The 57,671-nt window shown below is 58.0% G+C and carries 52 protein-coding genes (2 of these 52 cut by a window edge); 30 read left to right on the top strand and 22 right to left on the bottom strand.

The genetic code is table 11. The annotated features are described in order from the left end of the window. From B0E33_RS28840 to B0E33_RS28820, 5 genes are all read right to left on the bottom strand, one after another. Positions 1 to 725, bottom strand: the beginning of a protein-coding gene (locus B0E33_RS28840) for a GMC family oxidoreductase (protein WP_077294015.1). The gene continues 883 nt to the left of window position 1, outside the view; 725 of the gene's 1,608 nt are visible here — the first part of the coding sequence; the start codon lies at positions 723 to 725; its stop codon lies beyond the left edge, outside the window. A 36-nt stretch (positions 726 to 761) separates the two neighbouring features. Next, a complete protein-coding gene (locus B0E33_RS28835; protein ID WP_077294011.1) occupies positions 762 to 2,090 on the bottom strand; it encodes a TRAP transporter large permease in 1,329 nt (442 codons plus the stop codon). Further along, positions 2,083 to 2,679 carry a TRAP transporter small permease subunit gene (locus B0E33_RS28830; protein WP_077294008.1) on the bottom strand — a complete coding sequence of 199 codons (597 nt, stop codon included), beginning with the start codon at positions 2,677 to 2,679 and terminating at the stop codon, positions 2,083 to 2,085. Before B0E33_RS28830 ends, B0E33_RS28835 begins: the two co-directional genes overlap by 8 nt. A gap of 231 nt (positions 2,680 to 2,910) precedes the next feature. Further along, positions 2,911 to 3,927 carry a TRAP transporter substrate-binding protein gene (locus B0E33_RS28825; protein WP_022999513.1) on the bottom strand — a complete coding sequence of 339 codons (1,017 nt, stop codon included), beginning with the start codon at positions 3,925 to 3,927 and terminating at the stop codon, positions 2,911 to 2,913. 84 nt (positions 3,928 to 4,011) lie between these two features. Continuing rightward, the gene (locus B0E33_RS28820) at positions 4,012 to 5,049 is read right to left on the bottom strand and encodes a C-terminal binding protein (protein WP_077294005.1); all 1,038 of its coding nucleotides are present in this window, start codon (positions 5,047 to 5,049) and stop codon (positions 4,012 to 4,014) included. Positions 5,050 to 5,224: 175 nt separating this feature from the next. On the opposite strand from B0E33_RS28820, the gene B0E33_RS28815 reads away from it, so the two are divergent. Continuing rightward, a complete protein-coding gene (locus B0E33_RS28815) occupies positions 5,225 to 5,932 on the top strand; it encodes a GntR family transcriptional regulator (RefSeq protein ID WP_077294002.1) in 708 nt (235 codons plus the stop codon). Positions 5,933 to 6,038: 106 nt separating this feature from the next. Here the strand turns inward: B0E33_RS28815 and B0E33_RS28810 are convergent, their stop codons facing one another. Both B0E33_RS28810 and B0E33_RS28805 read right to left on the bottom strand, forming a co-directional pair. Then, a complete protein-coding gene (locus B0E33_RS28810; RefSeq protein ID WP_077293999.1) occupies positions 6,039 to 6,683 on the bottom strand; it encodes an NHL repeat-containing protein in 645 nt (214 codons plus the stop codon). Positions 6,684 to 6,692: 9 nt separating this feature from the next. After that, positions 6,693 to 7,913 (bottom strand): helix-turn-helix domain-containing protein, encoded by a 1,221-nt coding sequence (locus tag B0E33_RS28805; RefSeq protein WP_077293996.1) that lies wholly within the window; start codon positions 7,911 to 7,913, stop codon positions 6,693 to 6,695. Positions 7,914 to 8,017: 104 nt separating this feature from the next. On the opposite strand from B0E33_RS28805, the gene B0E33_RS28800 reads away from it, so the two are divergent. The 4 genes from B0E33_RS28800 (at position 8,018) to B0E33_RS28780 (ending at position 11,140) form a co-directional block, all read left to right on the top strand. Then, positions 8,018 to 8,311 (top strand): hypothetical protein, encoded by a 294-nt coding sequence (locus B0E33_RS28800; RefSeq protein ID WP_156912563.1) that lies wholly within the window; start codon positions 8,018 to 8,020, stop codon positions 8,309 to 8,311. 2 nt (positions 8,312 to 8,313) lie between these two features. Beyond that, positions 8,314 to 9,006 carry a DUF899 domain-containing protein gene (locus B0E33_RS28795; protein WP_077293993.1) on the top strand — a complete coding sequence of 231 codons (693 nt, stop codon included), beginning with the start codon at positions 8,314 to 8,316 and terminating at the stop codon, positions 9,004 to 9,006. A gap of 443 nt (positions 9,007 to 9,449) precedes the next feature. Next, the gene (locus tag B0E33_RS28785; RefSeq protein WP_077293987.1) at positions 9,450 to 9,932 is read left to right on the top strand and encodes a hypothetical protein; all 483 of its coding nucleotides are present in this window, start codon (positions 9,450 to 9,452) and stop codon (positions 9,930 to 9,932) included. After that, a complete protein-coding gene (locus B0E33_RS28780; protein ID WP_055660612.1) occupies positions 9,929 to 11,140 on the top strand; it encodes an HlyD family secretion protein in 1,212 nt (403 codons plus the stop codon). Before B0E33_RS28785 ends, B0E33_RS28780 begins: the two co-directional genes overlap by 4 nt. Positions 11,141 to 11,361: 221 nt before the next feature. Here the strand turns inward: B0E33_RS28780 and B0E33_RS28775 are convergent, their stop codons facing one another. From B0E33_RS28775 to B0E33_RS28740, 8 genes are all read right to left on the bottom strand, one after another. Beyond that, positions 11,362 to 12,114, bottom strand: coding sequence for a transcriptional regulator NanR (locus tag B0E33_RS28775; protein WP_228148160.1), 753 nt, complete (start codon positions 12,112 to 12,114; stop codon positions 11,362 to 11,364). A 72-nt stretch (positions 12,115 to 12,186) separates the two neighbouring features. After that, positions 12,187 to 14,016 carry a D-apionate lactonase gene (gene apnL, locus B0E33_RS28770; protein ID WP_156912562.1) on the bottom strand — a complete coding sequence of 610 codons (1,830 nt, stop codon included), beginning with the start codon at positions 14,014 to 14,016 and terminating at the stop codon, positions 12,187 to 12,189. Between the two features lies 1 nt (position 14,017). Next, on the bottom strand, positions 14,018 to 15,043 hold the full coding sequence (locus B0E33_RS28765) for a Gfo/Idh/MocA family protein (protein ID WP_077293984.1): 1,026 nt from the start codon (positions 15,041 to 15,043) through the stop codon (positions 14,018 to 14,020). Between the two features lie 10 nt (positions 15,044 to 15,053). Further along, a complete protein-coding gene (locus B0E33_RS28760; protein WP_077293981.1) occupies positions 15,054 to 16,118 on the bottom strand; it encodes an ABC transporter permease in 1,065 nt (354 codons plus the stop codon). After that, positions 16,115 to 17,677, bottom strand: coding sequence for a sugar ABC transporter ATP-binding protein (locus B0E33_RS28755; protein WP_077293978.1), 1,563 nt, complete (start codon positions 17,675 to 17,677; stop codon positions 16,115 to 16,117). The genes B0E33_RS28760 and B0E33_RS28755 overlap by 4 nt, the downstream gene beginning before the upstream one ends. Further along, complete coding sequence (locus tag B0E33_RS28750) at positions 17,674 to 18,342, bottom strand: DUF2291 family protein (protein WP_077293975.1); 669 nt, start codon at positions 18,340 to 18,342, stop codon at positions 17,674 to 17,676. Before B0E33_RS28750 ends, B0E33_RS28755 begins: the two co-directional genes overlap by 4 nt. Before the next feature lie 112 nt (positions 18,343 to 18,454). Further along, positions 18,455 to 19,393 (bottom strand): D-ribose ABC transporter substrate-binding protein, encoded by a 939-nt coding sequence (locus B0E33_RS28745; protein ID WP_075283097.1) that lies wholly within the window; start codon positions 19,391 to 19,393, stop codon positions 18,455 to 18,457. A 110-nt stretch (positions 19,394 to 19,503) separates the two neighbouring features. Continuing rightward, the gene (locus B0E33_RS28740) at positions 19,504 to 20,328 is read right to left on the bottom strand and encodes a phosphogluconate dehydrogenase C-terminal domain-containing protein (protein WP_077293971.1); all 825 of its coding nucleotides are present in this window, start codon (positions 20,326 to 20,328) and stop codon (positions 19,504 to 19,506) included. A 116-nt stretch (positions 20,329 to 20,444) separates the two neighbouring features. On the opposite strand from B0E33_RS28740, the gene B0E33_RS28735 reads away from it, so the two are divergent. The 3 genes from B0E33_RS28735 (at position 20,445) to B0E33_RS28725 (ending at position 23,945) form a co-directional block, all read left to right on the top strand. Then, positions 20,445 to 21,713 (top strand): ribulose-bisphosphate carboxylase large subunit family protein, encoded by a 1,269-nt coding sequence (locus tag B0E33_RS28735; protein ID WP_077293968.1) that lies wholly within the window; start codon positions 20,445 to 20,447, stop codon positions 21,711 to 21,713. Continuing rightward, positions 21,710 to 23,035 carry a four-carbon acid sugar kinase family protein gene (locus tag B0E33_RS28730; RefSeq protein ID WP_077293965.1) on the top strand — a complete coding sequence of 442 codons (1,326 nt, stop codon included), beginning with the start codon at positions 21,710 to 21,712 and terminating at the stop codon, positions 23,033 to 23,035. The genes B0E33_RS28735 and B0E33_RS28730 overlap by 4 nt, the downstream gene beginning before the upstream one ends. Positions 23,036 to 23,318: 283 nt before the next feature. Then, positions 23,319 to 23,945: a YdeI/OmpD-associated family protein gene (locus B0E33_RS28725; RefSeq protein WP_156912561.1), complete on the top strand. Its 627-nt coding sequence runs from the start codon at positions 23,319 to 23,321 to the stop codon at positions 23,943 to 23,945. Between the two features lie 152 nt (positions 23,946 to 24,097). Here B0E33_RS28725 and B0E33_RS28720 read toward each other — a convergent pair whose 3' ends face one another. The 3 genes from B0E33_RS28720 to B0E33_RS28710 form a co-directional block, all read right to left on the bottom strand. Beyond that, on the bottom strand, positions 24,098 to 24,535 hold the full coding sequence (locus B0E33_RS28720; protein WP_077293962.1) for a PACE efflux transporter: 438 nt from the start codon (positions 24,533 to 24,535) through the stop codon (positions 24,098 to 24,100). Between the two features lie 267 nt (positions 24,536 to 24,802). Continuing rightward, positions 24,803 to 25,249, bottom strand: a complete 447-nt coding sequence (locus B0E33_RS28715; RefSeq protein WP_077293959.1) for a VOC family protein — start codon at positions 25,247 to 25,249, stop codon at positions 24,803 to 24,805. A gap of 135 nt (positions 25,250 to 25,384) precedes the next feature. Beyond that, the gene (locus B0E33_RS28710) at positions 25,385 to 26,041 is read right to left on the bottom strand and encodes a glutathione S-transferase family protein (protein WP_077293956.1); all 657 of its coding nucleotides are present in this window, start codon (positions 26,039 to 26,041) and stop codon (positions 25,385 to 25,387) included. A 1,118-nt stretch (positions 26,042 to 27,159) separates the two neighbouring features. Between B0E33_RS28710 and B0E33_RS28700 the strand changes: the two genes are divergently transcribed. Further along, positions 27,160 to 28,251, top strand: coding sequence for an acyltransferase family protein (locus B0E33_RS28700; protein WP_077293950.1), 1,092 nt, complete (start codon positions 27,160 to 27,162; stop codon positions 28,249 to 28,251). 102 nt (positions 28,252 to 28,353) lie between these two features. On the opposite strand, the gene B0E33_RS28695 is transcribed toward B0E33_RS28700, so the two are convergent. From B0E33_RS28695 to B0E33_RS28680, 4 genes are read right to left on the bottom strand one after another with little or no spacing between them, the layout of a single operon-like run. Then, positions 28,354 to 29,550 carry a DegT/DnrJ/EryC1/StrS family aminotransferase gene (locus tag B0E33_RS28695; protein WP_077293947.1) on the bottom strand — a complete coding sequence of 399 codons (1,197 nt, stop codon included), beginning with the start codon at positions 29,548 to 29,550 and terminating at the stop codon, positions 28,354 to 28,356. A gap of 11 nt (positions 29,551 to 29,561) precedes the next feature. Further along, positions 29,562 to 30,251 carry a PIG-L deacetylase family protein gene (locus tag B0E33_RS28690; protein WP_077293944.1) on the bottom strand — a complete coding sequence of 230 codons (690 nt, stop codon included), beginning with the start codon at positions 30,249 to 30,251 and terminating at the stop codon, positions 29,562 to 29,564. Next, positions 30,248 to 31,168 carry a methionyl-tRNA formyltransferase gene (locus B0E33_RS28685; RefSeq protein ID WP_077293941.1) on the bottom strand — a complete coding sequence of 307 codons (921 nt, stop codon included), beginning with the start codon at positions 31,166 to 31,168 and terminating at the stop codon, positions 30,248 to 30,250. The genes B0E33_RS28690 and B0E33_RS28685 overlap by 4 nt, the downstream gene beginning before the upstream one ends. After that, on the bottom strand, positions 31,165 to 31,785 hold the full coding sequence (locus tag B0E33_RS28680) for a sugar transferase (protein ID WP_077293939.1): 621 nt from the start codon (positions 31,783 to 31,785) through the stop codon (positions 31,165 to 31,167). Before B0E33_RS28680 ends, B0E33_RS28685 begins: the two co-directional genes overlap by 4 nt. A 317-nt stretch (positions 31,786 to 32,102) precedes the next feature. Here B0E33_RS28680 and B0E33_RS31055 point away from each other — a divergent pair, with 317 nt between their 5' ends. The 21 genes from B0E33_RS31055 to B0E33_RS28580 all read left to right on the top strand — a co-directional run. Then, positions 32,103 to 32,444, top strand: coding sequence for a hypothetical protein (locus B0E33_RS31055; protein WP_156912560.1), 342 nt, complete (start codon positions 32,103 to 32,105; stop codon positions 32,442 to 32,444). A 608-nt stretch (positions 32,445 to 33,052) separates the two neighbouring features. Beyond that, complete coding sequence (locus B0E33_RS28675) at positions 33,053 to 34,870, top strand: polysaccharide biosynthesis protein (RefSeq protein ID WP_167579695.1); 1,818 nt, start codon at positions 33,053 to 33,055, stop codon at positions 34,868 to 34,870. Continuing rightward, positions 34,870 to 36,159: a glycosyltransferase family 4 protein gene (locus B0E33_RS28670; protein WP_077293935.1), complete on the top strand. Its 1,290-nt coding sequence runs from the start codon at positions 34,870 to 34,872 to the stop codon at positions 36,157 to 36,159. The genes B0E33_RS28675 and B0E33_RS28670 overlap by 1 nt, the downstream gene beginning before the upstream one ends. Continuing rightward, complete coding sequence (locus B0E33_RS28665; RefSeq protein WP_077293932.1) at positions 36,156 to 36,584, top strand: GtrA family protein; 429 nt, start codon at positions 36,156 to 36,158, stop codon at positions 36,582 to 36,584. The genes B0E33_RS28670 and B0E33_RS28665 overlap by 4 nt, the downstream gene beginning before the upstream one ends. Beyond that, positions 36,581 to 38,233, top strand: coding sequence for an ArnT family glycosyltransferase (locus B0E33_RS28660; protein ID WP_077293929.1), 1,653 nt, complete (start codon positions 36,581 to 36,583; stop codon positions 38,231 to 38,233). Before B0E33_RS28665 ends, B0E33_RS28660 begins: the two co-directional genes overlap by 4 nt. Before the next feature lie 112 nt (positions 38,234 to 38,345). Further along, complete coding sequence (rfbF, locus tag B0E33_RS28655) at positions 38,346 to 39,152, top strand: glucose-1-phosphate cytidylyltransferase (RefSeq protein WP_022999554.1); 807 nt, start codon at positions 38,346 to 38,348, stop codon at positions 39,150 to 39,152. A gap of 10 nt (positions 39,153 to 39,162) precedes the next feature. Then, on the top strand, positions 39,163 to 40,299 hold the full coding sequence (gene rfbG / locus B0E33_RS28650) for a CDP-glucose 4,6-dehydratase (RefSeq protein ID WP_077293926.1): 1,137 nt from the start codon (positions 39,163 to 39,165) through the stop codon (positions 40,297 to 40,299). Positions 40,300 to 40,329: 30 nt separating this feature from the next. After that, a complete protein-coding gene (locus B0E33_RS28645) occupies positions 40,330 to 41,562 on the top strand; it encodes a DegT/DnrJ/EryC1/StrS family aminotransferase (protein ID WP_022999556.1) in 1,233 nt (410 codons plus the stop codon). A 164-nt stretch (positions 41,563 to 41,726) separates the two neighbouring features. Continuing rightward, entirely contained in the window at positions 41,727 to 42,971 is a 1,245-nt protein-coding gene (locus B0E33_RS28640; RefSeq protein WP_077293923.1) for a class I SAM-dependent methyltransferase, read from the top strand. Between the two features lie 9 nt (positions 42,972 to 42,980). Further along, entirely contained in the window at positions 42,981 to 43,943 is a 963-nt protein-coding gene (locus tag B0E33_RS28635) for an NAD-dependent epimerase/dehydratase family protein (protein WP_077293920.1), read from the top strand. Further along, positions 43,940 to 44,929, top strand: coding sequence for a glycosyltransferase family 2 protein (locus B0E33_RS28630; protein WP_022999559.1), 990 nt, complete (start codon positions 43,940 to 43,942; stop codon positions 44,927 to 44,929). The genes B0E33_RS28635 and B0E33_RS28630 overlap by 4 nt, the downstream gene beginning before the upstream one ends. A 3-nt stretch (positions 44,930 to 44,932) precedes the next feature. Continuing rightward, the gene (locus B0E33_RS28625; RefSeq protein WP_077293917.1) at positions 44,933 to 46,060 is read left to right on the top strand and encodes a glycosyltransferase family 4 protein; all 1,128 of its coding nucleotides are present in this window, start codon (positions 44,933 to 44,935) and stop codon (positions 46,058 to 46,060) included. A 132-nt stretch (positions 46,061 to 46,192) separates the two neighbouring features. Beyond that, a complete protein-coding gene (locus B0E33_RS28620) occupies positions 46,193 to 48,103 on the top strand; it encodes a GumC family protein (RefSeq protein WP_022999561.1) in 1,911 nt (636 codons plus the stop codon). 295 nt (positions 48,104 to 48,398) lie between these two features. Continuing rightward, on the top strand, positions 48,399 to 50,171 hold the full coding sequence (locus B0E33_RS28615) for a GumC family protein (RefSeq protein WP_156912559.1): 1,773 nt from the start codon (positions 48,399 to 48,401) through the stop codon (positions 50,169 to 50,171). Next, positions 50,161 to 51,567, top strand: coding sequence for a pectate lyase family protein (locus tag B0E33_RS28610; RefSeq protein ID WP_077293911.1), 1,407 nt, complete (start codon positions 50,161 to 50,163; stop codon positions 51,565 to 51,567). Before B0E33_RS28615 ends, B0E33_RS28610 begins: the two co-directional genes overlap by 11 nt. Next, complete coding sequence (locus B0E33_RS28605; protein WP_077293908.1) at positions 51,567 to 52,904, top strand: lipopolysaccharide biosynthesis protein; 1,338 nt, start codon at positions 51,567 to 51,569, stop codon at positions 52,902 to 52,904. The genes B0E33_RS28610 and B0E33_RS28605 overlap by 1 nt, the downstream gene beginning before the upstream one ends. Next, positions 52,901 to 54,160 (top strand): O-antigen ligase family protein, encoded by a 1,260-nt coding sequence (locus B0E33_RS28600; RefSeq protein WP_077293905.1) that lies wholly within the window; start codon positions 52,901 to 52,903, stop codon positions 54,158 to 54,160. Before B0E33_RS28605 ends, B0E33_RS28600 begins: the two co-directional genes overlap by 4 nt. A 240-nt stretch (positions 54,161 to 54,400) precedes the next feature. Further along, entirely contained in the window at positions 54,401 to 55,570 is a 1,170-nt protein-coding gene (locus B0E33_RS28595) for a polysaccharide biosynthesis/export family protein (protein WP_167579693.1), read from the top strand. Positions 55,571 to 55,583: 13 nt separating this feature from the next. Beyond that, positions 55,584 to 56,777 (top strand): glycosyltransferase family 4 protein, encoded by a 1,194-nt coding sequence (locus B0E33_RS28590; RefSeq protein WP_077293899.1) that lies wholly within the window; start codon positions 55,584 to 55,586, stop codon positions 56,775 to 56,777. Further along, positions 56,770 to 57,600 carry a sulfotransferase family protein gene (locus B0E33_RS28585; RefSeq protein ID WP_075283062.1) on the top strand — a complete coding sequence of 277 codons (831 nt, stop codon included), beginning with the start codon at positions 56,770 to 56,772 and terminating at the stop codon, positions 57,598 to 57,600. Before B0E33_RS28590 ends, B0E33_RS28585 begins: the two co-directional genes overlap by 8 nt. A 4-nt stretch (positions 57,601 to 57,604) precedes the next feature. After that, positions 57,605 to 57,671 carry the 5' portion of a glycosyltransferase gene (locus B0E33_RS28580; RefSeq protein WP_077294561.1) on the top strand. 1,079 nt of this gene lie beyond the right edge of the window, so 67 of the gene's 1,146 nt are visible here — the first part of the coding sequence; its start codon is at positions 57,605 to 57,607; the stop codon falls past the right edge of the window.

Genomic DNA, 57,671 nt, shown 5'->3' with positions numbered 1-57,671 from the left:
CCTGCGCAACTGAAGGCAACGCCCGTGGCGCGGCGACCGTCCAGGATGATCCGCTCGACTGTGGCGCCGGTCAAAAGCCGCAGATTGCCGCGCTTCAGCGCCGGTTTCAGGAAGCCCCGTGCAGAACTCCAGCGGCGGCCGCCTTTCTGGTTGACCTCGAAATAACCTGCGCCTTCGTTGTCTCCTGCGTTGAAATCGGTCGTTCGGGGAATGCCCATTTCGCTTGCGGCACTCTGGAAATCATCCAACAGGTCCCATCTCAACCGCTGCCGCGCGACCTTCCACTCTCCGCCCGCACCATGCAGCCTGCCATCCGCGTCCGGTCTGTCCTCGGACCGCACGAAGTAGGGCAGCACGTCCTGCCAGCTCCAGCCGGTGTTTCCCATCTGCGCCCAGCCGTCGTAGTCGGCTGCCTGACCGCGCATGTAGATCATGCCGTTGATGGAGCTGCATCCGCCGAGGACCTTCCCCCGCGGGTAGGCGAGAGACCTGCCGTTCAGTCCTGGATCGGCTTCCGTGCGAAGCATCCAGTCCGTACGCGGATTGCCCATGCAGTAGAGATACCCGACCGGAACATGGATCCAGGGGTAGCTATCCTTGCCGCCCGCTTCCAGAAGCAGAACCCTGTTGGCCGGATCTGCCGAAAGGCGATTGGCAAGCACGCATCCGGCCGTTCCGGCTCCTATGATGAGGTAGTCGTATTCGCCGTCTAACCTGCGTCTCATGAGGTCGTCTCGATTTCCATTCTTGAGGGAAGTGCGTCAGTGCAGTGCGAGGGCCGGGAACATCACCAAAAGCCCTACCGCAATGACCTGAAGAGCGATGAACGGAACCAGGGACCGGAAGATCTCTCCGAGGGAAATCTCGGGTGGTGTTACGCTCTTCAGATAGAATGCGGCTGGCCCGAAAGGTGGTGTCAGGAAAGACACCTGCATGTTCATGGCAAACAAGACGCCGAACCAGACGGGGTCATAGCCAAGTTCCCTGATGATGGGCACGAAGATCGGCATCGTCAGAAGTGCGATCCCGACCCAATCCAAAAACATTCCGAGTATGAAGAGAATGAGCATCATAAACAGGATGATGACTGTCGGATTGTCGGATATGCCCGTGATGAGCTGGGAGATGAAACGGATGCCGCCCATCAGGTTGTAGACGCCCACCAGGGCGCTGGCACCGATGCCGATCCACATGATCATGCCGACGGTTGCCAATGTGTGCATCGACGCATCCAGCAACATGGAGAAGGAAAACTCCCGCCGCAGGATGGTCGACACGATCACGCCGGCGACCCCGATGGCCGAGGCTTCCGTCACCGAGGCGATGCCGCCATAGATCGAACCCAGGACCACAAACACCACCGCCATCGGCAAGACCAGGCCGCGCAGCAGGGGCAGATGTTCTGAAAGCGAGATCCGTTTTTCGGGCGGGGGAGGCGCGACCTTGGGATCGGTGTACGAACGGAACAGGATATAGGCGATATAAAGCCCCGCCAGCATGAAACCCGGGACGAACGCCGCTGTGAACAGGTCTCCGACAGAGACGTTTGCTGTCAGTCCGTAGATGATGAGAACGATGGACGGAGGCACCATTGTGCCGAGCGCACCACCGGCGCAGACAACACCGATCGCCAGGCGGCGGTCATAGCCAAGCCTCAGCATCTGCGGCAGGGCAACGAGACCCAGGAGCACGATTTCCCCGCCGATAATGCCGCTCATTGCAGCCAGAATAACAGCCACGAATATGGTCTGGACCGCCACGCCCCCACGCAGCCGTCCGCCGACGAGTTTCATCGCGTCGAACAGATCCCTGGCAATGCCGGACCGGTCGAGGATCGCTGCCATCAGCACGAACATGGGCACTGAAATGAAGACGAAGGACGAGACAAAACTGTAGACGCGGCTGGTGATCAACGGAACGGCCATCGGTCCGAACCAGCCAACTGCAAAAAGAAGGGCAACCAGCAAGGTCACCATGGCAAGAGGCATGCCGGTCAGAAGAAGTCCGACCAGAAGGGCGAACATCACCAATGTGCCCCAACCGATGTCAAGTGCCTTGAGGTTCAGGCCGAAATCGAGAAGGTCAAGCATCGCCGTCTCCCCCTGTCCGGAGTGGTCGGCGCAGGTAATTCACCGTCAGGATCAGGAACTGGATGCTCATGGTGACCATCACCACGAGCAGGAAGATCTTCAGGAGGGCCGGCGCGGGTGAGTTCCAGGCGCTGCCGCTGGTTTCCAGGAAGAAGGACCCATCCGGACGGAACATCGCTTTCTTGACCATGAGCCAGGATGCCCAGGCAAAGAACAGGCACGCCAGCAGACTGGCCATGGAAATCAGCACATCCAGAACCCTGCGTGCGCGCCGGCTGACCACGTCGTAAATCAACACGACCCGGATGTGCGAATTGCGAGCGACACAGAAAAGACCACCGAAGATAAAGGTGACGGCACTGAGGAAGGTGGTTGTTTCATGCGCCCAGATAGTGGGCGAGTTGAAGACATATCGAAGGAAGATTTCGACGACCAGCACCGCCATGGCGATGATGATTCCAACCGCGAACAATCGGGCAAGGCGGGTGATGGCCCAACCCAATCGGCCAGATTCAGGCAAATATTCCTGAGCCGGCACAAGAGGTTCGGCCTGATCCGGCACTGAGGCACGTTCTGGCGGCAGAGGCATGGACAGCCACTCCAGTCTGAGAATGGGGGATCAACCACAACGACCAGGAGCGTTACCGATCGTCCCTTGAAACCGGTCGGCAGACGGCAGCGTGTCGGCGCCAGACGCGGTTGTCCGGTTCCCGGACGCATATGTCCGAGGCAACGCCTTCAAAAGGCTGCTTGCCGGTTGTGGCTTATCAAAAGTTCGAAGGAGGAATTCGGGCGCTGAGGCAGCGCCCGAAAACATGTGTCACTTCAACATGCCCTGACTGTCGAGATAGGAGGTCAGGGTCTCATAGACGTTCTGGGCATTGTCGGAGCGCGCTGCCACCTTGGCCCACTGGTCCATCGCGATCCTGCGGAACTTCGCCCGTTCTTCTGCCGACCAGTTGTGAACGGTGATGTTCGGGTCAGCAGTCGCTTCCGCATAGGTCTTCAGGTCGTTCATCGACAAGATGGCTACCGCATCCTGCGCAAAGTCACGAACGGAGACTGTCAGGATTTCCTGAAGATCAGAGGGAAGGGCGTTCCATTTGTCGAGGTTCATGGAAACTTCCACCAGAGGCATGGAATGGAACCCCGGATAGACAGGATGTTCGGCAACCTTGTGCAGGCCCTGCTGGTGGTTGGTTGAAAAGACGGTGGAATCTGCAGCGTCTATAACGCCCTTGTCGAGCGCTGTGTAAACCTCGGAATAGGGCAGGTTGACCGGAACCGCGCCGGCGGCAGCGAAGACTTCCTGAATGAGGCCTTCCGGGGCCCGTACCTTCAGGCCTTTCAGGTCATCGACCCCGTCCAGAGGACGTTTGGAAACGAAACCTTCAAGACCCGTGGTGGTGGCGCCGATGAAATGAAGACCATACGGCTCCTCAAGCGCGTTCATCAGCTCATAGCCACCGCCGTAGTTGATGAAGCGGAACATTTCGTCGGGTGCCGCCCAGGCGCCGATGGGGTTTGCAATCAGCCCGAACGCAGGATCCTTGCCGGAGAAATAGCTGACGTCGGTGATGTGGCCGTCCAGAATGCCATTGCCGACTGCGTCCTGGGTTTCATTGTATTCGACAACCGAGCCAACCGGCAGAAGCTCGATCGACAACCGGCCGCCTGACATCAGTTTTACACGTTCTGTCCAGGCCTGCTGGATGGCGAAGTTCGGGTTTCCGGCCGGATCGACCGACTGGAATGTCAATTCGAAATCCTGTGCGACGACCGAGGTGCTGCTGAGCATGCACGCTGCGATGAACGTCTTGAAAAACGTCACTTTCATACTTTCCTCCCTGAATTGGACATGTTTGGTGATCCCATGTCCTCGGATCATGTTGCGGGTTGCAGGTCCCGCAGGAGCTTTGCGTCAGGCCGCCCCGCTGAGGGCTGGCGTGACCGGCGAATTGACGAGGTTGCGAAGGCGGCCCTCGCGCAGGAACTGCATGGCCGTTTCCACTGAAAGGCGCCGCGCGTCGGCAACGCTTTCCGGGCTGGACCAGGCCGCATGGGGCGTCACGAACAAGCGCTCACCGACGATCGGATCGGTCCCATTGGCATAGGCAAGGGCGATTTCATCGGATTTGGAAGGCGGCTCGACCGGAAGCACGTCGATCCCGGCACCTGCGATCGTTTGCCGTCGCAAGGCGTCCAGAAGCGCGTTCACGTCGATGATCGCGCCGCGTGCCGTGTTGATCAGAATTGCATGCGGCTGCATCATCGACAGTCGCTCGGCGTTGATCATGTTGCGGGTTTCCGCCGTCAGCGGACAATGCAGGCTGACAACATCGCTTTGGGACAGCAGCTCTTCGAGATGGTCGCACCGGTCCACGCCTGCGGCGATCTCGGTACCGCGGGACACCAGCGGATCATATGCCAGAACGCGCATGCCGAAGGCCTTGGCCCGAAGCGCCGTGGCAATGCCGATCCGTCCGAGGCCGATCACGCCGAACGTTTTGCCGCGCAACCGTGCCAGCAGCGGCGCCCGGGCATGGTCAAAGCCGTCTTGGGGCGATTGCATGAGGTTGCGATGATAGCTGGCGATACCGCGCCGCATGGTGAGCATCAGGGCTATGGCATGATCGGCAACTTCGCTGGTGCCGTAGTCCGGTGTATTGCACACCGGAATGCCTGCATTGGCGGCTGCCTGAAGGTCGATGTGGTCAAATCCGACACCGGCTCTCACAATGATCTTGCACCGGTCCAGCTTTGAAATGAGCTGGGGTGAAACCGGCATTTCATGCCAGACCACCATCGCATCACACGACCGCAGAACTTCTTCAGGCAACTGCTCGGGAGAGCGCTCGCGGTAAATATCCCAGTCCACATCGTCACCCGCCGTGGCCCGTTCGATCAAGGCATCGTCTGGGTATTGGGCATCAGGGGTCAGGAGACGCAGGCGGGACATGAAATACCTCTTGAACTTCAAAGTGCATTTTGTGTTTGCATTGGCTCTTCTAGAATTCTAGAATTTATTCGAATGTCAAACAAATTTTTGAAACTATGAAAAAAGCAAGGTTTTTGGCGATTACAGGTCTGCTAGACCGTGGTGTAGTGAGCCAGGTGGATGCGAGGAGAAGAGAGTGTCGCTAACCCAGGAAGCCAGCGAGCGCATTCGCGATGCGATCGTGTCCGGTAAATTTGAATTCGGTGAGCGGCTCTCGGAAGAGCAAATCGCAAGAGCTCTCGGGATGAGCAAGGCACCGGTTCGAGCCGCCTTCATGGAACTGCGTGACATGGGTCTGGTGACCATTGTCCCACAGGCTGGAACCTACGTGTTTACGCCTTCGCGAAAAGACGTGGAGGAAATGAGCCAATTCCGGGCCATGCTTGAAAAGGAAGCTCTCCAGATGGCACTGGTGCGGAACCGAAGTGGGCTGGTGCAACAGTTGTCCGCCGCCATTTCCCAGATGGACCACGCGATAGAAAGTGGCGACCGGCTTCGTTACAGCACGGCCGACAGCGCGTTTCATCGGGTTATTCTTCAGATTGCCGGAAACAGGTATCTTGAAAAGGCCTATGATCTGACGGCAACTGCTCTGGCCGCGCTGAGAGCACGCCTTCAGTCAGGCGAAGGCGACTACTGGCACCGCTCCTACGCCGAGCACACCCGCATGCGCGACCTGATCGATCAAGGCGAATTCGACGCCGCTCACGCACTCCTGCAAGAGCATATCCTGATCATCAATCGATCCCTGGCCCTGCCGGATACCAACACCCAGATCCGCCAGAAAGCACAGCTGCGCTCGGATCAGGAGTGTCAGGAATTGCTTCTTCAAAGTCAGGGATGACTGTCTTCGGTGAGTAGCCGCAATTTTTGCGGCTAAGCGCTTGCGACAAGCCCGGCGATAGTCGCGGCGCCATGACCTTAATAGCGAGGGTCTTTTGGGGAACAGATCACTCGGAATCTGACCCTGGCCGTCGGACGACCAACAGTTTTCCGGCGTCTCCGCTGCCGCAGAAAAAGCGATCACCGCCATCGGATTCAAGTCCCGAGACGCCGGAACCCGATGGCATTTGCAAACGCTCCAGCACATCTCCAGTCGTAGCATTGATGTGTCGGATATCGCTTTCGCCGTCCTGCCAGGTGCCGTGCCAAAGCTCGCCATCCACCCATGTGACGCCAGTGACGAAGCGATCCGATTCAATTGTACGATGAACTTTGCCGCTTTCTGGATCCACCTGGTGGATCTTGCGGCCGCGATGCTGTCCAACCCAAAGGAAACCCTCGGCCCAAGCCAGTCCCGAATGCCCGCCGTCACCGGGGGTCGGTATCGTGGCCAGCACTTCTCCGGTTGTGGGGTCGATCTTGTTGATTGCATCATCGGCAGTCTGGAACAGATGAGTTCCATCAAAGGCGGTGCCGGCATCGGCGGCAGTCGCGATCGATCCCGTAATCTCTCCACTTTCCGGATCAAGCGCATTTAGCCTGTCTCCGGACGCGAACCAGACCCGCTCGCGACCAAAGCTGACCCCGGCAATGTCGTCGATGCCGGGGAAGGGGCCGAACTCCCGGATGATCTCTGCTGTTCTGTGTTTCATGTGGCGATTCTAACCGGTGGCGATTGCAAGGGGGAGTAACAAACTTGTCGGGAATCCGGGAACGCACGATAGGATCCAGCGGCAGGCCCGCCCTCGTCCGAAGGAACGAACTTTCCCGGCAAGAGCAAGGTCTTCAAGCTTCCTCTGAACCGTGCGTGGACTTACACCGAGTGCCATCGCCAGCGCAGAACTCGACCAGGCCTCGCCGTCCGCGAGCAGCGCCAGCACCTCCGGGTGGTCGCTTTCCACCGGTGGCGCCAGCACGGCGACCTGGCGAGCGCCGTACGGCTTCAGCGCAAAGCCCAGGCTCGTTGCCCTTACCGCGGCGACGGGTTTGATGGCCTTGCGAAGGCGGGCAATCTCGACACGCAACCTAGCCCGGTGCGAATCGTCCACATGCTTTGCCCCGAAGGCGTGCATGAGAAGGTTTTCGCGCGAAACATCTTCCGGCCAGACCTCTGCCAACGCACGTGCCAGAGCAAGCAGGACTGGACGGCGGTCGAGTGAGATCATCTTCTCCCCAAGCCGCGCAGCATTTCGGCAGGTATCTACAATAAACGTATCGGAAGCGACCAGAGCCTCGACCCCGTCAAGCTGCAGCAAGTCTTGCCTGTCGCGAGAGACAAGACGGGCGGCCGGTGCTTCCAGCGCATGCCTTGCCTTTTCAACTTCGGCCTTGAGGGAGGGAATACCGGCATCGCGGGCAGCACGCGCTGCCTGCTGGAGTGCGGCTCGTGCAGGCCCCGTCCGGATTTGCCGCATGGCTATGCCGGCGACCACAAGACCGTAGCCGGCTCGAGACGCAGGCGGCAAGACGTCGATGTCGATGCTGTCGAGTGTCCTGTGAGCGTCATCGAGCCGGCCGATGAGTAGAAGCTGGCGGGCTTCGAGATAGCCGGCATGTGCGGCATTCACCTGGTCACCACCGGCTTCGAGCGTCGCGCGTGTTGCACCGAGCGTTTGAAAGGAACGGCCGAGGTCGCGGCAGACCAAAGCGATCTCGGCTTCGGCAACCATGCAGCGTGCACGCGCCATCGGCTCATCCGGCCCGAAGGCGCGGGCCGCATCCTTCAGCAGCTCTCTGGCGCGCCCAAGGTCGCCGAGCTGGGCCATGGCAATGCCGCGCAACGCCAATGCCGGCGCGTCGTTGCGCAGTGCCACCCGTTTCAATACCGCCAGAGGATCTCCGGACGAAAGGGCGCGCGCCGCCGCGGCGATCAGCATGTCCATGGAAATCCCGCCAAACTTGTAACTCTCACCCGCCCCGTCTCCGCATCTATGTCTTTGCTCACCGGGCGATGGTCGCAAACGCCGGATCATACGGAGGACCGATAATGACGATGTTTGCAGGTACAGGGAAGACACAAGGACCCTCTGGTCACCGCCGCGACACAGCAGGGTGCCTTCGGCTGGCCGCTGCGCCAACCTTTGGCTCAATGGCATGGATTTCCGCAACCGGAGTGCAGGGGTGGGAGATCTGTTCATCCGTTCCAGGCTTCCTGCCTGTGAATGACATGACCCTGATGTACGTCCTGATGGGCCTGTTCCACCTGCCGCCCTGGCTCAGGCTGATGTCCGCCCGCTCGCGGCGCTTCGATATCCCCACCACCCAAACTGAAGGAGAATGATCATGCAAAACGCTGTTGTTTCACATGAAGACTGGCTCGCCGCCCGGCGGGACTTGCTGCAAAAGGAAAAGGAACTCACGCACCTGCGCGACAGTATCGCCAGCGAGCGCCTCGCCTTGCCGTGGGAACGCATCGAGAAGGACTATGTCTTCGATACACTTGACGGCCCGCGCTCTCTTGCCGGGCTTTTCGAGGGACGGTCTCAACTCGTGGTACAGCATTTCATGTTTGCGCCGGGATGGAAGGAAGGCTGCCCGAGCTGTTCTTTCATGGCCGACCACACCGACGGCATGAACCAGCATCTTGCCAACCATGACGTGACCATGATTGCAGTCTCCCGCGCCCCCCTGGCCGACATTGAACGCTACCGTAAGCGCATGGGCTGGACGTTCAGATGGGTCTCGTCCTTCGGTAGCGACTTCAACTACGACTTCCGGGTCAGTTTCACCCCCGAGGAAGTCGCCAGCGGGCACATCGACTACAATTTCGGTGGCTGGAACATGACGGGCGAGGAATGGCCCGGCGTCAGCGCCTTCATCAAGAACGAGGCCGGCAAAGTTTTTCGTACATATTCGACCTACGGACGCGGTGTCGAAGTGATGATGGGCACTTATGCCATGCTCGACCTGACGCCCAAGGGGCGCAATGAGGCGAGGGGCATGGACTGGGTGCGCCGACACGATCGCTACGAATAAGCACCTGGGAATTGAGTGCGCAATGCATGTCGGCATCGCCGGAAAAGGTAAGATCGCCGGGCCTGCAAAGGCCCGGCAATTTGCAAATTAGCCTCTAGGCCCACCGGCTTCTTTCCGGACAGCTGCGACCAGGGCGAACGGCTGATTGGAAGCGGACGACCTGAGGCAAACCATCGCTGCGGCCAGCGTGCCATCACGGAGACCACAGTCGAAATCCTGAGCGCCGCTCGGGACGTCTAAACCAATCATCTCGTCATTCCGGAAAGACATTGCCTGAAACCCTTCGATCCAGCCTCGGAAGGTGCGTGTCACACCGACTGCGGATCAGGCCGACCTAACGTGTCCTCGGTCAGAGGCGCAATTTCTTGTTTCAATCGGTAATTCCTGCAGACATTATGTTTCCGGTGACGTTGGGTCACAGCACATCGGGTGGGGGAACATTCATGAGCACAACGGCAACGACGGCGCAGACACTGGACCCACCGCCGGATTCCTGGGTCGCGCCCGGCGCCAGCGACGGCTTTGCCACGGCCGGGTTGATCACACTGCTGCTGCTCCTTTTCCTGGTGATCTACCTCTATGCCGTTTTCGACCGCTACGCGGAGCACAAGGGATCGAGGACGCCGATCCGCACCACGATCCCGACCATGCTGGTGATCGGCCTTGCCTATGATCTGGTGCCGCCCTTGCGGGACGTGAGCCTTCTGTTGCCGTTGACCCTGATTTTTGCCGCCTTTGCCTATGACGTCGTTCTCTGGATGAAGCCGGAACCGGCCGCGGACGAGACGTTGCGGGAAGAGGAAACAGCAGCCGTCGAGAACGCGTCGCCTGCCAATGGAACGACCCCTGCCAAAGAACAACCGATAGCAGAGCAGTCAGTTGCGGATCTGCAGACACCGGTCGAAGGAAAAGGAGCCAACGCATGATCGAGCTCCTCATCACCTGCTTTCCGCTGTTGCTGCGCATGGCCTATCTGCGCTGGCGGGGACGCCCCGTGACGCTCTACAACGTCCACCGCGCACTGTTCGTCTGGATTGTCTTGTTCGTCGCGCTGATCTTCACGGTCGAGTATTATCATCCGGACACCCCAAATGCGTTGATCCCCTACCGTGTCGTGCCGATCGTCACCGAACGTGGTGGCACGGTTACCGAAGTGCCCGTTAAAGCCGGTCAAACCGTCAAGGTCGGCGATCTGCTTTTCACGGTCGATGACAGCAGCGAAAAGGCGGCGGTCGCAACCGCCCAGACCGCGGTCGGTGAAGTCAACAGCCAGATCGATGTCGTCAAAGCACAGATCAAGGCAGCCGCGGCCGACCTCGCCCGGACGAAAGCGGTTCTCGACACCGCCAACCTGACCCTGTCGGAACAGCAGGACCTCAAGGACAAGAACTCGCCCGCCTACACGCTGAACAGGTACGAAAACGCAAAGGCCGCACAGGAGCAGGCGGCCGCCAATGTGAACGCCGCCAACTCCAAGATGGAAGCGCTGCAAGTGCAGCTCGATCAGGTCCTGCCAGCAGAACTGAAGTCCGCAGAAGCCGCCCTCGACCAGGCCAAGGTCAATCTTGCCAAGACCAAGGTGTATTCGTCGGTTTCCGGCAAGATCGAGCAGCTAACCCTGAATGTCGGCGCTCGCGCCGCGCAGTTCTCGGTTAATCCGGCGATGGTCATCGTGCCGGATCGCGACAAGACCGATCCCATTGAAATCGTCGCTGGTTTCAGCCAGACAAACAGCGCGGTTCTGCATGTCGGCATGCCTGCGGAGGTCGCCTGCGAGAACAACATCAACAGCGGCATGGCGAACACGGTGCTGGCAGCGCGCATCGTCCGCATCCAGGACGTTATCGCGACCGGCCAGCTCGGTCCGACCGGCGTCCTGATGCAGCCGTCAGACCGTCGCGGCCCCGGTGACCTTGTCGTACATGTTCGGCTCGAATATCCCGAACAGAACGCTCTCTTGGTTGATGGCGCCAGATGCCTGGTCCAGGCCTATACCACCCATATTTCCGGCTCGCTTCAAGGCACCTTCATGGGTGGCATCATCCAGGCCTGGGCGCTGGAAAAGGCGCTGATCATGCGGATGAAGGTCTGGATCATGCTCTTCGCTGGAACGGGACTGATCGGCGGGGATTGAGTCGGCAGAAAATCGTCAGATCCGTGACGCGATGCTCGATGTCATCCGCAAGGACAGCGCAAATTGAACTTGTTGGCCAACTGCGAGAATTGCCAGCTGATGATTGCGTCCGGTTTCCGGATCCTGACGAGAGCCGCCGAAAGACTGATATGGGGACGCTTTGCCGGCTGGCAGGCGCCGATGGCACCAACCGCGCGCGCAACGAAACCGTTAGTGCAGTGTCAAATGTGATGCCGGTAAAGGTCCTGGGATCTGTTCAGGTGCGAGCGCATTGCGCTTTCGGCCTCTTCAGCAACGCCGCCTTCGATGCACTCGACGATTTTCGAATGCTCGGCAAGCGTGACGTTCTCCCGTCCCGACCAGATCAAAAGGTCCGTATGATAATTGAACAGCCAGTTGAGCATGGCGTCACTCACTGCTGCAAAAATCGGATTGCCCGAGATCGAGGCGATCTTGCTATGAAACGCGATGTCGGCCTTGATGAAGTCGGACGGACTGTCGAGCATGTCCTCTTGATGGCTTATGAGGTGTTTGAGCTCGGAAATGTCTTCGGGCGTTGCCATTTCCGTCGCGATCCTGACCATGCCGACTTCAAACAGTCTACGCGCCTGCTTCAGGTGCTCCAGATTGTCCGAAGACGCTGACAGCAGCATGCGTGCCACCATATCCATCTGCCGAAACGCAAGATCGGCCGAAAGCTCACTGACCCTGGAGCGCTCACCCTGCGAGATCGAAATGAGACCCTGGGTGTGCATCGTCTGCATGGCCTCGCGCACCGCGGGCCGGCCGACGCCGAAACGTTGCATCAGTTCACGCTCAGACGGCATGGGATCACCGGGTCCAAGCTCACCCCGTACAATCATTTCACGCAATCGATCGAAAACCTGATCGGAGAGTTTTCGCCGGACAATCTTGTCGTCACCGGCCCCCAAGCCGTTCCAGTTTTCCATGACCCGCCAATCTGATCTCTTCATTGTTGGGGTGTCTGAACGTCGCGACAAGCACGGCGTCAAATTCGCCAGCCGTTTCAACACCCTTGGAAAGACTTATAGCCGGATAACTTCAAATGGGCCAAACGTCCTGCGTTCACCAAAGCCAATTTCCAGTTCCCGATTTGTCAGATTTGCAGCAAACCGCAAGACCTCACCGTCCTTCTCCACACAAAGGGCAGCTACGCTGGCTGGTGTTTCATCGCTGCAGTCGATGACAGCCCCTTCGCTTAGCCCAGCAAGGAGCGAGACAACTTCACCGACAGGCAGAAGAGATCCGCTTTCTGTGTCCACGATTCCTCTCGGGCCTGTGAAGCTGGCAGGGATCCATTGGCGGATATCAGCGTTGGCAATTGCGGACGCATACCCCATGGTCCAGGCAGCGGCGAAAAGGCCGCGCTGACGCGGATCGTCGTGGGTCATGCAGATGCGCTCGTTTCCGGGATTGGCGAATGTCCGCGAACCGTAAGGATTCTGACGCATGCCGATGGTTGTCGGTCCCAGTCTGTATTCCTTGTCCTTGCCGATGATCGCACGGGCAGTGCGCGTGATGTGCGGCAGGGTCTCAAGTGTTTCTAGAACACTCTCGTCATCAGCAGCATGGACAATCGGATTAGTCGCGTGGGTCACGAAATCAAGCAACGACACCGGAGGTCGCTTGCGGTTCAACTCGGTGAAATAGCTGAACATGCCGCCCCCGAGCCTCATGCCGGGGAAACAGTGTCTTGCAGCCGTATAGATGTCCGCCAGGGGAGGGCATTGCGGCCATTCGCTTCCAGGTGGTGTCGATTGTCGGTCAACGGAAGGACAGACCGCAATGGAAGCCAACTCGAGCCCGCTTCTATCAATCATGTCGGCAAGGTTTTGAAACTCGCCCAAGAGGTCTCCCTTGCAGGAAACCACATATTCAAGTTCATAGGACGCCGGGAAACGAACTTGCAGCTCCCTGAAACCCTCGAGCGCCTCCTGCCCATGCAAAGCAGTTGGATCAAGGTGACACAGGATTGCTGGAGGGTTCACTTTCCTCAGGAGGTCAATGTGACTGATGGCAGACTTCAGGTCTTCCGGGCTGATCAACAAACCGATGCGCGGAAACCTGCTTTTTGTTTTCTTTCCCGCTTTAAGTTCGACACCCCCGGTGGAGGTGCTTAGCGGTGTTATGGTCGATGGGGCAGTCTCGTTTGCAAGATTTTCTATCTGAAGGGTAATCGACTGTTCGACCTCCTTGCCCGTTTCAATGACATATGGCCACGGAAGCGCCAGGGGTCTCACATAGGTCTTGTAGGAAGCGTCTGACCAGTTGCGCTGGTCCTCCATTTCGAACGTGTCGCCGTCCATCTGGCATCGGGCCTTCAAGTGCGGCGCAGGTGCGTGGGTCAGCGACCGGATCGACTTGAACGGTTGCCAGGGATCTATGAGGTCTGGAAACCTGGTTTGGACGACCGAACCATCACAATGCTCCACTTCGACAGGTTCACCGGCTACTCCATTGATCGGATGCAGCACCGTGAAACCACAGCGGTTGGTTTCGAAGGCGCTGTCGGCAACAGCCGAGGAGGCAAATCTCAAGGAACCGGTTTCCGTGCCGGTGATGCGTGCCGTGACGCTGAGACCCGCCCCCTGGTTTTTGTAGCAGGAAACATAGGAAATCTCGAACTTCCCAGGCTCTTCCAGGACAACGAGATCGGAGATGGCTCCGGCCAGCGTGCCCCAGTCCTTGTCACGCACCACGTAGGAAATAGCGCGCAGCACTTCGTGGCCCTCGAAACGGACGTAGCGCAGGTTTCCGTTTTCCAGCCTTACTTCCAACGGTCCTGCGCGCAATATCCGGAAAGGCTCCGGCGCACTTTCCGTTCCGTACAGGCGCATGCGGCTCACGGTACTCATCTCAGGCGCTGCCCAGTATGATTGTTCGGCTGTTCCCGGCGGCGGAAAGATACGCAGCCTCGACCAGTTCCAGCGTCTTCAGGTTGTCCGTTCCAGACGTCTCGGGCGTGCTGGCAGCATTCAGGCAATCGATGAAGTGCCGTTGAATGTTGTAGACACTTTCCTGAATGTTGTGCCAGGGGCGCTCCGCCCAGGAAAGCAATGGGGGCGAAACGTCCAGTTCCCTGGTGCCGGACGCATTGTGCAACACCAGCCTGTAATCAGGCATCAGCCTGAGTGCTCCTTCACTGCCATCCACTTCAAGAAGGCTTTCCGGAAAGCTTTCCCGGGACAGCCGTGATGCGTAGCTGCAGTCGACGACACTGGTGACGCCGCTTTCGTGAACCAGCATCATGGTGGCAACGTCTTCCGCCTTAATTGCCGGATTGACCCGCTTCGTGCTTGCCGAGATGGTGCGTACATCACCGAACAGGAAACGTGCGATGTCCAGGATATGAATCCCAAGGTCCTGGATGATAAAACGGTCATCTGTCGCAAGATACGGTTGACTGGCATAGACATCATAGGCGGAGCGGAAACTGACCCGCCCCCAGAACGGCGTTCCGATACTGCCCTTTTCGATTTCGGCTTTCGCCGCACGGATTGCCGACTGCCAGCGGAAGTTCTCATGCACCATCAGGGTCACGCCGGCCGCTGCGGTAGCATCGACCATTGCAGTGGCGTCTGCCAGTGTGTCCGCAAAAGGCTTCTGGCAGATGATGTGCACTTTCGACCTCGCCGCGAGTTCCACCAGCGGCCGGTGGGTCTGAACTGTCGTCGCGATGTCGACAAAATCGAGCTCTTCCGATTTCATGAGATCGACCGCGTCGGAATAGGTCCTTTCAATGCCAAAGCGTTCAGCCGTTTCCTTCAGGCGTTTGTCGTCGCGGTCACACAGCGCGATGATGGCTGCTCCGTCGACATCGGCCCATGCATGCATGTGATTTTGGGCGAAAAAACCGCAGCCGATCAATGCGCCTTTCTTCATGAAATTCTCCTCAAGCTGCCGCGGCCTGCTGCTGTAGTGCCACACGGGCCTGCAGCTTTTGCTGTGCCTGGTCGACAACTACAGCGGCGATGATCACCAGGCCCTTGATAACGGTCTGCCAGAAGGAACTGACACCCATCATCACGAGTCCGTCGGACAGAACGCCTATCACGAATGCGCCGACAATCGTTCCGCCGATCCGTCCGCGTCCACCCGACATGGATGTGCCGCCGAGGACCGCCGCCGCAATCGCGTTGAGTTCGAAGGTCTCTCCCGTTGCCGGATGCGAAGCCACCAGCTGAGACGAGATGACAAGGCCGACAATGGCCGCGCAAAAGCCCGAGAACATGTAGACGAACATCTTGACGCGGTTGACCTTCACACCTGACAGGGCGGCTGCCTTCTCGTTGCCGCCAACCGCATAGATGTGCCGTCCCAGTGGCGTTCGGCCTGCTATATACGCGGCGATCAATCCGACAGCTATCAAGAGCCAGATGGACACCGGGATACCGAGAAAGCTACCCGTGCCGAGGATGTCGAAACCCGTTGATCCATAGGCCTCCTTACCGACGAGGTTTGGAAACGTCGCCCCGTCAGAGGAAAGCAGGGCCAGCCCGCGTGCCACGTAAAGCGTTCCGAGCGTCGCGATGAAAGGTGCCACATTGAGACGCGTTATCAGCACCCCATTTATCGCTCCCACGAAAACACCGACGGCAAGCGTGATGAGAATGATCTCGAAGATATTGAAATAGAGCGAGTACCCAATCCCCAGATCGACACCGTTGAGAATGAGATAGCCGGCCACCATTCCGCAAAGGCCGACAATCGACCCGACCGAGAGATCGATCCCGCCGGTAATGATGACGAAGGTCATGCCGATCGCCAGAAACGCGTTCAGTGCCACGTGCTTGGACATGATGACGAAATTCGCGGTGCTGAGGAAATTCGGAGCCGCAAACGAGAAGAACGCAAACACCGCAATCAGGGCGATGAAGGTCCTGAGCTTCAGGAGCAGCAGGATCATCGGTTGTCCGCCGGAGGTGCCTGAAGGCTGCATGGTGGTGACTGATGTCATCCGTTACTACTCCCAATGAAATGACCTGCTTCGGAGGCAGGAGCGTGCCCGATCGCAGACGCCGCGATTATCTGTTCTTCCCGCACGTCGGCGCCCTCAAACTCGCCCGTAATGCTGCCGTTCGACATCACGATGATCCGGTCGGACAGGGACATGACCTCTTCAAGATCCGAGGTGACGAACAGAATTCCCAGTCCTTCTGCCGCAAGCCGCCGCATGGTGCGAAAGACCTCGGCCTTTGCGCCAATGTCGATACCGCGGCTCGGCTCGTCCATGAGCAGGACCTTTGGCGAGGTCATCAGCGCCTTGCCGATCACGACTTTCTGCTGATTGCCTCCCGAAAGAGAGCTGACCGGGTTTTCCATGCTGGCAATCTTGATGGCCAGGTCCTTCACGAACCGCTTCACCGTCTCCCGCTCTGCCTTGAGGCTGAGGTGAATGCCCTTCACGAACCTGCCGAGGCTCGACAAAGACATGTTCTCCCGGATCGGCAGGATCTGGATCAGACCTTCCGACTTCCTGTCTTCGGGGATTAGCGCCAGCCCGCGTCCGATACGCCCAGCGACGTCCGGTTCGTTCAGATGGCGTCCCTCGACGTAGAAGTCCCCCGTGCAATGGGGATGCTGGGCCATGATGCACTCGAACAATTCGGAGCGCCCCGCGCCCATGAGGCCGTAGATGCCGACAATCTCGCCAGCCCGCAGGGACAACGACACGTCATCGACAACGAACTTTCCCGTCCGGCCCATCAGACTGATGTTCTCGCAGCGAAACACCTCGTTTCCGAAGTCGTGATCGACCGTCTTGGCGAAGTCCTTTGAGGCTGCACCGATCATGTTCTGCACGATCCAGGGTACGTCGACGCCGTCCATGCTCCTGGCACCGGTTCGTGCACCGTCCCTCAGCACCGTGATGTAGTCGCCGATCCGGATCAGTTCCTCCAGGCGGTGCGAAATGTATACGATGCCGACACCGCGTTTCTTGAGGTCCGCGATGACCCGGAAGAGGATTTCGACTTCTGCCGCACTCAGGGCGGAGGTCGGTTCGTCCATGATCAGGATCCGGGCATCCTGGGCCAGCGCCTTGGCGATCTCGACAATCTGCTGTTCGCCGATGCGAAGGTCGGACACCATCGCGTCCGGCGAAATGTCGTGCTCGAGACGCTGCATCAGCGCCGCGGCTTCCGACCTCTGGTCGCTGGCGGCGATGTCCACCCCGGCGCGGGTCTTTTCCCGTGCGATAAAGATATTGTCGGCAACCGACATGTTGGGAAACAGGTTGAGTTCCTGGAAGACGATGCCTATGCCGTGCGCCGCGGCCGTGCGGGTATCGGGGAAAGAGACCTTTTTCTCTCCCATCAGAATATCGCCCGAAGTCAGCTGCTCGACGCCGGCGATCACTTTCATCAAGGTGGATTTGCCAGCGCCGTTTTCACCAACGAGCACATTCACTGCGCCAAGCCGGACATCGAAGTCCACGTCCTTCAGCGCGTGTGTACCCGGATAGACCTTGTTTGCGGCGCGCACGGACAAGCCGATCTGGTGCTTTGCTTCTGTCATGACCCACCAATTTTTGTCTCAACGGGTGTGATCAGGTACGGCGGACCATCACCGCGCACCGTAAAGGCACCAAGCACGTCAACCGTCTTGCCCACGAGATCGTCGCGGGGCAGATCTTTCAGAGCGCTTTCGTAAGCGCGTGTATTCAGGGAGCGGGAGAGCTGGGCGAACTCTATCTGATCGGTAAATGAGGAGAAATCTACAAAGGGAAGGATGTCCCGGAGTGCTGTTCCGCGGATCACCGGACCAAGCTGCAGGATAACATCTGCCTTGCCATCAGCGGTGACGTCCACTTCCGCAGTGGCGGCACGCGTATCGGTCCTGGCCGCCAAGATTGTGCCCTGTACCCTGGCTGCGAAGTTCCAGGGACTTCCCTCGCTGGACGGACGATAGCCATGTGCTTCGCCGGCGACGTCAACATCTCCTGCGATCGCATCGCCGAGAACGGCCATGTCGGTCGCCGTTTGCTGAAGATGTGGCAGAACCTGTTTGGACCAGATATCGGCGACAAGGGCATCCATGTCGCCGCCCGGATCGCTTGAAACGACTTGCTGGGCCTGACCGTCACCGTCATTCGTGGCAACATGCTTTTCGAGTTTGCAGCCGCCCAGGCCGGCGGCAACTGCAAAAACTAACAACAGGGAAGGAACTGCGCCGCGATCCACTGTGCAACCTCCTTGAACAGAACCCTTCCGGCGGTTTCCGGCAGGATTTTTTCAGGTTTTCGTGGGAAAGATCTCACCGCGGCGGAGCATCCACCGCGGTGTGATAAAGGGCCTAGTTCAGCGCGAAAGTCTCAAGGTTACCTGCATTCGAACCATTGATCAGGACGCAATCCATCAATTGCTTTTCGTCCTGACCGGTCGATCCCGTCTTCAGGTACTGGTCTGCCTGCTCTACTGCGATCTGGGCCTGCCGGTAGGCTGGTTGCAGCACGGTTGCCTTGATGCCGCCTTCCAGGATGGAGTCGCGTACGTCGTTGCTGCCATCAAAACCGACAACAATCACATCCGTCCGCCCGGCTGCCTTGAGAGCCGCCCAGGCTCCCATGGCCATGGTGTCATTTCCTGAAATGACACCCTTGATCTCGGGGTTGGCCTGAAGGATGGTTTCCATCTTTTCGTAGGCTTCGGTCTGGCTCCAATTGGCTGATTGCTGGGCAACCATCTCCAGATCGGGGTACTGGTCAATCACATCATGATAACCTGCAGAGCGAATTCCGGCATTGGTGTCGGCTTCGCGGCCCAGCAGCTCGGCATATTTGCCTTCTTCACCCATTAGCTTGACGAACTCCTCCGCGCCGAGCTGTGCTCCCTGGTAATTGTTGGAGACGATCTGGGAAACGGCAATGCCTGTTTCCTTGATTTCGCGATCGATCAGGAACGACGGAATGCCGGCTTCTTTCGCGCGGCGGACTGGAGCGACAGTCGCATCCGCACCGGCATTGTCCAGGATGATCGCCTTCGCACCACGGGCAATTGCCGTATCGAAGAGCTGGTTCTGCTTGTTCGGATCGTCATCGTGGACCAGAACGAGTGTCTCATAGCCGAGGTCTTCGGCACGTTTCTGCGCGCCTTCAGCTTCCGCCTTGAAAAACGGGTTGTCATGCGACGGTGTGATGATTGCAATGAGGTCGGCTGCGGAAGCGTAAGCGGGTGCAAGCAGGGTAGCTGCAACAGCAGCGCTGGCAAGCAGGATTCGTCTCGTGAATTTCATGTTGTCCTCCCAACAATAGGTTCAATCTCGTGCCAGGTCCCGCCGGGTCCCTCCAAGACCCCGACGGCACCAATCTGAACGTTCGCCATACGAGATGGCGAACCGCTCAATCAGGTGATCTGCCGGATGCTTTCCCTGATTTCGTCCGGCTTGAACACGCCGATCCAGTCGTCTCGCATGAGACGTTTCTTGCCATTGGTGATGGCCTTGTTGCAGGCATCGGAGAAGACGCCGTCGACTTCTTCCATGACGACTGCCCCAAGAATGTTCATGTGTCCCAGAAGAAAGTCCCGGGCCGCCACAGGGTCGACCCCTCGCCGAATGACTTCATCCATTGCTTCCTTCATCACAACGAGAAGGGTCGCGCAGACGGTTTCGGACAGGCCCGGCTCCAGGAGCGCCATTTGTTCCACCGAGACCCGGTGCGAACGGAGGATCGGCTGGAAAATGGTTTTGGCGATCTCCTCCCCGATTGCATAGTCCTCTTCCGGACCCTGCATGAGGGCGTTCACGATCGCCTGTTTGGCAGCAATACCGCCGAAATAGTCGCGTTTCGCAGGCAACTGCGTTTCATCGTTGAATATCGGCGGATGGCAGGGATGGGTGACGAAATAGGTCACGTCCTTGCGCTCTGGAAAGTGCCCTGCAAAGGGCGCAGCTGCGTCCAGTGCGATCAGCATCGTTCCTGGCGCAAGCTTGTCGATAATGCTTTTCGCCACCGCCCGGATCGCAGTGTCCGGCACAGCAAGAATAACCGCACGTGCGTCTTGAAGCGCGGCGTCGACGTCGACACAGCCGACGCCGACTTCCGCCTTCAGCCGGTCTCTGCCTGCATCGCTGACTTCCACGTGGGCAACGTTGAAACGGGAGCCTTTCAGGTTCTGGGAGAGCCGCACTCCCATTTTCCCCCCCGCACCGATGAGAGCGATTTTCATGTGTCCTCCAAATTTGTTGCGCAAATAAATTCACATACAAATCATGTTGTCAACTGGTATGATAAGTTGATAGTCATATAAGCAATGCGCAACCTGGAACAGGACAGAGGACGGGAATGGGGAGGCTCTTTGCAACATATGATCTTGAAACACCGACAACTCTGGAGCGGGCCGCCGAGGTAATCGCAGGTGAACAATCCTCGGGAACATTCCTGAAGCTGCCGGGTGAAACAGACCGATTAAAAGAGCTCTCCGGGGCAAGGGTCGAGCGGGTCACGGCAACATCGAACAGCAGGGTTCCCTCGCTGCCGTGCCGGATCAGCGCGGAGACCTACACGCGCGGCGAGGTCGTTCTTTCCTGGCCGCTCGAGAACATGGGCACATCCCTTCCCAACGTCCTGGCAACCGTTGCCGGCAACCTTTTTGAACTGGCAGACGTGTCAGCGCTTCGCCTGACGGACATTTCGTTTCCTGAAGAATTCGCCATGGTGTATCCGGGTCCGGCCTACGGCCGGCAGGGAACTCTGGCGCTTGCCGGTGTCAGCGACCGGCCGATGATCGGCACGATCATCAAACCAAGCGTCGGTCTCTCACCTGCCGAAACAGCGTCTCTTGTCGCAAAACTCGCCGATGGTGGAATCGATTTCATCAAGGATGATGAATTGCAGGCGAACGGACCTCACTGCCCGTTCGAGGATCGCCTGAACGAAGTCATGAAAGTCATCAATTCGCATGCGGACCGCACCGGCAGGAAGGTGATGTACGCCTTCAACATCACCGACGAGCTGGACGTGATGCGCCGTAATGCCGACCTCCTGCAACAGGCTGGCGGCACCTGTGCGATGGTCAGCCTGTTTTCACTTGGTCTCACGGGACTGACCGCCATCCGGCGGCACGTTGATCTTCCACTTCATTGCCACAGAAACGGTTGGGGCATTTATTCCAGATCGCCGGATATCGGCATCTCGTTTCGTGTCTGGCAAAAGTTCTGGAGGCTTGCCGGAGCGGATCATCTTCATGTCAACGGGATCGCGAACAAGTTCACAGAGGCCGACACCACGGTTATCGAAAACGCCCGCTGTCTCGATGATCCCTTGTCAGGAGAACGCGGATATCAGGCGATGCCGGTATTCTCGTCGGGTCAGACAGCCGTTCAAATGGAAGAGACCTGCCGGGCCGTAGGGCACACCGACTTCATTTATTGTGCCGGGGGCGGGATCATGGGACACCCCGGCGGTGTTGCCGGAGGTGTCGCCAGCCTGAAGCAGGCTGCAGAGGCAGCCGTTGGCGGAATTCCGGCACATGTTTTCGCGAAAGATCACAAGGAACTTTCCGAGGCCCTGGACCTATTCGGCAAAAAAGACGGCGCCGGAGCAAGGAAATGACCGGCGATCTTTTCATTTCCTATTACGGTGACGATTTCACGGGATCGACGGACGTGATGGAAGCCCTGACAACCGGAGGCGTCGAAACCGTCCTGTTCACGTCTATCCCCGGCGAAAAACAGCTCGAAAAGTTCAAGCATTGTCGAGCGGTCGGCCTGGCAGGCATCAGCCGTAGCCAGACACCCGAGTGGATGTCGGAGCACCTACCAGCGATTTTCTCCTGGCTGTGGACGCTCGACGCGCGTTTCTGCCACTACAAGACCTGCTCGACCTTCGACAGTTCGCCGCAGAAGGGCTCCATCGGCCGTGCCCTGGAAATCGGCCTGGAAACGTTCAGCCAGAAGCGGACAGCAGTTGTGGTCGGGGCTCCCCAGCTTCGGCGCTACACCTATTTCGGCAATTTGTTCGCGGCTTACCGGGATGAAATCTACAGAATAGATAGACATCCCGTGATGAGCAGGCACCCGGCAACGCCGATGCACGAAGCTGACCTGGTAAAACACCTGTCAGGACAGACGAACCTGCCCTTTGAATGCCTGACCCCGCTGGACGGTTCCATCGCCGCCAAGCCCGGCCATGTCCCGAATATCGGCCAGGCGGGCAACCCCAATCTACTGATAGATGTTTACGACAGCCTGTCCCAGGTGGCCGCGGGAAGTTATCTCGAAGAAAGCAGGCAGGATCTGGGCCCATTCATTGCCGGCTCGTCCGGCGTTGAATACGCCCTCTTGCACAAATGGCGCGAACTTGGCCTGCTGCAGCCGCCGAAACCATCTCCACCCCTGACGTCCAAATCCCGTATCGCAGTTGTCTCGGGAAGCTGCTCACCAACAACCGCGCGCCAAATAGAAACCGCGGAAAATTTGGGCTTCAAGGGCATCGAAGTCGATTTCAATGCACTGGCAACCGGCCACGGTATCAAGCAGGAATTCGAACGCGTGCTGCAGATCGCTTCCGAGGCACTCGAAACCGGCCAAAGTCCGATCCTGTACACCGCAAAAGGTAAGACCACCGAAGAGGTAACAGGGTCCGTGAACCTCGATCAGGTCGGCAAAACCCTCGGCCGCCTTCTGGCTACCCTCAAGGACCGGCATGGTCTCGAGCGTGTTGCCGTAGCCGGTGGTGACACATCGAGCCACGCTCTGGCGGAACTGGACATTTTCGCCCTGACACTCCGCCAAGCCATCCCGACCACACCCGGTTCGCCCGTGTGCACCGCCCATACCCGTGGAGGATCAGAACTCGAAATTGCGCTAAAAGGCGGCCAGATCGGAAATGACAGCTATTTTGCAGATCTTCGAGACGGCACGTTCAAGCCCTGACGACTAAGGCGGGAAAGCAATTGCCAGGTCGTTCTCCGTGCTGAAATCCGCTCAAATGAAGCCCCACTCACGGTGGAGTATCCACGGGTGGTATGTCGGTGGAATTACGGCTCCCTGACACCAGGCAAGCGGCGGCAACCTACCCTGCAAAGCCGTTTGATCCTTTCATCGCCACAACCTTTGATATATTCCCGTTGAGGGTTCCCGACCATATCAACAGGTCACGGGCTAACGCTGGCCGCAAACCCAAAATGAAGAATGCAAGCAAGAGGGCTAACAACCTATGCCGATGATCACGGATCCGGAGGATTTTTTTACCAAGGGCTGTGGTCGTTGTGAACGCTTTGAAACACCTGACTGTTCAACCCGTCCCTGGATCGACGGTCTGAGGCATCTGCGCCGTATCTGCCTTGACATGGAACTGGAAGAAACCGTCAAGTGGGGGCATCCCACTTATATGCACGCTGGCCGAAACATAGCGATTTTTGGGGCGTTTCGCAGCGATTTTCGTCTGAGTTTCATGAACGCCGGTCTCCTGAATGACACGGAAAATGTGCTTGAACCACAGGGACCGAACGCTCGTACACCGAGCATAATCCGCTTTGCCGATGTGGCCCTGGTTGAAGAGATGGAACCAGTGATCCGCGCATACCTTCGGCAACTTATGGAGCATGCGGAAAAGGGCACGAAGCCACCAAAGGTACGAACGGAAATTGACATGCCGGATGAATTGGCTGAGGCCCTGCAAACGGACCGGGAGCTGTCCGATGCATTTTATGCGCTCACGCCGGGTCGGCAAAGAAGCTACATGTTCAATCTTAACCAGGCCAAACAGTCCGCAACACGTGTCGCTCGAATCGAGAAGTTCCGCCACAAGATCATTGCCGGCAAGGGCGCCATGGAACGTTAGAATGTGCGGTCACCAATTGCGATCGGCTTGTAATTGCGACGCAGAAAGTGCCACACATTCTCTTTCTTGCCGTGCGGCCACAGCTCTGGACCTGTTGCGGGCGTCCAAGTCTATCCAAGATGCCGTATATAGACGTGATTTCTCGATTGCCTCTATCTGGTAACGGGCCGATTTCTCCACTCGGGTAGCGGGAAGAGTTTGTCGTAAGCCCAGTTAAAGGCAAAAGCGTAGACCAGGTAGAACGCTACGAAAAACAGATCCATTACCAGAGCCTGCCAAAGGGACACACCCAGATACCAGGCAATGAATGGCATCAGAACGATCAGCAGACCAATCTCGAAGAAAATCGAATGGATGATGCGCGCAATGAGCGTCTTCAGGGTCTTGCCCATAAGGCGCTTGTAGGTCACGTCGAAAACGAAATTGTAGACGACGTTCCAGAGCGTCGCGATGGTTGCGCTGACCACACTGACGACGCCAACATCATGCATTGGCACGCCAAAGGCGACCGTTCCGAGCGGGACGGCCAGGACGAGTGCGATAATTTCGAAGCTTAGTGCTTGGCGAAGACGATCGAGCGGGGACCGCATTGAAACCTCAACAATGGTAGCGGGTCGTCCCGCTTTGTTATTTCCACATATGAGGTCGTCCTCAACGCGCCGATATAGAAATCCTGCACGCTCTTTTCAAGTTGGATCGATGAAGCCTGAAAGTGGCTGGACCGGAGAGGGCCACCCATCGAATTCGGCCTTGAGAAGTGTTCGTTGCGCACGTTCGTCGTTTAAGTTGGCATCGGTCTCCCTAGGGCGTTACGAGCAAATTCTTCGAAAGTGCCTCATGTGAGAGTGTCTTGCAGTTCAACCCTGCTGCGGGCGCCAGTCAGCTGCCGGAATGACGTTGATCATCCATGGAATGCCGAAACGGTCGACCAGAGAGCCGAAACCTGGTGACCAGAAGGTTTCTGCAAACGGCATAACCGTCTTGCCGCCTTCGGACAGTTGTTCGAACCAACGTTCCGCTTCTGCCTTGTCTTCGGTATGCAACGTGACATCGAAGCCGTTTTTGGGTTTATCGATGCCAGGCGCCCATCCGATGTCCATATCGGCGCCCATCAGCGCCTGGTCACCAACTTCCAGCCAGCAGTGCATCAGCCAGGTCTTGTACGCCTCATCGGTGATGGGCATGCCTGGAGGTGCGTCGGCATAAGGCATGGCGGCTGTAATCTTCCCGTTGAGTACCTTTGCATAATACTCAAAAGCCTCACGACACTGGCCCCGGAAGCTTAGACTGGTAACGATTTTCACGGTTGTCTCCTTTCGATTGGTGTTGCAGGTGCTCCCCGCGAGACACCGAGCCCGGAATTGCAAAACTGAGCGGCTCCTGTCTTTCAAGACGTGCAACGGCGGCACGGTCGTTGGTATCGCGGAAGAGGTTCATTTTCAGGCGTCTGCATGCACTGCCAGATCGATAGACGGCAATGGGGGTGCATCCAGGCCGTTGAAGGGGTGACGCCAGGCAGCGATCTCTTCGAGCTGCTGATACCAACGAGCGATCGAAGAATAGTCTTCGATCGGCAGTCCTGCGACGTCATTGAAGGGCAGATACGCCGCCATTCGGAAGTCGGCATAGGAAACCGAATTTCCGACGAGCCACTCGCGTTGAGAAAGTTCGACTTCGAGAATTTCCGCGGACCTGCGGAAGAGGCGTAGACCTTCCTCGATTTTCTTCGGGTCAATCGGACCAAGCCGGTAGCGCTGTTTGGTCCCCCGTTCGAAATGAACAATATCGCAAGCTTTCTCGAAGTTCTCTTTGCTCCAGCTCAGCCAACGGATCATCTCCGGTTCGTCGTCCCCGGTGCGCCAGAAATTCGAACGTCCGAGGCGCGAAAGCCGACAGGCAATTGCATCGGTCTCCCAAAGGCTTTTTCCCGAGTCTGAGAGTATGGGTAACAACAGATTGGGATTTAGCGGTAGAAATCGCTCAGCCTCACCAGGGGCGAGGGGCGAGGCAAATTCGAACTCGATTTTTGCGTCGAGATAGCGAGCCACCGCGACCGCCAGTCGAGGATTGGGATTTCGGCTGAAGAACAGTTTCATTCCATATCACTCCCGGTGTTCGTCCATTCCAAGCGAAATGCTGACTGCACCCGGCGGCCTTTTCGTTAGCAGTAATATCAATCCGGACATTTCCAACATTGCCTTTGCAGAGGCATTCTTTCCGCAGACAAAAAGTAATCTGCCAGGCAACAAACCGTCGACCTTGGCACTGTTCGCAGGTGTTTTCCTCGACCTTGGCTCTACCTCAGGCAGATCTTTTTCCCTGTGAAGATCACTCTTTTGGCTCCCCACTCCGCGATTGTTTCGCCAGTCAAAGTCGGAGGACTATCGTGCGCCAGTGAAGGATGACAGATTTAGTACTAAAAAACAACTTACAGTATTAAAAAACGACTAAACGGCTGAAACTGTTCAAATTGCAAACACCTTCCGCTGACTTGTCACCACAAACGGTGGCTGACGTTTCCTTGGCGTTGAGACGTCCAAGGTCAGGCTCTTCATTGTCCAAATAAAGAGAGAAGCCGTTCGCTTGTTCATCGCCCAAGTGAGCGTGAAGCAGTATGATGGGGGTCAGGCAATCGCCTGCACTTTGCCGCGGCAAGGGATCGGCGGGACCTAATACCGCGCCTGCATCCTTCCCCCCAATCACTTTGCTACCGGCTCCAACCCGTTGTCCGCGACCGGTCAACGCGATGAACCAAGAGAGGTGGAGGGACAACATAACCCGTATAGTAGAGAACACCGTGATTGATCGGAAAATAGCGGCGCAATGTACCGGCTTGCTCAAAAGTGCCCCATACGAACCGATTCAGCGCAACATGCTCTAAAGTCAACAAAAATGAAAGAGACGTCTCCTCAAGCAATTTTGAAGAGGAGACTGCGCTGCCTTTGATGAGATCTACCATCACGCAAATCGAAATTGACAACGCTATTGTTTTCTATAATATTTTTGAAATACTAATTTGAAATTGAAAATAACGTTAGCAGTCGCACGGTCGTTGATAACGAAGAGATACCTGCGACCAAACATGCCGAGCAGGCTCGATACAAGACTTCTGATTGCACTTTTTGAATGTCGAGCAGCGACGTCGTTTCAGACCAACCAGGGCTGACAATGGACGTTAATCACCTTTGTTTTCGAAAATTGAATATGGTCCGCTATGAATTCCACTTCGCCGCAAAGTTCGCAATTCAACTATTCCGTACACGGTCTGCGCGGCGTTGCGTCGATCATGGTGCTGGTCGCTCATATTCTCGGTGGAACAGCCGAACACATCTACAATGACAGGCCGGGATATGTTGAAGGGATTGTGCCGTTTCACAACTTCGGCACATCCGGCGTCATGTTGTTTTTCGTAATCAGCGGGTTTGTCATCCTGCCGAGCGTGATGAGGTATTCTCCGTCAGAGTTTGCCCTCAGGCGCCTTCTGAGGCTCTATCCGCTCTTTCTCGTGTCGACATTGTTTTTTGCCATCCTGAATGGCGCGACAAACAGGTACCCGGAACTGAACAACCTTGAGTCAGTCCTGTTTTCCCTGACCTTCCTGGATTTGTTCACAACAACAAAGCAGGTTGCCCCGAACGCCTGGAGCCTGACCTATGAAGTGATGTTTTATACGTTGGCCTGCATGACGTATTTTTTCCTGACAAGAAAAATGAACATCGTCTGGAAGATCGCTTCCCTGGCGATACCGGTACTGTTTACCTACTATTATCCGAAGGCGCTGTTTTTTCTGTCCGGGGCCGCCATCTACTGGATGTACAGGAGCGAAATCACCAACGGCTTGAAGTACACGAAAACGCTTGAGGCCATTTCGTTTTTCGTCTGGGTCTATCTGGCTTCCACGTGGGACTTCAAGTTTCGGACCTACGAGTTCTACGAGGCCTATCCGACCATCATACCCGCCCCGGCGCTCCTGGTCCTGGCCACTGCGACCTACTTCTTTTTTGCGGCTTCAAAAGACAGCCTGACCGGGAAATTACTGAACAACAGGATCATGTTCTTCTTCGGAACAATAAGCTACAGCTTCTACCTGGTTCATCCGTATATTTACTTTGCTACACGGCAAATATTCTCATCTCTCGGCCTGTTTGGCGACAATATATTTATGTCCCTTCTAATTTTTGGCGCGGTCGTATTTATTCTTACATCAATCTTCTCGCACTTTTCCTATCTGATACTCGAGAGATTGCCGTACCAAATCTTCTTCGGACAGAAAATATACCGAAACAGAAGGGTTCAGAACGCCTGACAACGTGGCACACGCCAATCAACGCTGGATCACGTGTGATCCCGAGGCATTGATGGCCTCAAGGCCAATCTGGGTTGATCGGCATGACGCTGGCTGGTTGCTTCAGGCGGGGGCCTTTGCAGGTGATTTGTGCGACACCGCAAGCGATCGATCAGCGATCGAAGCGACTTTTTCGGCCAGCTCGATGATCCGCTCCTGTTCCCACGTGGTATCCACGAGGAAGGCGAGACTTGTCTCGCCCAGCTGCCTGGCAACGGGAAGCGGTTTGTCGGGCCCCAGCCCGCGGTCGCGAAACATTGCCTCTTTGTAGATCTCCGAACAGCTTCCGGAAAACGCGGGCAGACCCGCTTCGGCAATTTCGGCAAGGATCCGGTCGCGCGACCAGCTGTCGGCCATGGCGTCCGGGCGTACGAAGGCGTAAAAGCGATAATAGGCATGGGTGACGGCCTGAGGCGGAACAGGAACCCGTAACGCACTCGATCCGCTGAGGATTTCGGCAAGCGTCAAGGCATTGTGTGTCCGGTTGGCGCGGGTTTCCGCGAGCCGCGACAATTGTATGCGCCCGATAGCGGCCGAAGGTCCCGACATGCGAAGGTTGGTGCCCGGGCCTGAATCATGCAGCCATCGAAAGCCGGGCTGATGGTCTTTTTCAAACACCGTGGCATAGCCCTTGCCGTGATCCTTGAAACTCCAGGCACGAGACCAAAGGTCGGGATTGTCGGTGAGAAGCATCCCTCCTTCACCCCCTGTCGAGATTATCTTGTCCTGACAGAATGAATAGGATCCGAAATCACCCAGTGTACCCACATGCCGTTCACCGATCATCGCGCCATGCGCCTGGGCGCAATCTTCGATCACCCAGATATTGTGGGCGCGGGCAAGGGCCAGGATGCCATCCATGTCGCAGGGCCAGCCCGCCAGATGCACGGGCAGGATGCCGACCGTGCGCGAGGTGATGAGGGGGGCAATCGTCTCCGGCGTAATGTTCTGGCTGTCCGGATCAATGTCGGCGAACACCGGAATGCCGCCGGCCAGGAGCACACAGCTGGCAGATGCAACGAAGCTGCGTGGGGTCACGATGACTTCATCGCCCGGCTGAATGTCGAGAATTCGCAGCGCGGTGTCCAGTGTTACCGAACCATTGGCCATTGCGATTGCGTGAGCAGCGCCGGTGTATTCGCAATATTCCGTTTCGAAGGCAAAGACGTCCGGGCCGGTCCAGGCATTCACCTTGCCGGACCGCAGGACGCCGGTAACGGCATCGATCTCTTCGTCAGTGTAGACTGGCCAACCGCCCATATCCTCTCTCCTCAGACCACATAACGCACAAGGACGAACCCCTCGGCGGCAGAACGGTGAACGGTCGCCCCGCGCAACGTAGCCAGCGCTCGCAGGGACTCCACCGACCTTTCGTGGGGTGCCTCGCGAACCTGACTTGCGAACAGCTGGAAAGCCTCGAGCTTGCGGTCGAGCGTTGCTGAAATATCCACGAACACATTTGGAACGAATGCCGGCGTGAGGTACGGCGCATTCCAGTTGGTTTCCGAAAGAGTTTCGTAAGCCGCAATGACGGAGGGATGCCGGGCCTGATGGGGCCGGCTGGCAACCAGGGTGGACAGAAAGCAGAGCTGATGGTCGAGATGGATGTCGCCCGGATGTGGTGCCAGGACCAGCGTCGGGTCGAGATCCCGAACGAGCGCGCCCAGCCCGCCGTTCAGGTCGGCATGAGGATACTCTGCCAATTCAGCGGCGGGAAAATCGAGCCAGTGGGTTTGCGAAATGCCCAGATGGGCATGCGCGGCTGCGGCTTCTTCGCGAACCGTGTGGATCTGCTCGGGTGAGAACCTGGGCGGACGTCCGCGTGTGACAATGGCGACATGCACCGCTCTGCCTTGATCCGCAAGACGGGCAATTGTGCCTCCGGCACCCAGGACCTCGTCATCGGGATGGGGCGCGATTACAAGAGCCGGGCCGTCGCCGGTGAAAATTGGAGAATTCATGATTTTGCACGACTGCTGAATTTGGAGTGAAGACCTGGGCACCGGTCAGGGCCGGTCCATTCGAGAATTTCAAGACATTGGCCGTCGCCGCATGCGACGGTAAATACCGAACCGTCAACCGCCTGGACCTGGCCAGGAAGACCGATGTAACGACCCTTGTGGGGGCAATGCCTGGCACGGGTCACGGTCAGCATGGCCCCGTCAGAGGTTTCCGTAAAAGCTCCGGGATAGGGGGGACCGACGGCACGAATAAGCCGGTCGATCTCCACCGCGGGACGGGTCCAGTCGATAAGACCATCTTCCGGCCGCCGCCGCGCACATATGCTTACGCCGTTTTCAGACTGCGGTTCGGACGGCACCTCGCCGGACTGGATCCGGGTCAACAAGGGCGGCAGCATCTGCGACACTGCGTTCCTCACGCGGTCATAGAGTTCACGAGCAGTGATCGTTTCCGGGTCGATGTCGTACCGCATCTGAGCTGCGATCGGGCCATCGTCCACGCCCTCACCAAGCCAGAACAGGGTTGCGCCTGCTTCGGTTTCACCCACAAGGATCGTCCAGGGGATGACACCTCGGCCGCGCAGGCGCGGCAGGGCAGAGGGATGGAACCCGATACAGCCGAGCCGTGGTATGGCGCGAAAGTCCGGCCCGCAAATCTGCGACCAGCCGATAACAAGTATCAGGTCAGGGTCGACTTCCCGAAGGACCTTGAGCGTCTCCTCGCTGTCGGATCGTGAAGTGTGGTGGACGGGCACGCCGTACTTTTCGGCCGTCGGCGCGAGATCGGCAAAATCCGAGTGCCGGCCGGACAGCTGCGGCGGCAGTGTCACCACGAGGGCGGGAACGTGACCGGCGGCGCAAATTGCGGCAAGAGCTTCAAGAGATCCTTCGACCGCACCCACAAAGACGGTCTTCATGCGGAAACCTGCTTGTTGTCGGCCCCGTTATCGAGACCTTTCCAGGAGCTTGCGGCATCGAGCCGGCTTGCGTTCTTGTGCTCACCGAAAAGTGCAACCCCGATAGTTTCAAAGATAATCTGAAGATCGAGCGCTGCGGAGCGATGCGCGATGTACCAAAGGTCCAGTCGCAATTTCTCCTCGTTGCTCAAAGACGTGTTACCGCTCACCTGGGCCCATCCGGTGAGCCCCGGCCGCACGGCTCCGCGCCGGACCCCGTCTGCCCCGAATTGCGCCACTGTCTCGGGCTTCAAGGGGCGTGGTCCGACCAGGGCCATCTCACCGCGAAGGATTGACAGCAGCTGCGGAAACTCATCGAGCCGAAGGCGTCTCAGCCAAATACCGGATGTGGAGACGCGTCTTTCGTCGGGCAGCAGGTTCCCGCCGGCATCGCGCGCATCGCTCATGGTGCGCAGCTTGGCGAGGATAAACACCGTGCCGCCTTTTCCTGCTCGCGTTTGCGTGAAAAAAACCGGCCGACCCAACGTAAGCAGTGTGAGCAATGCCGCGAACACGAAAAACGGAAAAGCAAAAACCAACGCACAGAGGCACAATAAAATTTCAATAAACCTGTTCATCGGAATCCTTGGCTCCTGAAATTAAAAAACAGAGAAGATTCTGAAGGCCAATAAAACCAAAATAGAAAGAAAACTACGAACCTAAGATAAGCATCTACCTCGCAATATTGACACACTAGCCAAAATTTACAAGTGGAAGTCACGTCACTGTTTAAGCACCTGGACAACAAACCGAATGCGCCCTGGGAATTCCTTTCCGAAGCCGCCAATTCAGCAACGGAAGGGTAGGGACGGACTTCCCGTTCCAAAGCCGGCAAAGAATTGGACAACACCTTTACAGAGGTGCCTCGAAATCCCCTGACAGAGCTCCATGGATAGTGTCTGTCCGCCGCCCTCGCTTCGCTCCAGCCACCCCGGCGGCAGGTCTAACCGAAGGGAAAACGAGTCGTCCGAATGCGGTTCGAACGGCAACAGGAAGAGCCCAATTTCATCATAAATCAGCCTCCGCGATAGTGGCGATGACGTTTTTTGCACTGTCAGAATGCTGCATCCTGAACTGGCTGATTTTAATTGTTTTTTCCGTATTTTTTGGGGGTTTGGAAACGCTAAAAAGGCCATCGGATCAATCCGCCCAAGAAATTTGTGGAAAAAAACTATTTATTAACCTTGCGTTATGTGTTACACCTTGGGTTGAAATTGCAAGACTAAATTTAACATGAAATGCTGTGACGTATGGCATTTTTTCATGCTCTGAAGATTTTATTTTTGAAACCTGATCATTATTTTAGATGATCGACGTCCTTTTAAGGGACTAATCTTCGGAAAAACTGAAAATATTTGTCGAAACTACATTCACGAAGTGGGAATCGTTTTATTTATTTTCCATTTTGTAAATACGCCACCGTCGCAGCAACAAAAAACAAAGAATAATCAGTCCGTTAAAAAAATAGCGGACGGCGAGGCACAGCTATTTTTGTGCCTCAAGTGTTTAGCGGAGCGTTTGCTTATGGCGGATTTTTATTCTTCTGAGACGACGTCGAAGATTGGGATAAAAGCATCGGGTCACTCTGTCTTGGAAAGCCAGCCGAAGATTAATCGGTGGTTCCAACAATTATTGGCCGAGCTGAAAGCTAATCGCAGACTTGTCCTGGGTGACGTCGTTTCAATTACACTGTCTGCAGCGCTTGCAGTGCTCCTGACGGTGACCGGATCGGCTCAAAAGCAGTTATTGCCTGCGATACTGCCATTTGCGGCGCTGGCATGTGTCTGCGGTCTCGTGATTTTCCCATTGGCCGGGTTCTACCGCCGGGACACGCGATCAACTTCGTTGAGAGACATCGTTGTTCTGCTCAAGGGAGCCCTGCTCACAAGCGTTTCGCTTGCAATCCTGTCACGTTTCAACCTTGTGACAGCCACCGTTCCCATCCCTGTCGTAATTGTTCAGTTTTACCTCGCCGTACCTGCGCTCGGTGCGTTGCGGGTTATCGCCAGGGGCCGGGAGCTGACCCGTCAAAGCCGCCACCTCAAGGAGAAAGAGGTGGATTCAAGGATTCCGGTACTTCTGGTGGGGACCGGCGCAAGTTGCGATCTCTTCCTGCGCTCCTTGCGCAATACCGGCTCTCGCTACCTTCCGGTCGGAATTATCGATGATGCCCGCAACACCCAGGGGCTCTACTTCCACGACGTCCAGATCATCGGAACGCTGAGGGATCCAGAAAACGTGATCGAACGGCTTTCGCAGTGGAACGTACTGCCACAGCGGCTGCTCCTGACCGAACCGACGACCCATTTCGACAGCGACGGCATCCAGAAACTGACCGTCTGGGCCAGTGGACATGGGGTAACCGTTTCAAGGCTGCACGGGCTGGAGGATCTTGGCTCGCCAGACCTGGGCGAAGGGCAGAACATGAGAACCGTGGATCCGGATGACATTCTGGATCGGCCGCAAAAGGCAGTGGAACGCTCGTTGCTGTTCGAAGTCTTCAAAGGGCGACGCGTCCTGGTGACAGGTGCTGGCGGGTCGATCGGCAGCGAACTTACCCGGCAGATCGCGTCCTTCCATCCGGCAGAGATCGTGATCATCGACAACTGCGAATTCAACGCCTACTCGATCGATATGGATCTGTCGCAGCATTTTCCCGATGTACCGCGGCGGATGTATGTGGCCTCCATTGTGGATGCGGACCGCGTCAACTCGATCTTCCGGCAACACCGTCCGGAACTGGTGTTCAACGCGGCAGCCCTGAAGCATGTGCCGATCGTCGAGCTCAACCCGTGCGAGGGCGTTCTGACGAATGTTGTCGGATCGAGAAACGTTGCCGATGCGGCCCGCGAAATCGGTGCTCTCGCAATGGTACAGATCTCGACCGACAAGGCCGTCAACACGACCAATGTCATGGGGGCAACCAAACGCGTCGCGGAATTCTACGTCCAGGCGCAAGACCGTATCACCAACGAGACGGAAGAACGCACCAGGTTCTTCTCTGTTCGATTTGGCAATGTCCTGGGGTCCTCAGGGTCGTTGATACCGCTGTTCCAGCGCCAGATCTCAAACGGCGGACCGATCACGATCACCGATCCCAAGATGGAACGGTACTTCATGACGATCCGCGAAGCTGTCCAGTTGACACTGGTATCTGCGGCGAGCGGCCTGAAGTTCGACACCAGCCAGGGTGAGATCTTCGTCCTGGACATGGGCAAGCCGGTCAAGATCGTCGATCTTGCAGAACGCATGATCCGTCTTGCCGGTCTCACACCTCACCAGGACATCAAGATCAATTTCATCGGCATGCGTCCCGGTGAGAAGCTGTTCGAGGAACTGTTCGACAAATCGGAAGCCCGCGCCGATTGCGGCATTCCCGGTGTCAGCGCCGCACGTCCGGAAGGCGTTCCGATTGCGCGGCTGAGGGCAATGATCCTGAAGCTGGAGCTTGCCGCACGGTGCCAGAACGGGTCCTTGGTCAACCAGTTGCTTCGGGATCTGGTGCCTGGCTACGGCACAAAAACCTCGTGCGCGGTGGAGCCGGCCAAAGTTGGTGCAAGCGCTGCATGGTCAGGTGCGAAGGAAATGACCGTGAAGTTGCCAATTCCGCCCCATGCCGTTCTGCGGCCGGTTGGTGCACCTGAAGTGCTGAGTACTGGCTAATGAGCGCTTCTGCCAACCATATGGACTACGCGGTCAGTGTGTCTTCCAAGTCGGGGACAGGGTCTTCCGGGCGCCGTCGGCGGGCTGTGGTCGTCGGTAGCCTGGGGTATTCGCTGGTCAATTTCCGGCTGGATCTCATGCGGCGCTTCCAGGCAAACGGCTATGAAGTGACCGCTTTCGCCGCCGAGATCGATGCCGAGACCGCCAGAATTCTGGAGGAGAACGGGATCGCTCATCGCGAAATCCCCATGAAACGCACAGGGACGAACCCCTTCAGCGATCTTGTCAGCCTCTGGGCTCTCATTCGTGCACTTCGCGAGGAAAAGCCGGAACTCGTCCTCGCATATACAATGAAGCCGATCGTTTATGCCTGCCTTGCAGCACAGCTGGTCGGCATCCGGTCCCGCTACGCGCTGTTCACCGGGCTTGGATATGCCTTCATGGAAGAAAATCCAACCGGACGCAGACGCTATGTCCGTAGCGCCTCCGTATTGCTGCACCGGATGGCACTGCGCAAACTTACCGCGGCTTTCTGCTACAACAGTGCGGACCGCCGGGATATCCGGAACTATCGGCTGATACCGGACCAGGTGCCTCTTCACGACATTCCGGGTTCAGGCGTAGACACCGCACGCTTTTCGGCGACACCTGTTCCGCAGGGACCAGTCCGCTTCCTGTTCGTGGGGCGGCTGCTTCGGTCCAAGGGGCTTGCTCTTCTTGCCGAAGCCGCCAAGCTCCTCAAGGCGCAGGGGCTCGAATTCGAGCTCGACATCCTGGGCCCGACCGACAGTAATCCGGATGCGATCGAACCAGAGCAGCTCGACGCCTGGCAAAGCGAAGGATTGCTGCGATATCGCGGCGCGACAAACGATGTCGTCCCCTTCCTTCAGGCGAGCAGCGTGCTGGTTCTTCCGACGTCGCTGCGGGAAGGCATTCCGCGTTCCATTCTCGAAGCCATGTCCTGCGGGCGCGCTGTCATCACCACCGATGCGCCGGGGTGCGGAGAGACGATAGAACACGGTGTTTCCGGTTTCGTCGTCCCGCGCGGTGATGTTCAGGCTCTCGCCGCAGCGATGAAAAGCTTCATCGAAACACCGGCGCAGGCTGCAAAGATGGGAGCGGCCGCCCGGGCGCTCGTTTGCAGCAAGAATGATATTCACCGGGTGAATGCCAGGCTGATGCAGCTCATGGGCATCGAAGCCGTCCGATATGCTTCCGGCTCGCGTAGCCTGGGTTCTCCGGCCGAAGCCGAACTGGTCTGCCAGGTCTCGGAGGTAGCCCTCCCATGACGCAGTCCGTCACAACGGCCCGCACGGCATTCTCCGACCTGATGACTTCCCGGGTCGTGCGTTTTCTTGGCGCCGGCATAATCAATACAGCGTTCGGATACGGGGTCTTCGCAATCCTCGTCCTTGCAGGTGTGCACCCGCAGGTCGCTCTCGTGGCGCAGTTCGGTCTCGGGGTCCTCTGGAACTATTCCATCCATGCCCGGTTTGTTTTCGGTGTCAGCGGCTTTGGCAGGCTTCCACTCTACGGCCTCGCCTATGTGGCAGCCTATGCATTCAACGCCCTGTTGCTTGCGGTCCTGACCGGCGCCGGGATACCTGCGCTCGGTGCCCAGCTCCTGTCGCTGCCGCCTGTCGTGGCCCTGTCCTATATTCTTGTTGCCCGCGCCCTCGGCGTGCGGGCGGGCAGAAAGGACGCACAGCAATGAGTGTCCTGCAGTCCAACCAATTGGCCGCCGCGGTTGATCAGGCTTCACATGTCGGACACCGTCAGAAATGGCTGCGCCTTGCAGTCAGTGTGGCGTCGGTTGCGGGAGTCGCGCTGCTGCTTGGCGCTCTTTACGGCAGGCTGATGACCTTCGGTTTGCGGCGGGACGAGATGATGTTCGTTCCCCCCGCGCAATATATGCCGGACTGGCAGCTATACCAGGACGTCTTCTTCAATCATGTGCCGAATGTCGCCTGGTTCTTCCACTCCATGCATATCGTCTTCGGCGATCAGGGTTTGCTGGGCGCGGCAAGGATAGGCGTCTTTCTTCTTTGGGTGCTGCTGATCCTTGCGATTGTCTGGACCACGCTGCGCATCTCGCGATCCTGGCTGCTGGCACTGTTCTCGGCCGTGGCCATTCTCGCCGCGGATCCGTTGCTCGGCCAGGCCGGCATGGCCGCGACCAACAACCTGCTGCCGCTGCCGTTTGCGTTGCTGGGGCTAGGCCTTTTCGTGGTCGAGACCATGGAACAGCGGCCGCGATCCAGCCTGATCTTCGTTGCCGGAATGTGCCTTTCGCTCGCAGCAGGCAGCAAGGTCAGTGCGGTGGTCTTCATTCCCCCGGTCGCGCTTGCCGCCTTCCTGCTTCCGGCACGTATTTCCTTGCGCACACGCCTGACCGGAACTGTTCTTCCGCTCGCCGCCGGCGGGCTGGTCGGAGCCTTGCCCGTCTTCTGGTATCTGCTGGACGATCCGCAGCTCTTTCTTGCGCATGTTCTGTCATTTCATACTGGCCCGCACATCGCCTACTGGACGGCGAACGCCGCCAGCGAACCCGGCCTGGCGATGGGGCTTGGCGGCAAGTTGCAGCTCGCGTTCGGAGCCTGGCTGGCAGGTGGTTCTCTGATCCTTGCAACAGTGCTGGTTTACCTGTTCTGGATGTCGCTCCGGGCAGGGCACAAAGGTGAACGGCAGGACGGCAAATGTCTTGGACAGATTGTTGTCGTCCTCGCAGTCACGGCTCTTGCTGCCGTTCTAAGCTTCGTTCCGACACCCGGTTTTCCGCAGTATTACATTCAGCCGCTGGTCTGCCTTCCGATCCTTGGTGCGTTGCTTTACCGGCAGATCGGAACACAGGACCGTCAGCAAGTGGTGCCGGTTCTTTGTGCCAGCATGTTTGTCATGCTCGTCATCACGCTTCCGCGGCTCATGCCCGGGCTCGCAAGCCTTGCCAAACCTGATGACTTTACCTCCGCACGCCTGGTTCGCGGCGGCCAGGAATTGCAGCAGGCGCTGGCCTCGCACAATGTGCCTGAAGGCCCTGTGGCAACCTTCATGCCGCTTTACCCCATGGAAGCCGGTCTCGACATCTATCCGGAATTTGCCTCCGGTCAGTTCGCGTACCGGATCGCGCCTTACACGGACGCCGAACTTGCCGCTTTCTATCGGATGGTCGGCGCCGACGGTCTGGGAGATCTGTTCGGCAAACAGCCTCCGGCCGCCATCCTCGTTGGCTACGACCCCGACCTTGAAGCGCCGATGCTCGAGTATGTGCGGGCAAACAACTACCTGGAAGTTCCGGTTGCCGAACTGAGCAACCGTTACGGAGAAGGCCGCCTTTTTGTTCGAACAACGGGAGGCCAGGACTGAGCCGCCGGTCTGTGGCTCTCAATGTTTTGTCAGTGCGATCGTTTCAGTCGGGCTGACTTCGTTTCACACCAAGATGTTGTTTTCAGTGTTTAGACAATCAGGGAGAAGAAAAATGCAAACCGTACTTCTTGCCGGAGGATTAGGCTCACGCCTGGCTGAAGAAACAGTCACCATTCCCAAGCCGATGGTCGAGGTCGGTGGTCGACCGATCATCGCTCGCGTCATGGATATTTACAGTCATTTCGGCCATCGCGACTTCGTTGTTGCGGCCGGTTACAAGGCGTTGCTGATTAAACAGTTCTTCGCCAACTACCATCTTATTGCCAACAATATTTCCGTTTCGGTGGATACAGGAAAGCTGCGTCTCGTACCGTCGGAACCGGGCGGCTGGAACGTCTGCGTTGTCGACACCGGTTCCCACACGATGACCAGTGGCCGCATTCGCAGGCTGCGTGACTGGCTCAACAACGAAACCTTCATGTGCACCTATTCGGACGGTCTGGGCAATATCGACATCAACGCCCTGCTCGACTTCCACAAGTCACATGGAAAGCTTGCCACCGTCACCGCCGTTCAGCCGCCTGCACGCTTCGGCAACATCGAACTCAAGGGTGATCGGGTCTTCGCGTTTACGGAAAAGGTTCGCAAGCGCGACACCTGGATCAACGGCGGCTACTTCGTGTTCGAACCGGGTGTTCTGGATTACATGGTCGATGATGCCGAACCGCTCGAGCAGTCGCCCCTGACCCAGATGGCCAAGGACGGCGAACTGATGGCGTATCGTCACGACGGTTTCTGGCATCCGATGGATACCGTGCGCGATCGGGACACGCTCAATTCGCTGTGCGATGAGCTTCCGCCGCCGTGGTTGCGGTTCAATGAGGAAATGCCAGCCAATATGCCGGCACTCGCGATCTGAGACGACGACCATGTCCGAGTTTATCGATCCTCATATTGGCCGAGCTTTCGCCGGCCGCCGGGTTCTCGTCACAGGCCACACAGGGTTCAAGGGCGGCTGGCTTTCGGCCTGGCTGCTGCACCTGGGAGCCGATGTCGTTGGCCTGTCCCTGCCACCCAGTGAAGGACCGGGTGTCTTCAAATCGTGCGGTCTCGCCGATCGCATGGACAGCCGGATTGCCGACATCCGGGATCGGGGAGCGTTACAGGAAGCTCTGCGCGGCGTGGATGCGGAGATCGTATTCCATCTGGCTGCCCAGCCCCTGGTGCGCCATTCGTACAGGCATCCGGCGGAAACCTTTGCAACCAACGTGTCGGGAACGGCCAACGTCCTGGATGCGGTTCGCCAGATGCCTTCGCTGCGCGCTGTCGTCGTGATCACCACCGACAAGTGTTACGACAACCGCGAATGGACCTGGGGCTACCGAGAGATCGACCCGCTTGGTGGCCACGACCCCTACAGCGCGTCGAAGGCGTGTACCGAACTTGTGGCGCAAGCTTACCGCCACGCCTATTTCGCCGATAGCAACGGACCGCAGCTGGCCACGGCCAGGGCCGGCAACGTCATTGGCGGAGGTGACTGGGGTGAGGAGCGGCTGGTGCCGGACATCGTGCGGGCAGCGTCAACCGGCGTTCCGCTCGAGATCCGCAGCCCCGAGGCGGTGCGCCCGTGGCAACACGTACTGGAGCCGCTTTCGGGCTATCTCCAGCTTGCGGCTCGGCTTGTCGAGGACGGCTCCGAGTTTGCAGGCGCCTGGAATTTCGGTCCCGAGCTCGAAAGCACGGTCAATGTGCGCGAGCTGATGCAGATGGTGCGGACAGCCTGGGGGCAAGGCGCCCCGGAGGTTCGTTTTCCGGAGCAGCAGGCGGGAACGTCATCAGCCCTGCACGAGGCCGGCATTTTGCGCCTCGACAGCACCAAGGCCCGCACCCGCCTCGGATGGCGGCCGCAGCTCAGGCTTGCCGAGGCAATCGGAATGACAATCGACTGGTACAAGGCACACGCGCTTGGCGACGACATGAGCGACTGCACCGAACAGCAGCTTGCCGGCTACAGCGCCCTGATGGCTGGCAGCAGTCTCACGCGCTACGCGATGGTCGCTGAATAGACAGCGCGAGATCACCGGAGAAATTGACACATGCGAGTTAATTACGGTCAGACAGTACACGGACAGGAAGAGATCGACGCCGTGGTCGAAGTGCTCAAGACCTCGACCCAGATGGGTCCGCGTGTCCGTGACATGCAACAGAAGGTCGCCGAGCTTTTCAGCAAGAACTTCGGGATCATGGTCAACTCGGGTTCTTCGGCCAATTACCTGGCCGTGGAGATCCTCGATCTACCCAAGGGCAGCGAGGTCATCACACCGGCGCTGACTTTTGCCACCACGGTTGCCCCGCTTGTGCGTCAGGGCCTTGTGCCGGCATTCGTCGACGCTGCCGAGGGCACCTACAACATCGACGAGACAGCCATCGAACGCATGATCACACCTGCGACTTCCGCAGTGATGATCCCGTCCCTGATCGGCAATCTGCCGAACTGGAAGCGCATTCGCGAGATCGCCGATGCCCACGGCCTCAAGGTGATCGAAGACAGTGCCGATACTCTGGGCGCGACGATTTCCGGTGAAAGCACGGGTATCTACTCGGATGTCTCGACGACGAGCTTTTACGGTTCGCACGTCATCAACGGAGCCGGCAACGGCGGCATGCTTTGCGTCAACACCCCCGAGCTGGCGCGCAAGGCTTTGTTGCTGCGTTCGTGGGGACGCAGTTCATCGCTCTTTGTTGAATCGGAAGCAATCGAGAACCGGTTCAATGTCCGGCTTGATGACATCGAATATGACGCAAAGTTCGTCTTCGAAGCGCTGGGGTACAATCTGGAGCCTTCGGAAATCAGCGCGGCGTTCGGCCTCGTGCAACTCGGTAAGCTGCAACACAACATTGCAGTGCGCGAACGGCATTTTGAAGCCCACAAGCGGTTCTTCGCCGACTATGAAGACTGGTTTGTCCTGCCGCGCCAGTTGGAAGGTGCCAGGACGGGATGGCTGGCTTTCCCGCTGACAATTCGGGACGACGCGCCGTTTACCAGGCGCGAGCTTCAGATCTATCTCGAAAAGGCCGACATCCAGACCCGTCCGGTCTTCACCGGCAATATTCTGCGCCAGCCGGCAATGAAGAACATCGACTGCCGCGTCGATCCGTCAGGCTATCCGATCGCCGACAAGGTGATGCGTGGCGGCATCCTTCTGGCCTGCCATCACGGCCTCAACGACGATCACGTCGAATACATGCACGCGCGCGTATCCGATTTCCTGAACCGGTTTTCCGCCGGCTTCGGTGCCATGGCAGCGGGCAACGAGAGGGTGGGATGACGCCAAGCCTACCGCACCCTTCAGGAGGTGCCTGTCGGGCGATGGGCAGGGACTTTCGGGGAGGAGCGGCGCCGAAAGCTTGAATTGCCGCGAATTCTGCCTGGCGGAATTCGCAGTGAACCTGAACCTGACAATGCAAGTCATTTTAAGAGCGATTGAAAAAAATGAATAAATTCGAGCTAGACAAGTCCATTCGCCGTACCTGCAGAACCTGCGGTTCCGAGGATCTTTTGCTGTTCCTTCCCATGGGAGCCCATCCGCCGGCCAACTTGTTTGCCAGCGCGGCTGATCGCGACCAGCCCCAGGTTGCCTTTCCGCTCAACACGCAAGCCTGCCTCGATTGCGGCTTGATCCAGGTTGCGGATCAGGTGCCGGCCGATTTCTTCACCAACTACCTTTATGTGCCTTCCGGCGCCGCGACGATGCATTCCCATTTCGCGGAGCTTGCGGAGGTTGCCGTTAGCAAGGCGAACGGTGGGCTGATCGTCGATATCGGCTGCAACGACGGGCTCATGCTGTCCCACGCCAACCGGCTGGGCGGCAAGACGCTTGGTGTGGACCCGGCTGCGAACCTTGCGACAATTGCGCAGGAGCGCGGCGTGAGGGTGCACACGGCATTCTTCAACCCCGAGACGGCAGCGGAATTGAGGGCGTCCGAAGGTCCCGCCGCCGTGATCACGACTTCGAACACCTTCAACCATATCGATGACTTGCACGGCTTCACCGAGGGCGTGCTGATGCTTCTCGACGACGACGGTGTCTTCATCATCGAGGTACCGTGGGGCAAGGAGATCCTCGAGACCAATGAATTCGACAATGTCTACCATGAGCATCTGTCGGAACTGAGCCTGCTTTCGATTGTTCGTTTGGGCGAAAGCGTCGGCCTCGATGTGGTCGATGTCACCAAGCTTCCGGTGCACGGAGGCTCGATGCGCGTATTCATGCAACCGGCCGCCGTGAAGGTGGAACGCGCGGCAATCGTCGACGAGATGCTTGAAGATGAACGCCAGGCCGGCATGACGGAGGCCGCGACCTATCAGGATTTCGCCGAGCGGGTTCACCAGATACGCAACGATCTGACCGGGCTACTGGCGGAATTGAAGGCAGAAGGCAAATCAATTGCAGGCTACGGCGCTCCCGCCAAGGGCAATACATTGCTCAACTTTTTCGGGATCGGCACGGAGACACTCGATTTCCTGGTCGACAGGAACACGCTGAAACAGGGTCTCTTCTCTCCGGGCATGCATATTCCAGTTCTCTCGCCGGAAGCCGTAGCCGAAAGGCAACCCGATTACCTGCTGGTTCTTGCGTGGAATTTCCTGGATGAAATCCGCGAGCAGATGGCCGAATTCGAAGCGAAGGGCGGCAAGTTCATCGTTCCCCTTCCGGTGCCGAAAATCGTTCCCTGAGGCAGAACTATGGCGCGCGTTCTCATAACCGGAGCTTCCGGTTTTATAGGATCAAACCTGACCCGGGCCTGCCTGAAGCGAGGTGACGAGGTCAGTGTGATCTTGCGGCCCTGTTCGTCCACGGGCCGGATCGCCGATATCGCGTCGCGCGTTGGCCTCTACAGGCTCGACGTCACCGACGCTCGGGCTCTTCACAGCTGTCTGGCAAAAGCCAGGCCGGAGATCGTTTTCCATGTGGGTGCGCGTACCCGTTTCGAAAACCGGCCGGACTTGCAGGATCTCGCCGACAGCGTCGAGGAGAACGTCTCGCCGCTGATCGCGCTGCTTTCGGGCCTTGCCGCTTGCGATTGCCCGCCCCGGACTTTCGTCAGGACGGGGACGATCGCCGAATACGGGGACTGTCCGACACCCTTTACAGAAACCGAGCGAGAAAGACCGGGCGGATCCTATGCCGCCTCACTCCTGGCCGGGACGCATTATCTGGAGATGGCGCAACCGCGACTTCCGTTTTTTGCCGTTACCGCACGGTTGGCCCTGACCTATGGACCCGGGCAGTCGGAAAGTTTCTTGATCCCGCGCGCCATCACTCAGTTGCTGGCCGGCCAGAAAGTGAGTGTCCGCAGCCCTCTGGATCGCCGTGACCTGATCCATGTCGATGACGTCACCACGGCGCTCATGATGCTGGGCGACAATCCCGAAGGTGCCGGACCGGTGGTCAATGTGGGGACAGGCGATTCCCCGACGGTCGCCGAGGTCATGAGGACCTTGATCAAATTGACCGACGCCGACGTCGATCTCGTGAAATTCAGCGATCAAGTCCGCGATCCCGTCGAATTGATCGTCTCTGCCGAACGCATCCGCGAACGCCTTGGTTGGTCAGCGGAAATCAAGCTTCAAGATGGCCTCGAAAGGACCGTGAAATGGGCACGAGAGAACATCATTCCAAACTTTGCAACGGAGATGCAGGCATGACTCTCGTCTCGATCCTGATCCCGGCACTGAATGAAGAAGACAACGTTCGCAACACCTACAAACGTGTCATGGACGTGTTCGAGCAGCTTCCCGACTATGAGCCGGAACTCATCTTCACCGACAATCATTCCAGTGATGAGACTTTCTCCATTCTCACGGAAATCGCTGCCGAGGACCCAAGGGTTCGCGTGATACGGTTCTCTCGGAATGTCGGATACCAGGCTTCGGTGCTGACCGCCTACAGGGCTGCCGAGGGCGCCTGCGCCATACAGCTTGATTGCGACCTCCAGGATCCGCCCGAACTGATCCCGCAAATGCTCGATACCTGGCGCAAGGGCTACCACGTCGTCTACGGAATCCGGCGGAGCCTGCCGGACGGTCCGGTCGTCGCGTGGCTGCGCAGAACCTTCTATGCACTGATCGACGCGATCAGCGAGGACGACCTTCCCCGGAACGCAGGCGAATTCCGGCTGACCGACCGGCGCATTCTCGATGAGCTGCGCCGCGTGGAAGACCGCTCGCCCTATGTCCGCGGTCTGATCAGCGGCATGGGTTTCAACCAGACCGGTTTTGAGTACGACCGAAACGCTCGCGTGGCTGGAGATTCCAAGTTCCCGCTCCGTGCGATGATTTCCCTCGCGGTCGATGGCCTGATCAACCATTCGCTTGTGCCATTGCGGCTGGCTTCCCTGATCAGCCTTCTGGGCGGCCTCTGCGCCTTCCTGCTGCTTTCTGGTTACCTCATCGGCAAACTGGTCTTCGGCCAGGAGTGGCCCGCCGGTTTTGCGACGACCACGACACTGATCCTGCTTTCGATGACTGTGAACGCGATGTTTCTCGGCATTCTGGGTGAATATGTCGGACGGATATTCCTGCAGTCGAAGAACCTGAACCGGCCACTGGTTGAAATCGAACTGAATGGCAACGGACAACGGAATGATGCGGTTCCGAAGGGTCGACGCACCATGGTGGAGGCTGCGGAATAAACCATGAAAGTGCTCTTCGTTCAGGCTAGTTTTGGCGCAGGCGGCACGGAAAAGATCGTTGCCATGCTGGCGGCACATCGTGCTGAGCTTGGCGATGAAGTGCACGTCGCAGCAATGACCTGCCCCGAAGCAGGATCGTATTTCGACTATCCGGACAACGTCGTCCTGCACGTTCTCGACCGGGACAACGGCAGAGGGCTGCTTCCCCTGCCGTTGCGCCGGCTTGCCAGTATCCGCAAGCTGGTGCGGGCTCTATCGCCGAATGTATGCCTCTCGTTCCTGACCAAGGTCAACGTTCTGACCCTTCTGGCCACCGGTTCGTCGGTGCCTGTGATCGCGTCCGAGCGCAACAATCCGCTGGCACAAAAGGCACATCCGATCTGGCGCCGTGCCCAGAATGCGCTGATGCCCAGGGCCGCCGCGATGGTCATGCAGACCGAGCGGGCACGGCAGGACCTGCCGGCGCGAGTACAACCCTGTGCCCAGGTGATCCCGAACCCGTGTGCGCCGATCGACGGTGTGGCCCCTTCACCCGGCGGAAAGAGGCTCGTTGCCGTTGGACGACTGGATCACCAGAAAGGCTTTGATCTGCTCATCGACGCCATGTCTCTGGTGCGCGAAAAACAGCCGGATGCAAGACTGACGATCTATGGAGAAGGCACCGCCCGTGCTTCCCTGGAAGCGCAGCGTGACCGTCTTGGTCTTCAGGATATTGTTTCCCTGCCGGGCAAGAGTGCCAGGCACGGAGAATGGATCCGGACTTCCGACATTCTGGTTCTTTCGTCCCGTTTCGAAGGGTTTCCGAACGTTGTCGCCGAAGCTGTCGTCAGCGGGCTTCCCGTCGTGGCGTTCGACTGCGCCTACGGCCCAAGGGAACTGGTCTTCGATGGCGTGAACGGACTTCTGGTTCAGGACGGCAATGTCGGGGCACTGGCCGACGCGATAGGTCGTCTGATGTCCAACCCGACCCTGAGGGCCGCAATGGCGGATGCGAATGTCCGCCTTCAGCAAAAACTGGCACCTGAGACCATTCTAGCCCTCTGGGACCGGACGATTTCCGATGCAGCCCGGAAGGAAGCATTCAACCGCGGTAAACCGGCAGGGGAGGGCTATTCACATGCGAATGCGTGAGCCTTTCAGCTCTGCAAGTGCCGCGATGTCCGTGGCAACGGACCTGGCGCGGACCGATATCGGAGCGCCCAGCAAAATCGACTTCAATACCAGGACAATCCGGCGGAATTCGTCGGCATTTGGGGGATCTTCATGAGCAGTATTGTTGACTCGCAGCAGGAGCAATATGCATTCGCTGAACGTCCGATACAGTTCGGTTTCTTTGCCATTTTCAAGGTGTTGCGAAGGAACTGGATCTGGCTGACCTTGGCCATGTTGCTGGGTCTGGGGGCCGCCTATCTTGCTCTTCAGGTCATTCAGCCAAAATATGCCGCACGGTCGACCATCATTCTGGCGAAGGTCGAAACGAGAATTAATCCGACAGAGACGACAATCGAGAATTCCGACACGTCGCTTATCCACATCGAGACCGAGATCGATTTTCTGCGCTCAGTCGAATTCGCCCGCAAGGTCGCCAGCGAACTGAACCTGATCTCAGACACCTATTTCAATCCGTACCTTTCGGCGACCGAAACGCCGGTTCCCACCGATGAACAGCAATTCGAAGCGGTCCTGGTACGCATGCTCAACAGCTACACGGTTGAGCGGCGAGGCGAGAGCCTGGCGCTCGATATTCGTGTGCGGCATCCCGATGCCGTCATGGCTGCGCAACTGGCCAATACACTCTCAAGCACCTACATCGATGACTCTCTTCGGGACAAGAAGAAAGCCGTACAGTATTCAATCTCAGAATTGTGGGACCGGATAACGTTACTCGGCGGTCGCCTGAGCGAGATGGAAGCGCGTCTGGCGGAACTCATTCGCGAAAACGAACTGGACGACACCAGCCTCGGCGACGAGTTGAGGGCAGAGCTGAACAGATTGACGTCTATCCTCAATCTGGCGCGCGACCAGAATGCGTCTTCCATCCGGATCAATGAAAGCAAACAGCGCCTTGCCGAGGTGGAAACGAAGCTTGAGGAGCGAACACGCGCCGAACTGACACAGTCCAAACTGCAGAGGTCGCTGGATGCGGATCTTGCCAGGTACCAGGCACTTGTAGACCGGCGTAACGCACTGGAAACACAGATCGACTTTCTTCAGCCCGATGCCCGGCAGGTGACCGTGGCTTCCGCTCCGCTGAAACCGGCGACACCCAACCGTCCCGTCATTTTTGCGCTTGGGATTGCCGGCGGTTTGATTGTTGGTCTGGCCTTGGTGCTGTTGCGCGAATTGTTCGACCGCCGGGTCTGGACCGGTACCCAGACGATGCAGTACCTGGGCCTGCGAACCATCGGCTACGTTCCGCGAATCCGGTACTGGCGGAAGAGGGACAAGCAGGAACTCTTTCTGAGCAGAACCTCCAGGCAGGAGAATTCACCGTACCAGCTGGCGTTGCGGAGCTTGCTCACACTGCTTTCCAACCAGATCCGGAAAAAGGACAGCATGGTCATGGCCGTGACGTCGGCACTTGCCAACGAAGGCAAGACGACCCTGACGTTCTCACTCGCGGTTTCTGCCGCCCAGGAAGGACACCGGGTGCTGTTGATCGACCTCGACATCCACCGGCATGGCCTGACACGCATGTCAGGTTGCGAAATTCCAAAGGAAACGCCTCAGGAAATCTGGGAGGATCAGAACGTCTTCGACGCGCAGATAGTGCCTTGCACCCGTTTCGGACAGATCAATCTCCTGTCGTTCGCTCAGGATTCCATCATTCCGAGGCGCGTGTTCAATACGCCTCGTGGCAAGGCGATTTTGAGAAAATTGCGCGCGTCCTATGACGTCATCCTGATTGATACGGCCCCCGTTTTGGCAGCCGACGAAGCAAACCGCTTGGCGTCGCTTGCGGACTTCGTGATCCTCATCGCCCGCTGGGGACGCACGTCGGAAGATGCGCTTGGAACGGCGGCAGAAGCCTTGCGGTTCAATCAGATCCCACTCGCTGGCGTGGTGTTGAACGACATTGACATGCGGCGATATTCGCTTCGCGACTACGGAGCTCACCGGGCAGGAGGATACTACGCCTATAACAACGGCTACATCTACAAACCGCCAAGTTGAAACAGCTTCCGTTGCGGTGGCGCGACCCTTTCAGTCGACACGATTCACCCAAAACAAGCCGTGTCTGACATGCTGTTTTATCTGGAGTTTTTCGACATTTCGCTGCGCACCAGTGTTTCACGCGCAGCTTATTGAAAATTGCATCAAGTGCCGCGGCGCCGCTCAAGTTCTGATCTGGTGTTCCGCAATTTCAAGCGATCGCATGGTTCGGCGCACACGCGCGACACAATGAAGGAGACGATCCCTGTTTTTGATCAACACCAGCTCTCAAACCGCCGGCAAGGTGGCTGATCAGGTGTCAAAACGTGATCGCCATGCCGAAGGTGCTGCCGATTTCAGACCAGAGAATATCCAGATTCTGACTCTGATCTTCAGAAATGCGGTTCTGATCGTCCTGTGCATACTGGCTTCGGGCGCCCTGATGTGGTTCCGGCTCACCACCGTTGTGCCGACTTACAGTGCGCAGGCCACGCTGGTGCTTGATGACGCGGTCCTGCGTCTCGATCCATTCGGTGCCCGGTTGCGGGCCAGAACCTTGTCGATGCTTCAACTGGCCACCGAAATCGAAGTCATGAAGTCACGGGAATTCGCAGCAAGGGTAGCGGAGGAGGTCGTACCTGATGAGATTTCCGGGACGGGTCAGAGCGCCTTGTCCGGAAGGGAAAGCACGGTCGATCGTATTCTGGAGAGCTATCAGATCATCTGGCATCCCACGACCTTCGCCCTGGACATCCTCGCCACGGACGCCAGCCCTCAATTGGCAGCAGACATCGCGAATGCTGTCGCCCGGAACTATGTCGACTACACGCTTGAGATACAGCGCGCCGATGTCGAACGAACCAAGATGTCGATCTTGTCGCGCCAATCCGCGCTGCAAGAGACGTTGAAAGATGCGGAAGCCAATCTTCTGGAATTCACCAGAACCAACAATCTCGACGATCTGACCGAGACGGAAACCCTGACCAACAATCTTCGCCGCCTGCAGGCGCAATTGGCGCTGGCAGAAGAACGCGGAGTACCCTTGCAAGAGTCTGCAGAACTCAAGGCCGACCTGGATGCGACGCTGGCAAAACTCGACGCACGTTCGGCGGCCGAAGTTGAGAAAACCGGCTTCGAACGGAGACTGGAATCGATGCGAAGACAGGATGATCTTCTGTTCGATCAACTTGAAGCACTCGCATTGCAGGAAGCGCTACTGACCCCGGTCGCGCGGCAAGTGTCGATCGCTATCCCAACGACCAGACCTGTTTCGCCTTCTCCCAAAACCGAAATGGTGGGCGCGCTGATCAGCGGGCTCACTTTCGGTTTCCTTCTGGCGCTCTTGCGGGAAAACCTTCGCGGACGTCTGCGGTGGCCGCAGCAGATAACCGCGTTCCGCACACCGGTTCTGGGACAATTGCCTCCCCTATCACGGAAATTCGTAAACCGTATGGCATGGACGACCAGGAGCGGGAACTTGCGGCGGGCGCTGCACAAGATCGCACCCCTGCACACCGCCGTACGAACAAACACCAGGGCGGACAACAGGACCGAGAATGGGACCGGTGCAATGGTTCTGATCACGTCACCGGGGAGCCGGGAGGGCCGGAGTACACTCAGTTTCGCACTTGCCGCATATGCGGCCGCGGGAGGTGAAGATGTTCTGCTGGTCGATCTTGATCCTTCGCCGAGGGACTTGATCTCGACCCTCTCGCGCAAACGCACTGCGAACGGATTTCTCGATCTTCTGAGCAACCCTTTGCGGATCGATGCAGCCGCGTGGCATCTGCCCGGCCATCCGCATCTGTCGATAGTCGCCCCTGCATCGGGGCCCGTACCAGTGCGGTTCAACAACATGTCCAGTGTCGAAGCGTCACTCAGCGTTCTGCGCCGCAAGTACTCGTTAATTGTGGTCGATTGCCCACCGGTACTGAGCGACGACGCGTCATGCCGCCTCGGCAGTGTCGCGCAGGCAGTGCTGCTGGTCGCGCGCATGAAGAAGACACGGTTCGAAGACCTTTCGAAAGCCGCTCAGCAACTCGAACTGAACAACGCCTCAAACGTCGGGATCGTGGTGAATGATGGCTAGGAACAGAACACAGGCTGCAGTCCTTATCGTCCTCGGCCTCTTGATGTCGCAAACGCTGGCGGCCGAGGCCGCGCCTCGAGCCTTTCCGGGAGCGGTCGGGTTCGGAGCATCTGCAACCGGCTGGACCGGAGGGGAGGTCATCCCCGTCACAACGCTGGCAGATGCTGGCGCCGGCTCTCTGCGAGCCTGTGTCGAAAAAGGCGAAATGCCTCGGATCTGCGTCTTTCAGGTGAGCGGAACGATCACGCTCGACACCCCCCTCTTTTTTCGCTCAAACCTCTACGTCGCAGGTCAGACGGCACCTGGGCAGGGAATCCAGATCAGACTGGGCAAGTCCCGCGCCACACCCGTCATCATCAAGAATGCCAGCGATGTCGTCGTCAGGTTTCTCAAGGTACGCCCGGGACCGAGCGAACAACCTTCGTCGTCGGTCGATGCGGTGACGCTTGAAAACGCGACGCGCGTTTATCTTGATCATCTGTCCCTGATGTTTTCGACCGACGAGAACCTCGGCATCCACGTTTCCCGCGAACGGTCCAGCGACATTACGGTCGCCAACAGCATTTCCGCCTGGGCTCTGGATCATGCCAACCACCCGAAAGGACGCCACTCCAAGGGGGCCTTGATCTGCTCTGGAGACGGCCGTGATTTCGATTGCGGACGCGTGAGCCTCTGGCGAAACCTCTTCGCTCACAATCGGGACCGAAATCCCGATATATACGGCCATGATGACGGGCCGGTCGAGGTCGTGAACAGCGTATTCTACAATCCGATCAGTCAATTCGGAGAGTTTCGAAACTACTACGGCAACGCGTTTATCGTCTATGCCGGCAATGTTGCGCTGACCGGCCCGAGCACCGTCGACAGACGGCCCGCAGCAGTTGAAGCAATCATGGCGAGCGACCAGTACAGACTTGAAGTTCAGGTCGATGACATTCTCGCAATCGACCGTGGACGCTGCGACCAAGACCGCCCCTTTCGGCAAGTCGATGCCGATCCCGGAGCGGAGATCATCGAGGGTGTGACCGGCACACTGTCCGTCCCGCGCGTCAAGGCAAGCGAAGTGCTCGACCTTGTGCTTGAGGGAGTGGGCGACCGCCTGCCATCGGGCCGGCATCGGGACTCGCTCGACCAGCAACTTGTCGAAACCGTTCGCGATTGCAAAGGCAAGGTGATCGATTCCCCATCCGAAGTCGGCGGCTGGCCGGACCTCCAACCGGAAGAACGGGTCGTGGACAGTGACGGCGACGGGTTTCCTGACACTTGGGAGCAGTCAACAACGGGGCTTGATGCCGGCCAACCGGACGATCCCTGGCAGATCGTTGCAGGAACGGACCAGTCGTACATTCACCTTTGGCTGGCAGAGCTTGCCGGCGACCGGGAGCTGGATGACTGATGGCCCGCCTGATCAACCTCTCTGCTGAAGACAGCCAGACCGCCGGTCGGCTCATGCGCAATTTTTCATGGGTCTTCTCGTCCCAGGCGGTCAGCGGGGTGATCAGCATCGGGACCCTCGCCATCATGGCCCAGTCGCTTGGTCCGGCAGGCCTCGGCCTGTTTGCGATCTTCCAGGCTTATGTTCGCATTGTCGACCGGCTGCTGCGGCTGGAGCCCTGGCAAGCCGTGATCAAATACGGTGTCGACGCTCTGTCAGATGATGACGGCGACAGGTTCATGCGGTTGCTGAAGGGTTCGGTTTACGTGAACCTTGCAGGCAGCACGCTGGCTGCCGGGGTTTCGATCCTTGCCGCTCAGGTGACCGCCCGAATGATGGGTTGGCCGGAGGACAGTGCGGCCTATCTGGCTTTGTTTTCCCTGGCGCTTCTCTTGAACCTAAAGCCGACCGCGGTCGCGGTCCTGAGAATTTTCGACCGGTTTGATGTTCTTGCCAAGGTCGATGTCGGTATCGCCCTGCTGCGTCTGGTGCTGTCGGCCGGCGTATGGTTGATGGGCTACGGCCTTTGGGGGTTTGTCCTCGTTGCGGTGATCGAAGGCCTGGCGAACAGTCTGCTGCCGTTCGTCTATTCGCTTCGATATGTCCATCAGCGTGGCTACGGCAAGTTCATGCAACTGCCGATCACGGGCATACGCGAAGAGAACCCCGGAATTCTCCGGTTTCTTTGGAATTCGAACTTCAATGTCATCATCCGCCAGACAGTCCAGCGTCTTGACGTGATCCTGCTGTCAGTTCTCGTTGACGAGAAATTCGTCGGATTTTTCCACATAGCCCGCCGGGTTGCCGACAGCGCGCTCAAGCTGGGACGCCCGCTGAACCAGGCGATCTTTCCGGAACTGGCCCGCAAATGGAGTTCCGGCGAGGAACGCGGGTTTTACAAGCTCGTCAATGGCGTGCTGCTGGCAATCGCTGGCCTTTGCGTGGTCGTGCTGGTTCCTGCCGCTTTCCTGATGCCATACGTCTTGTCGGTCATGTTCGGCGCGGGCTTCAACGAAGCCGCCAACATGGTCAACGTCCAGTTGCTGGCGGTCATACTTCTCCTGGCAACCATGGTGCTCAACCCGGCAATGTTGAGCATGGGGCGCGACCGCGAGCTTCTGTGGGTGACCTTGCTCGGAAGCGTCATGTTCCTGGCCTGTTTCGCACCACTGGTCGGGATGCTGGGGCCGGTCGGGGCTTCGGTCGCTCATGTTCTGTTTAATGGCACGCTCGTGGCAGGCACCTTGTTTGTCCTTTACTGGTCGCGCCGACAGCCCACCGTGAGGAGGCCGGCGTGACCCCAAACGCGATACCGATCTCTTCCCACAGCGGTTCCCCTGTCCGGAGCACGACGAGCCAGGAAATCGAACGCCTGCTTGTCATCGCCGCGGTGTTCCTGTCGCCAATGACATATCTTCGAACCGACATCGTGTTCTTCACGCTGTCCGATCTCGTTGCCAGCGCCGCTTTCGTCGTGATGATTGCAAACAGGCGCGTGCCGCTTCGCCCGTTCGCGGACATGACGTCTTTCTGGCTGTTCTCGGTATTGCTTCTTTGCAGTGGCCTGATTGCGGGATCGTTGTTGAACGGCGATCCGCTTACGGGTGCGGTTGGCGTCATCCAGTACGTCTTTTCGTTTGTATGCATACCGCTGCTGCTTCTGGGGCGTCCTGCGCGGGAGACGATGTTCCTCTGCAAGGTGATGGCGTTTTCCCTTGTGTTCGTCATGTTGCATGGAGTGCTCTATTCGGTGTTCAGCCCGGACGACGCGCGTTTCTTTTCCAGAAACGGCCGACTGACCGGACTGATCGAGCGGGAAAACGGGGTCGGTCTCCTGGCTGGAGTAGGGATCGTCTACGTGATGTGGCTTTACTTCATCTCCCAGATATCCGGCATCGTGTTCCTGGCACTGGTGGCACCCGTTGCCTACGGCCTGTTGTTGTCCGCATCGAATTCAGGGTTCATCGTCGCGGTTGTCGGGATATTTGGAATCTCTTTTTTCCACGGCTCCGCCAAACATATCCTGGCTTTCATCGGGATTGGAGCTCTTGCACTGGCGGCCCTGTTCCTGTTCGGACAGTATTTCCTGCCTGAGGTGTTTCAGGAGCGGGTCTACGGCGCATTGACGACCGGCGATTCCAGCGAGGCGGGAACCTTCGATGGGCGACTGCTTCTCATCCAGGAGGCAATTTACCTGATCGATCGGTCGATCTGGTTAGGGGTCGGAGTGGATCAGCACCGGTTGATCAGCCAGTACGGAGCGCCGGTTCACAATACCTATCTGTTGCTATTTTCCGAAGGCGGCCTCGTTTCGCTGCTCGGCTTCGTCTGCTTGCTGCTCACGCTGGCGTTCGTCGGCTGGCGGTCGTTCAGCAATCCCGACACGCGCTGGTCCGGGGTCCTGATGTTCACGATACTGCTCATGTTCGCGGTTGCCCTCAACGGAGTGACCCACGTTTACGGCAGGTTCCTGTCCGTTCCCCTCTTGCTTCCGGCGGCGATCTGTCTGTCGGGTTACCGGGTTCGCCGGCACCGGAAACGGGAGCACAGATGACCCATGAAAAAGGTCCTTACCAACGTTCGTCGAGACCATCGAATAAACCGGATGCAACTAAAGCATCCCGAAAGAATCATGAACGCTATTTCGGGAAAAATTTCTTTTTCGTTGTTTTCCGATTTTCGTGATAATCTTGGATATATTGATAATAATTTTGTTTCTTTAAGTTAAAAGATGGGAGATCGCGCATTGAGTATTCGGTTTATAATTGCCGTACTTTCATTATCGACTTTTCTTGTGTCGGGTCTCTCGGCCGAACAGTACAGGCTGTCCGGCGGTGAGACACTGGAACTGCGTGCTGGTGCCTGGGATGCCAGAAACAAGACCTTTGCCAACTGGGATGGCGTGGCCGGTTCCTACAAGATGGCACCGGACGGCAAAATTCATGTCCCGATTGTGGGAGCCGTGGAAGTTGTCGGCAAGACCCTGGACGAGGTCGCGGATACTATTGCCAGCCGCATGCAGCGCATCGTCGGCTTGACGGAATTACCCGCGGTCTCCGTCGAAGTATCCCGGTATGCCCCGGTGTTCGTGGGCGGAGCGGTTACGGCTCCCGGACAATTCGACTTCATCCCCGGCATGACGGTCGAGAAGGCCCTGGCAATTGCCGGTGGCTATTATCGCCTGCCGAACGAAGAGGGGACACAACAGACCTCGCTCACCCGAATAACGGGGGAGATCAATCAGCTTCGCGGAACCGCATCCAAACTGTTGCAGCAGGAGAAAAGGCTCGAGCAGGAAGTGCAGCTCTATTCGGCGGAGACATTGCCAGACGCCGTGGAGTCGCAATCATCCGACCCTGTGCAGTCGAAGATCCTTTCCGCCAACATCAAGGTGATCAAGGCCGAGCTCCAGAGCCTCAAGGATCTTCGTGTCCTGCTGAACGAGAAAATCTCTCAACTGTCCGAAGAAATCGTCCTGCGTGACAACCAGATCGAACTGGCCCGCAAGGATCTCGCATCGATGGAGCATCTGAAGGACAAGGGGCTGGCCGTGACGACCCGCGTGTCCTCTGCCAATACGGCGCTCAACGATCTGGAGGCAAAACGTCTGCAGCTCGAAGTCGCCCGTCTCGACGCGCAGCAGCGTCTCAATCTTGCATCGAGAGATGCCGCGACCCTGTTCGACAGGACCCGCGGGGAAAAGCTCTCCGAACTCACGGAGGTGAAATCAAAGCGTTTCGAGGTCGAATCCCGTCTTGAATTGGCCCGAAAGGTTTACGCCGAGACGCTGTCCGCGAACTCGGTTGATACCACCACCCAGGACAGCATTGTCACACCTTCCTACAGGATATCGCGGCTCGAGAACGGCGAGATGCAGAGCCTGGACGTCGACCTGAATGCCTTCATGCGTCCGGGCGACAGTCTGACGATCAACCTGACGATTTCTGAACCAGCGTCCAAGTAGATCCGGAGCAGTGATGAGACGCATTCGAGTATTATTTCCGTTCGTAGGCGGACCTGTCCTGGGCGGCAGCCACATTTCGGCGCTCAGCCTTGCCGCTGCCCTGGATCCGAACCGTTTCGAGGCGCGCGTCCTCGTCCATTTCGAGCCTGGCGCCATTGGCCAAAAGACGCGGGAGCTGGGGCTCGATTACGAGGTGCTGGAGGACACGCCACTGATGTCGTCGCCCGGCCTGCCTCTGCCCGGCCGCGTAGGCGGGCTCGGCTATCTGACGCGAACACTGCCGGCCTTGCGACGAACGCTGAAAAAGATCGATCCCGATATCGTGCATACGAACGAAGGACGCATGCACGCCAACTGGATCATGCCGAGCAAACTGTCTGGCTGCCGCCACCTCTGGCATCATCGCCAGGATCCGGCTGCGAAAGGGGCGAACATGCTGGCCCCCTTGCTTGCCGACCATATCGTGAGCGTCTCACATTACGCCATGCCATCACGTCCGATCCGGCCGATTGGCGACCGAGCAAGCGTGATCCGAAGTCCTTTCGATTTTCCAGCCATACGGCCCGATCGCACAAATTCCCATGACAAGCTTTGCGACGAACTCAGCCTGCCGAGGGACGCGGTGCTGCTCGGGTATTTCGGCTCGATCATCAAACGCAAACGTCCCGATGGCTTTGTTCGGGCGGTCGATGCGGTTCGCCGCGCCTTGCCGGGGCGTCAGGTGCACGGACTGCTGTTCGGCGATACCGTCGATGCAACCCGGGGCCTGGACGAAACCTGCAAGGCGCTGGTCAGTAGCCTGGGGCTGAACGACAATTTTCATTTCATGGGCTTCCGCTCACCGGTTTTCGAGGCAATGAGCGGTGTCGATGTCATGCTTGTTCCCGCTGTCAACGAGCCATTCGGCCGGACCCTGATCGAAAGCATGTATCTGGGGACGCCTGTCGTCGCGACACGGCACGGTGGCAACATCGAAGCGATCTCGGACGGTCTGACGGGGTTCCTTGTTGAGCCGGACGATCCGGAGAGCTTTGTCGAACCTATTTGCAAACTGCTCAGTGACCCTTTGTTGCAAACCCGGATTGCCGACGCGGCGCAGGCAGATGCCGCGGCCAAGTATGGCGCCGAACGCCATGTTTCCGAAATTTCCGGCCTTTACGAACAGCTCGTCGAAGGCACCCAGGTAGCAGGTACCGCATATGCTTGACTCAAACATACGATTTCTGATTTTCGGCGCGGCCAAGTCCGCAACGACCTGGCTGCAAAGATCTCTGGAGCGCAGTCCGACGATATCGATGCCCAGCCCGGAGCTGCATTACTTTTCCGATGAGTATCACCGTGGAGCGGACTGGTACCTGTCTCAATTCGACTTCAGTAAACCGGACGCAATCGTCGGAGAGAAGTCGAATACCTATCTCACGCAGCCCGAGGCAGCAGAGCGCATCCGGCGGGACCTTCCCGATGTCCGGCTGATCGTTCAGATGCGGGAACCTTCGGCGCGTGCCTACTCCGATTATTGCATGCTCTTACGACGCGGGGAGGTGTCTCGTAACATCGAGGATCATCTCGACCCGGCGAAGGCCGCAGGACAGCGTTTCATCAACGACGGCCGTTATGCCCTGCATCTTCGCCGGTTCTACGATCTGTTCCCGCCGGAGCAGATCCTGCTGCTACTGTTCGAGGATATCCGGCGCCAGCCTGAAAATCAGCTCGCCCGCCTTGCCACGCATATCGGTCACGAAGCTCCGCTGGCTCCTCCGGTAGACAGCAAGGTGAAAGACAAGAACGCCGCCATCGTTCCACTGCCCTTGCGCAAGGTCCTGAAGCCGTTTCGCCCCGTTCTGGACGGCGTTCGGCACACCAGGCCAATGAGGGTGCTTCGCGATGCCGTCGCCCGGCCACAGGAATACCCGCCGTTGAGCCCCGATCTGGAAAAAAGGCTGCAGGACTTTTTCGCTCCGGAAGTCAGCGAACTTGAACAGCGGATCGGCAGACCGCTCGACGTCTGGCAGGGTGCACGAAAGGCGTGACCTGATGGACTACGTTGGCAGCGAAGGTGCCGGACTGGAGGTTGGAACGGACACTGCCGCGCCGGTCATGC

This window comes from Roseibium algicola, assembly GCF_001999245.1.
GTDB lineage: Bacteria > Pseudomonadota > Alphaproteobacteria > Rhizobiales > Stappiaceae > Roseibium > Roseibium algicola.
The sequence above is the reverse complement of the archived record's forward strand: the minus strand, read 5'-3'. Positions and strand labels throughout refer to the sequence as shown.

What these genes read in the sequence shown, in the direction of transcription:
- B0E33_RS28835 (WP_077294011.1), bottom strand. Translation starts at nt 2,090, where the DNA reads ATGCTTGACCTTCTCGATTTCGGCCTGAACCTCAAGGCACTTGACATC.
- B0E33_RS28830 (WP_077294008.1), bottom strand. Translation starts at nt 2,679, where the DNA reads ATGCCTCTGCCGCCAGAACGTGCCTCAGTGCCGGATCAGGCCGAACCT.
- B0E33_RS28825 (WP_022999513.1), bottom strand. Translation starts at nt 3,927, where the DNA reads ATGAAAGTGACGTTTTTCAAGACGTTCATCGCAGCGTGCATGCTCAGC.
- B0E33_RS28820 (WP_077294005.1), bottom strand. Translation starts at nt 5,049, where the DNA reads ATGTCCCGCCTGCGTCTCCTGACCCCTGATGCCCAATACCCAGACGAT.
- B0E33_RS28810 (WP_077293999.1), bottom strand. Translation starts at nt 6,683, where the DNA reads ATGAAACACAGAACAGCAGAGATCATCCGGGAGTTCGGCCCCTTCCCC.
- B0E33_RS28805 (WP_077293996.1), bottom strand. Translation starts at nt 7,913, where the DNA reads ATGGACATGCTGATCGCCGCGGCGGCGCGCGCCCTTTCGTCCGGAGAT.
- B0E33_RS28800 (WP_156912563.1), top strand. Translation starts at nt 8,018, where the DNA reads ATGACGATGTTTGCAGGTACAGGGAAGACACAAGGACCCTCTGGTCAC.
- B0E33_RS28795 (WP_077293993.1), top strand. Translation starts at nt 8,314, where the DNA reads ATGCAAAACGCTGTTGTTTCACATGAAGACTGGCTCGCCGCCCGGCGG.
- B0E33_RS28785 (WP_077293987.1), top strand. Translation starts at nt 9,450, where the DNA reads ATGAGCACAACGGCAACGACGGCGCAGACACTGGACCCACCGCCGGAT.
- B0E33_RS28780 (WP_055660612.1), top strand. Translation starts at nt 9,929, where the DNA reads ATGATCGAGCTCCTCATCACCTGCTTTCCGCTGTTGCTGCGCATGGCC.
- B0E33_RS28775 (WP_228148160.1), bottom strand. Translation starts at nt 12,114, where the DNA reads ATGAAGAGATCAGATTGGCGGGTCATGGAAAACTGGAACGGCTTGGGG.
- apnL (WP_156912562.1), bottom strand. Translation starts at nt 14,016, where the DNA reads ATGAGTACCGTGAGCCGCATGCGCCTGTACGGAACGGAAAGTGCGCCG.
- B0E33_RS28765 (WP_077293984.1), bottom strand. Translation starts at nt 15,043, where the DNA reads ATGAAGAAAGGCGCATTGATCGGCTGCGGTTTTTTCGCCCAAAATCAC.
- B0E33_RS28760 (WP_077293981.1), bottom strand. Translation starts at nt 16,118, where the DNA reads ATGACATCAGTCACCACCATGCAGCCTTCAGGCACCTCCGGCGGACAA.
- B0E33_RS28755 (WP_077293978.1), bottom strand. Translation starts at nt 17,677, where the DNA reads ATGACAGAAGCAAAGCACCAGATCGGCTTGTCCGTGCGCGCCGCAAAC.
- B0E33_RS28745 (WP_075283097.1), bottom strand. Translation starts at nt 19,393, where the DNA reads ATGAAATTCACGAGACGAATCCTGCTTGCCAGCGCTGCTGTTGCAGCT.
- B0E33_RS28740 (WP_077293971.1), bottom strand. Translation starts at nt 20,328, where the DNA reads ATGAAAATCGCTCTCATCGGTGCGGGGGGGAAAATGGGAGTGCGGCTC.
- B0E33_RS28735 (WP_077293968.1), top strand. Translation starts at nt 20,445, where the DNA reads ATGGGGAGGCTCTTTGCAACATATGATCTTGAAACACCGACAACTCTG.
- B0E33_RS28730 (WP_077293965.1), top strand. Translation starts at nt 21,710, where the DNA reads ATGACCGGCGATCTTTTCATTTCCTATTACGGTGACGATTTCACGGGA.
- B0E33_RS28725 (WP_156912561.1), top strand. Translation starts at nt 23,319, where the DNA reads ATGCCGATGATCACGGATCCGGAGGATTTTTTTACCAAGGGCTGTGGT.
- B0E33_RS28720 (WP_077293962.1), bottom strand. Translation starts at nt 24,535, where the DNA reads ATGCGGTCCCCGCTCGATCGTCTTCGCCAAGCACTAAGCTTCGAAATT.
- B0E33_RS28710 (WP_077293956.1), bottom strand. Translation starts at nt 26,041, where the DNA reads ATGAAACTGTTCTTCAGCCGAAATCCCAATCCTCGACTGGCGGTCGCG.
- B0E33_RS28700 (WP_077293950.1), top strand. Translation starts at nt 27,160, where the DNA reads ATGAATTCCACTTCGCCGCAAAGTTCGCAATTCAACTATTCCGTACAC.
- B0E33_RS28695 (WP_077293947.1), bottom strand. Translation starts at nt 29,550, where the DNA reads ATGGGCGGTTGGCCAGTCTACACTGACGAAGAGATCGATGCCGTTACC.
- B0E33_RS28690 (WP_077293944.1), bottom strand. Translation starts at nt 30,251, where the DNA reads ATGAATTCTCCAATTTTCACCGGCGACGGCCCGGCTCTTGTAATCGCG.
- B0E33_RS28685 (WP_077293941.1), bottom strand. Translation starts at nt 31,168, where the DNA reads ATGAAGACCGTCTTTGTGGGTGCGGTCGAAGGATCTCTTGAAGCTCTT.
- B0E33_RS28680 (WP_077293939.1), bottom strand. Translation starts at nt 31,785, where the DNA reads ATGAACAGGTTTATTGAAATTTTATTGTGCCTCTGTGCGTTGGTTTTT.
- B0E33_RS28670 (WP_077293935.1), top strand. Translation starts at nt 34,870, where the DNA reads ATGAGCGCTTCTGCCAACCATATGGACTACGCGGTCAGTGTGTCTTCC.
- B0E33_RS28665 (WP_077293932.1), top strand. Translation starts at nt 36,156, where the DNA reads ATGACGCAGTCCGTCACAACGGCCCGCACGGCATTCTCCGACCTGATG.
- B0E33_RS28660 (WP_077293929.1), top strand. Translation starts at nt 36,581, where the DNA reads ATGAGTGTCCTGCAGTCCAACCAATTGGCCGCCGCGGTTGATCAGGCT.
- rfbF (WP_022999554.1), top strand. Translation starts at nt 38,346, where the DNA reads ATGCAAACCGTACTTCTTGCCGGAGGATTAGGCTCACGCCTGGCTGAA.
- rfbG (WP_077293926.1), top strand. Translation starts at nt 39,163, where the DNA reads ATGTCCGAGTTTATCGATCCTCATATTGGCCGAGCTTTCGCCGGCCGC.
- B0E33_RS28645 (WP_022999556.1), top strand. Translation starts at nt 40,330, where the DNA reads ATGCGAGTTAATTACGGTCAGACAGTACACGGACAGGAAGAGATCGAC.
- B0E33_RS28640 (WP_077293923.1), top strand. Translation starts at nt 41,727, where the DNA reads ATGAATAAATTCGAGCTAGACAAGTCCATTCGCCGTACCTGCAGAACC.
- B0E33_RS28635 (WP_077293920.1), top strand. Translation starts at nt 42,981, where the DNA reads ATGGCGCGCGTTCTCATAACCGGAGCTTCCGGTTTTATAGGATCAAAC.
- B0E33_RS28630 (WP_022999559.1), top strand. Translation starts at nt 43,940, where the DNA reads ATGACTCTCGTCTCGATCCTGATCCCGGCACTGAATGAAGAAGACAAC.
- B0E33_RS28625 (WP_077293917.1), top strand. Translation starts at nt 44,933, where the DNA reads ATGAAAGTGCTCTTCGTTCAGGCTAGTTTTGGCGCAGGCGGCACGGAA.
- B0E33_RS28620 (WP_022999561.1), top strand. Translation starts at nt 46,193, where the DNA reads ATGAGCAGTATTGTTGACTCGCAGCAGGAGCAATATGCATTCGCTGAA.
- B0E33_RS28610 (WP_077293911.1), top strand. Translation starts at nt 50,161, where the DNA reads ATGATGGCTAGGAACAGAACACAGGCTGCAGTCCTTATCGTCCTCGGC.
- B0E33_RS28605 (WP_077293908.1), top strand. Translation starts at nt 51,567, where the DNA reads ATGGCCCGCCTGATCAACCTCTCTGCTGAAGACAGCCAGACCGCCGGT.
- B0E33_RS28590 (WP_077293899.1), top strand. Translation starts at nt 55,584, where the DNA reads ATGAGACGCATTCGAGTATTATTTCCGTTCGTAGGCGGACCTGTCCTG.
- B0E33_RS28585 (WP_075283062.1), top strand. Translation starts at nt 56,770, where the DNA reads ATGCTTGACTCAAACATACGATTTCTGATTTTCGGCGCGGCCAAGTCC.